58 protein-coding genes (1 of these 58 running past the window's edge) are annotated in these 57,671 nt (G+C 33.2%); 49 read left to right on the top strand and 9 right to left on the bottom strand.

The genetic code is table 11. The annotated features are described in order from the left end of the window. Nucleotides 1-223: 223 nt before the first annotated feature. Both rplM and rpsI read left to right on the top strand, forming a co-directional pair. Nucleotides 224-652 carry a 50S ribosomal protein L13 gene (gene rplM / locus E4100_RS02775; protein WP_135270517.1) on the top strand — a complete coding sequence of 143 codons (429 nt, stop codon included), beginning with the start codon at nucleotides 224-226 and terminating at the stop codon, nucleotides 650-652. Between the two features lie 23 nt (nucleotides 653-675). Then, the gene (gene rpsI / locus E4100_RS02780; protein ID WP_135270518.1) at nucleotides 676-1,068 is read left to right on the top strand and encodes a 30S ribosomal protein S9; all 393 of its coding nucleotides are present in this window, start codon (nucleotides 676-678) and stop codon (nucleotides 1,066-1,068) included. 47 nt (nucleotides 1,069-1,115) lie between these two features. Here the strand turns inward: rpsI and E4100_RS02785 are convergent, their stop codons facing one another. Then, a complete protein-coding gene (locus E4100_RS02785) occupies nucleotides 1,116-2,240 on the bottom strand; it encodes an aldo/keto reductase (protein ID WP_135270519.1) in 1,125 nt (374 codons plus the stop codon). 138 nt (nucleotides 2,241-2,378) lie between these two features. On the opposite strand from E4100_RS02785, the gene gcvT reads away from it, so the two are divergent. Genes gcvT through E4100_RS02815 form a run of 6 tightly spaced genes read left to right on the top strand, consistent with a single transcriptional unit; the run spans nucleotide 2,379 to nucleotide 8,754 of the window. Continuing rightward, on the top strand, nucleotides 2,379-3,479 hold the full coding sequence (gene gcvT / locus E4100_RS02790) for a glycine cleavage system aminomethyltransferase GcvT (RefSeq protein WP_135270520.1): 1,101 nt from the start codon (nucleotides 2,379-2,381) through the stop codon (nucleotides 3,477-3,479). 12 nt (nucleotides 3,480-3,491) lie between these two features. Next, entirely contained in the window at nucleotides 3,492-3,875 is a 384-nt protein-coding gene (gene gcvH / locus E4100_RS02795; RefSeq protein WP_135270521.1) for a glycine cleavage system protein GcvH, read from the top strand. A 1-nt stretch (nucleotide 3,876) separates the two neighbouring features. Then, nucleotides 3,877-5,223 (top strand): aminomethyl-transferring glycine dehydrogenase subunit GcvPA, encoded by a 1,347-nt coding sequence (gene gcvPA / locus E4100_RS02800; protein ID WP_135270522.1) that lies wholly within the window; start codon nucleotides 3,877-3,879, stop codon nucleotides 5,221-5,223. Beyond that, nucleotides 5,220-6,674: an aminomethyl-transferring glycine dehydrogenase subunit GcvPB gene (gene gcvPB / locus E4100_RS02805; RefSeq protein WP_135270523.1), complete on the top strand. Its 1,455-nt coding sequence runs from the start codon at nucleotides 5,220-5,222 to the stop codon at nucleotides 6,672-6,674. Before gcvPA ends, gcvPB begins: the two co-directional genes overlap by 4 nt. A gap of 9 nt (nucleotides 6,675-6,683) precedes the next feature. Beyond that, complete coding sequence (gene lpdA / locus E4100_RS02810) at nucleotides 6,684-8,093, top strand: dihydrolipoyl dehydrogenase (RefSeq protein ID WP_135270524.1); 1,410 nt, start codon at nucleotides 6,684-6,686, stop codon at nucleotides 8,091-8,093. Between the two features lie 46 nt (nucleotides 8,094-8,139). Continuing rightward, a complete protein-coding gene (locus tag E4100_RS02815; RefSeq protein ID WP_135270525.1) occupies nucleotides 8,140-8,754 on the top strand; it encodes a phosphatase PAP2 family protein in 615 nt (204 codons plus the stop codon). On the opposite strand, the gene E4100_RS02820 is transcribed toward E4100_RS02815, so the two are convergent. From E4100_RS02820 to E4100_RS02830, 3 genes are all read right to left on the bottom strand, one after another. Continuing rightward, nucleotides 8,737-10,557, bottom strand: a complete 1,821-nt coding sequence (locus tag E4100_RS02820) for an ABC transporter ATP-binding protein (RefSeq protein WP_135270526.1) — start codon at nucleotides 10,555-10,557, stop codon at nucleotides 8,737-8,739. The genes E4100_RS02815 and E4100_RS02820 overlap by 18 nt on opposite strands. A gap of 1 nt (nucleotide 10,558) precedes the next feature. After that, nucleotides 10,559-12,361 (bottom strand): ABC transporter ATP-binding protein, encoded by a 1,803-nt coding sequence (locus tag E4100_RS02825; protein ID WP_135270527.1) that lies wholly within the window; start codon nucleotides 12,359-12,361, stop codon nucleotides 10,559-10,561. A gap of 258 nt (nucleotides 12,362-12,619) precedes the next feature. Further along, nucleotides 12,620-13,312, bottom strand: coding sequence for a Crp/Fnr family transcriptional regulator (locus tag E4100_RS02830; protein ID WP_167792056.1), 693 nt, complete (start codon nucleotides 13,310-13,312; stop codon nucleotides 12,620-12,622). 151 nt (nucleotides 13,313-13,463) lie between these two features. Between E4100_RS02830 and E4100_RS02835 the strand changes: the two genes are divergently transcribed. From E4100_RS02835 to gltS, 19 genes are all read left to right on the top strand, one after another. Then, nucleotides 13,464-13,949: a ferritin gene (locus E4100_RS02835; RefSeq protein ID WP_135270529.1), complete on the top strand. Its 486-nt coding sequence runs from the start codon at nucleotides 13,464-13,466 to the stop codon at nucleotides 13,947-13,949. Between the two features lie 125 nt (nucleotides 13,950-14,074). Further along, nucleotides 14,075-14,686 (top strand): hypothetical protein, encoded by a 612-nt coding sequence (locus tag E4100_RS02840; protein ID WP_135270530.1) that lies wholly within the window; start codon nucleotides 14,075-14,077, stop codon nucleotides 14,684-14,686. Nucleotide 14,687: 1 nt separating this feature from the next. Next, nucleotides 14,688-16,541: a motility associated factor glycosyltransferase family protein gene (locus E4100_RS02845; RefSeq protein WP_135270531.1), complete on the top strand. Its 1,854-nt coding sequence runs from the start codon at nucleotides 14,688-14,690 to the stop codon at nucleotides 16,539-16,541. A 78-nt stretch (nucleotides 16,542-16,619) separates the two neighbouring features. Next, nucleotides 16,620-16,898, top strand: coding sequence for an ArsR/SmtB family transcription factor (locus tag E4100_RS02850; protein ID WP_135270532.1), 279 nt, complete (start codon nucleotides 16,620-16,622; stop codon nucleotides 16,896-16,898). A gap of 17 nt (nucleotides 16,899-16,915) precedes the next feature. Next, the gene (locus E4100_RS02855; RefSeq protein ID WP_135270533.1) at nucleotides 16,916-19,402 is read left to right on the top strand and encodes a DsrE/DsrF/DrsH-like family protein; all 2,487 of its coding nucleotides are present in this window, start codon (nucleotides 16,916-16,918) and stop codon (nucleotides 19,400-19,402) included. A 133-nt stretch (nucleotides 19,403-19,535) separates the two neighbouring features. Beyond that, nucleotides 19,536-20,081 (top strand): rubrerythrin family protein, encoded by a 546-nt coding sequence (locus tag E4100_RS02860; protein WP_135270534.1) that lies wholly within the window; start codon nucleotides 19,536-19,538, stop codon nucleotides 20,079-20,081. A gap of 44 nt (nucleotides 20,082-20,125) precedes the next feature. Continuing rightward, a complete protein-coding gene (locus E4100_RS02865) occupies nucleotides 20,126-20,689 on the top strand; it encodes a DUF5317 domain-containing protein (RefSeq protein ID WP_167792057.1) in 564 nt (187 codons plus the stop codon). A 49-nt stretch (nucleotides 20,690-20,738) separates the two neighbouring features. Next, nucleotides 20,739-21,941: a CapA family protein gene (locus tag E4100_RS02870; protein WP_135270536.1), complete on the top strand. Its 1,203-nt coding sequence runs from the start codon at nucleotides 20,739-20,741 to the stop codon at nucleotides 21,939-21,941. A 61-nt stretch (nucleotides 21,942-22,002) separates the two neighbouring features. Continuing rightward, entirely contained in the window at nucleotides 22,003-22,830 is an 828-nt protein-coding gene (cdaA, locus tag E4100_RS02875) for a diadenylate cyclase CdaA (protein ID WP_135270537.1), read from the top strand. Further along, nucleotides 22,814-24,034 (top strand): CdaR family protein, encoded by a 1,221-nt coding sequence (locus E4100_RS02880; RefSeq protein ID WP_135270538.1) that lies wholly within the window; start codon nucleotides 22,814-22,816, stop codon nucleotides 24,032-24,034. The genes cdaA and E4100_RS02880 overlap by 17 nt, the downstream gene beginning before the upstream one ends. A gap of 11 nt (nucleotides 24,035-24,045) precedes the next feature. Then, nucleotides 24,046-25,134, top strand: a complete 1,089-nt coding sequence (gene buk, locus E4100_RS02885) for a butyrate kinase (RefSeq protein ID WP_135270539.1) — start codon at nucleotides 24,046-24,048, stop codon at nucleotides 25,132-25,134. Continuing rightward, on the top strand, nucleotides 25,128-26,027 hold the full coding sequence (locus E4100_RS02890; protein ID WP_135270540.1) for a phosphate butyryltransferase: 900 nt from the start codon (nucleotides 25,128-25,130) through the stop codon (nucleotides 26,025-26,027). The genes buk (E4100_RS02885) and E4100_RS02890 overlap by 7 nt, the downstream gene beginning before the upstream one ends. Nucleotides 26,028-26,036: 9 nt before the next feature. Continuing rightward, nucleotides 26,037-27,113: a butyrate kinase gene (buk, locus tag E4100_RS02895; RefSeq protein WP_135270541.1), complete on the top strand. Its 1,077-nt coding sequence runs from the start codon at nucleotides 26,037-26,039 to the stop codon at nucleotides 27,111-27,113. A gap of 8 nt (nucleotides 27,114-27,121) precedes the next feature. Next, nucleotides 27,122-27,796: an ATP-binding protein gene (locus tag E4100_RS02900; RefSeq protein WP_135270542.1), complete on the top strand. Its 675-nt coding sequence runs from the start codon at nucleotides 27,122-27,124 to the stop codon at nucleotides 27,794-27,796. Between the two features lie 17 nt (nucleotides 27,797-27,813). Then, nucleotides 27,814-28,041 carry a 4Fe-4S dicluster domain-containing protein gene (locus E4100_RS02905; protein WP_135270543.1) on the top strand — a complete coding sequence of 76 codons (228 nt, stop codon included), beginning with the start codon at nucleotides 27,814-27,816 and terminating at the stop codon, nucleotides 28,039-28,041. Nucleotides 28,042-28,053: 12 nt separating this feature from the next. After that, nucleotides 28,054-29,115 (top strand): 3-methyl-2-oxobutanoate dehydrogenase subunit VorB, encoded by a 1,062-nt coding sequence (locus E4100_RS02910; protein WP_135270544.1) that lies wholly within the window; start codon nucleotides 28,054-28,056, stop codon nucleotides 29,113-29,115. Further along, nucleotides 29,115-29,861: a thiamine pyrophosphate-dependent enzyme gene (locus E4100_RS02915; protein WP_135270545.1), complete on the top strand. Its 747-nt coding sequence runs from the start codon at nucleotides 29,115-29,117 to the stop codon at nucleotides 29,859-29,861. Before E4100_RS02910 ends, E4100_RS02915 begins: the two co-directional genes overlap by 1 nt. 2 nt (nucleotides 29,862-29,863) lie before the next feature. Beyond that, nucleotides 29,864-30,421 carry a 2-oxoacid:ferredoxin oxidoreductase subunit gamma family protein gene (locus E4100_RS02920; protein WP_135270546.1) on the top strand — a complete coding sequence of 186 codons (558 nt, stop codon included), beginning with the start codon at nucleotides 29,864-29,866 and terminating at the stop codon, nucleotides 30,419-30,421. Between the two features lie 62 nt (nucleotides 30,422-30,483). Continuing rightward, nucleotides 30,484-31,725 carry a sodium/glutamate symporter gene (gene gltS / locus E4100_RS02925; RefSeq protein WP_135270547.1) on the top strand — a complete coding sequence of 414 codons (1,242 nt, stop codon included), beginning with the start codon at nucleotides 30,484-30,486 and terminating at the stop codon, nucleotides 31,723-31,725. 17 nt (nucleotides 31,726-31,742) lie between these two features. Here the strand turns inward: gltS and fabZ are convergent, their stop codons facing one another. Then, nucleotides 31,743-32,174: a 3-hydroxyacyl-ACP dehydratase FabZ gene (fabZ, locus tag E4100_RS02930; RefSeq protein WP_135270548.1), complete on the bottom strand. Its 432-nt coding sequence runs from the start codon at nucleotides 32,172-32,174 to the stop codon at nucleotides 31,743-31,745. 150 nt (nucleotides 32,175-32,324) lie between these two features. Between fabZ and E4100_RS02935 the strand changes: the two genes are divergently transcribed. The 14 genes from E4100_RS02935 (at nucleotide 32,325) to gnd (ending at nucleotide 47,502) form a co-directional block, all read left to right on the top strand. Then, entirely contained in the window at nucleotides 32,325-33,323 is a 999-nt protein-coding gene (locus tag E4100_RS02935) for a beta-ketoacyl-ACP synthase III (protein ID WP_245196347.1), read from the top strand. Between the two features lies 1 nt (nucleotide 33,324). Beyond that, complete coding sequence (gene fabK / locus E4100_RS02940) at nucleotides 33,325-34,275, top strand: enoyl-[acyl-carrier-protein] reductase FabK (protein WP_135270550.1); 951 nt, start codon at nucleotides 33,325-33,327, stop codon at nucleotides 34,273-34,275. 1 nt (nucleotide 34,276) lies between these two features. Then, nucleotides 34,277-35,230: an ACP S-malonyltransferase gene (gene fabD, locus E4100_RS02945; RefSeq protein ID WP_135270551.1), complete on the top strand. Its 954-nt coding sequence runs from the start codon at nucleotides 34,277-34,279 to the stop codon at nucleotides 35,228-35,230. A gap of 3 nt (nucleotides 35,231-35,233) precedes the next feature. After that, nucleotides 35,234-35,971, top strand: coding sequence for a 3-oxoacyl-[acyl-carrier-protein] reductase (fabG, locus tag E4100_RS02950; protein WP_209315238.1), 738 nt, complete (start codon nucleotides 35,234-35,236; stop codon nucleotides 35,969-35,971). A gap of 19 nt (nucleotides 35,972-35,990) precedes the next feature. After that, the gene (gene acpP / locus E4100_RS02955; RefSeq protein ID WP_135270553.1) at nucleotides 35,991-36,221 is read left to right on the top strand and encodes an acyl carrier protein; all 231 of its coding nucleotides are present in this window, start codon (nucleotides 35,991-35,993) and stop codon (nucleotides 36,219-36,221) included. A 1-nt stretch (nucleotide 36,222) separates the two neighbouring features. Continuing rightward, nucleotides 36,223-37,464, top strand: a complete 1,242-nt coding sequence (gene fabF / locus E4100_RS02960; protein WP_135270554.1) for a beta-ketoacyl-ACP synthase II — start codon at nucleotides 36,223-36,225, stop codon at nucleotides 37,462-37,464. A gap of 158 nt (nucleotides 37,465-37,622) precedes the next feature. After that, nucleotides 37,623-38,960 (top strand): short-chain fatty acid transporter, encoded by a 1,338-nt coding sequence (locus E4100_RS02965; RefSeq protein WP_135270555.1) that lies wholly within the window; start codon nucleotides 37,623-37,625, stop codon nucleotides 38,958-38,960. Nucleotides 38,961-39,442: 482 nt separating this feature from the next. Further along, on the top strand, nucleotides 39,443-40,966 hold the full coding sequence (murJ, locus tag E4100_RS02970; protein ID WP_209315239.1) for a murein biosynthesis integral membrane protein MurJ: 1,524 nt from the start codon (nucleotides 39,443-39,445) through the stop codon (nucleotides 40,964-40,966). Between the two features lie 10 nt (nucleotides 40,967-40,976). Continuing rightward, complete coding sequence (gene galE / locus E4100_RS02975; RefSeq protein WP_135270556.1) at nucleotides 40,977-41,993, top strand: UDP-glucose 4-epimerase GalE; 1,017 nt, start codon at nucleotides 40,977-40,979, stop codon at nucleotides 41,991-41,993. 8 nt (nucleotides 41,994-42,001) lie between these two features. Next, nucleotides 42,002-42,643 (top strand): L-fuculose-phosphate aldolase, encoded by a 642-nt coding sequence (locus tag E4100_RS02980; RefSeq protein ID WP_135270557.1) that lies wholly within the window; start codon nucleotides 42,002-42,004, stop codon nucleotides 42,641-42,643. 88 nt (nucleotides 42,644-42,731) lie between these two features. Then, nucleotides 42,732-43,583 (top strand): MurR/RpiR family transcriptional regulator, encoded by an 852-nt coding sequence (locus tag E4100_RS02985; protein ID WP_135270558.1) that lies wholly within the window; start codon nucleotides 42,732-42,734, stop codon nucleotides 43,581-43,583. A gap of 100 nt (nucleotides 43,584-43,683) precedes the next feature. Then, nucleotides 43,684-45,207 (top strand): gluconokinase, encoded by a 1,524-nt coding sequence (locus E4100_RS02990; protein ID WP_135270559.1) that lies wholly within the window; start codon nucleotides 43,684-43,686, stop codon nucleotides 45,205-45,207. An 11-nt stretch (nucleotides 45,208-45,218) separates the two neighbouring features. After that, nucleotides 45,219-46,562: a GntP family permease gene (locus E4100_RS02995; RefSeq protein ID WP_135270560.1), complete on the top strand. Its 1,344-nt coding sequence runs from the start codon at nucleotides 45,219-45,221 to the stop codon at nucleotides 46,560-46,562. Between the two features lie 43 nt (nucleotides 46,563-46,605). Beyond that, the gene (gene gnd / locus E4100_RS03000) at nucleotides 46,606-47,502 is read left to right on the top strand and encodes a phosphogluconate dehydrogenase (NAD(+)-dependent, decarboxylating) (RefSeq protein ID WP_135270561.1); all 897 of its coding nucleotides are present in this window, start codon (nucleotides 46,606-46,608) and stop codon (nucleotides 47,500-47,502) included. A gap of 23 nt (nucleotides 47,503-47,525) precedes the next feature. Here gnd and E4100_RS03005 read toward each other — a convergent pair whose 3' ends face one another. Further along, the gene (locus tag E4100_RS03005; protein WP_167792058.1) at nucleotides 47,526-48,767 is read right to left on the bottom strand and encodes an MFS transporter; all 1,242 of its coding nucleotides are present in this window, start codon (nucleotides 48,765-48,767) and stop codon (nucleotides 47,526-47,528) included. Between the two features lie 151 nt (nucleotides 48,768-48,918). Between E4100_RS03005 and E4100_RS03010 the strand changes: the two genes are divergently transcribed. The 7 genes from E4100_RS03010 to E4100_RS03040 all read left to right on the top strand — a co-directional run bounded on the left by E4100_RS03010 (nucleotide 48,919) and on the right by E4100_RS03040 (nucleotide 53,843). Continuing rightward, entirely contained in the window at nucleotides 48,919-49,782 is an 864-nt protein-coding gene (locus tag E4100_RS03010; protein WP_167792059.1) for a ComEC/Rec2 family competence protein, read from the top strand. A gap of 9 nt (nucleotides 49,783-49,791) precedes the next feature. Beyond that, nucleotides 49,792-50,007 (top strand): DUF3006 domain-containing protein, encoded by a 216-nt coding sequence (locus tag E4100_RS03015; protein WP_135270564.1) that lies wholly within the window; start codon nucleotides 49,792-49,794, stop codon nucleotides 50,005-50,007. Between the two features lie 12 nt (nucleotides 50,008-50,019). Beyond that, on the top strand, nucleotides 50,020-51,006 hold the full coding sequence (locus tag E4100_RS03020) for a D-cysteine desulfhydrase family protein (protein ID WP_135270565.1): 987 nt from the start codon (nucleotides 50,020-50,022) through the stop codon (nucleotides 51,004-51,006). 200 nt (nucleotides 51,007-51,206) lie between these two features. Then, a complete protein-coding gene (locus E4100_RS03025; RefSeq protein WP_135270566.1) occupies nucleotides 51,207-51,692 on the top strand; it encodes a peptidylprolyl isomerase in 486 nt (161 codons plus the stop codon). 16 nt (nucleotides 51,693-51,708) lie between these two features. Next, nucleotides 51,709-52,134, top strand: a complete 426-nt coding sequence (locus E4100_RS03030; RefSeq protein ID WP_135270567.1) for a PPC domain-containing DNA-binding protein — start codon at nucleotides 51,709-51,711, stop codon at nucleotides 52,132-52,134. 10 nt (nucleotides 52,135-52,144) lie between these two features. Then, on the top strand, nucleotides 52,145-53,035 hold the full coding sequence (galU, locus tag E4100_RS03035) for a UTP--glucose-1-phosphate uridylyltransferase GalU (protein ID WP_135270568.1): 891 nt from the start codon (nucleotides 52,145-52,147) through the stop codon (nucleotides 53,033-53,035). Next, a complete protein-coding gene (locus tag E4100_RS03040; RefSeq protein ID WP_135270569.1) occupies nucleotides 53,028-53,843 on the top strand; it encodes a Cof-type HAD-IIB family hydrolase in 816 nt (271 codons plus the stop codon). Before galU ends, E4100_RS03040 begins: the two co-directional genes overlap by 8 nt. A 17-nt stretch (nucleotides 53,844-53,860) precedes the next feature. Here E4100_RS03040 and E4100_RS03045 read toward each other — a convergent pair whose 3' ends face one another. Genes E4100_RS03045 through E4100_RS03055 form a run of 3 tightly spaced genes read right to left on the bottom strand, consistent with a single transcriptional unit; the run spans nucleotide 53,861 to nucleotide 56,187 of the window. Beyond that, nucleotides 53,861-54,664 carry a DUF92 domain-containing protein gene (locus E4100_RS03045; RefSeq protein WP_167792060.1) on the bottom strand — a complete coding sequence of 268 codons (804 nt, stop codon included), beginning with the start codon at nucleotides 54,662-54,664 and terminating at the stop codon, nucleotides 53,861-53,863. Nucleotides 54,665-54,674: 10 nt separating this feature from the next. Next, nucleotides 54,675-55,337 carry a diacylglycerol/polyprenol kinase family protein gene (locus tag E4100_RS03050; protein WP_135270571.1) on the bottom strand — a complete coding sequence of 221 codons (663 nt, stop codon included), beginning with the start codon at nucleotides 55,335-55,337 and terminating at the stop codon, nucleotides 54,675-54,677. A 1-nt stretch (nucleotide 55,338) separates the two neighbouring features. Continuing rightward, nucleotides 55,339-56,187: a phytoene/squalene synthase family protein gene (locus E4100_RS03055; protein WP_135270572.1), complete on the bottom strand. Its 849-nt coding sequence runs from the start codon at nucleotides 56,185-56,187 to the stop codon at nucleotides 55,339-55,341. Between the two features lie 130 nt (nucleotides 56,188-56,317). Between E4100_RS03055 and E4100_RS03060 the strand changes: the two genes are divergently transcribed. Then, nucleotides 56,318-57,671, top strand: the 5' portion of a protein-coding gene (locus tag E4100_RS03060) for a phytoene desaturase family protein (protein WP_135270573.1). Its footprint extends 143 nt past the window's final position; the window shows 1,354 of its 1,497 coding nt (coding positions 1-1,354); the start codon lies at nucleotides 56,318-56,320; its stop codon lies beyond the right edge, outside the window.

Here is a 57,671-nt window from a genome sequence, read left to right on the forward strand (position 1 = left end):
TGATTATGGAGCTATTATTCTAAATATTATTTAGAAAATTATTATTAGTTGTTTTCCAACAATTAATTGACACTATCATTTTTTGTGATTTACTTGACAGGCACATTTACATGTATTAGAATATATAAGAGTGTTTTAAAAGAGCCCGGAACTTTTTAAAAACACAAACAAATTAAATTTGAATATTTGAATAGATGATTAATCGTAGCAGGGAGGGAAATAGATGAAAAGCTATATGGCAAAGCCACAAGAAGTAGAGAGAAAATGGTACGTAATAGACGCTACAGGTAAACCATTAGGAAGATTAGCTTCAGAAGTTGCGGCTATACTAAGAGGAAAGAAAAAACCAACATTTACACCTCATGTTGATACTGGCGACTACGTAATAATAATAAATGCTGAAAAAGTTAAACTTACTGGAAATAAAATAAATCAAATGAGCTACACATATCATACTGGATATCCTGGAGGACTTAAACAAGTTCCATACAACCAATTGATTGAGAAAAATCCTGAAAAAATCATTGAAATAGCAGTGAAAGGGATGCTACCTAAGAACACATTAGGGAGACAAATGTTTAAGAAATTGAAAGTATACAGTGGATCTGAGCATAAACACGAAGCTCAAAAACCAGAACTATACGAATTTTAGTTGATGGAAGGGAGGATAAATAAATGGCAGTAGTGCAATATGCTGGAACTGGAAGAAGAAAAACTTCAGTTGCTAGAGTAAGATTGGTTCCTGGAAACGGAAAAGTTAAAGTCAACGATAGAGATATTGAAGATTACTTTAACTATGAAACATTGAGAACTATCGCAAAAGAACCTTTGATAGTAACTGAAACTTTAGATAAATATGATGTCTTAGTGAATGTACATGGTGGAGGATTTACTGGCCAAGCTGGAGCAATTAGACACGGGATTGCAAGAGCATTGATTGAAGCTGATCCCGAATTAAGACCGTTATTAAAGAAAGCAGGTCACTTAACTAGAGACTCAAGGATGAAAGAAAGAAAGAAATATGGTCTTAAAAAAGCAAGAAAGAGCCCACAATTCTCAAAGAGATAATATTAAAGCTAGATTGTATGAACAATCTAGCTTTTTTTACATTTTCTTTACCTCAATACTTTATCAGCATCTTTTAATGATTCAATAATTGACAAATGCTGAGGGCAAACCGATTCACAGTTTCCGCATTCAACACAGTTTGACGCATCCGAATTATTCTCAATTAATCTTTGATACATCTTTTTGGACTCATCTAATTCATCGAATACATACACATTATTATACAATTCAAAAACTCTTGGAATATTCACTCCAGACGGACAAGGCATGCAGTATTCACAGGCAGTACATCCAACTTTAAAGCCATCCTTATAAATCTTTGTAGCTTGATCAATCAATTTGATTTCTTCAGGAGTTAAATCTTCACTTTCACTTGCTACAGATATATTTTCTTTAACTTGCTCTAAAGTAGTCATTCCACTTAAGACAACTGATACCTCGTTTAAGCTAAATACCCACTTCAAAGCCCATTGCGCAGGAGATCTATTGATAGTGGAACTGTTGAATATATTTTTGATTTTCTCAGGAGCTTTAGCTAGTTTTCCACCTTTCACAGGCTCCATCACAACTACATCTAGTCCCTTTTCTTTAGCGTATTTAAGCCCTTTAAGACCTGCTTGATAATCTCTATCCAAGTAATTCAACTGAATCTGACAAAAATCCCAACTAAAACTATCCACTATTTTTGTAAACACTTCATATTCATCGTGGAAAGAGAACCCAATATATTTGATTTTACCTTCTTCTTTAGCTTTTTTAACAAAGTCAAAAACTTCTAAATTCATTATTTTATCGAATCTTTCTGCATCTAAAGAATGCAACAAATAAAAATCTATATGGTCTGTCTTAAGATTGTCAAGCTGTTCATCAAGGTACTTCATGAAATCATCTTTGGTATTGGCTAGCCAAACAGGATTTTTTGTAGCTAAATACACTTTATCTCTATATCCTTCGCTTAGCACTTTCCCCACAAATTTTTCACTCATACCACCGTGATATGGATAAGCTGTGTCAATGTAGTTTACACCATTTTCAATAGCATAAATTAGCATTTCACGAGCTTTTTCTTCATCGATTGCTTTTTGATCCCCATTTAATATAGGAAACCTCATACATCCAAAACCTAATTGTGAAACCTTTAACTTGTCGTTAGTAAAATAACTATATTGCATTACAATACCCCCTTATGTATAATGTAGCTAACTAATCCCATATTTTAAATATTAACCGCAAAGCATAGTTTAATATCAATTTTCTAAGGGTAAAATAGTTATGTACTAATTATACCATAAAAATTAAGGAGTGATGAAATGAGTGCAAAAAAAACACCTCTTTACGATGAACATGTAAAGCTCAATGGCAAGATAGTTGAATATGCAGGTTGGTTAATGCCAGTCGAATATGAAGGCCTAGTAGCTGAGCATGAAGCAGTTAGAAACGATTGCGGGCTTTTTGATGTATCACATATGGGAGAAATAACCATAAAGGGGAAAGATGCTACTAAATTTGTAGATTACCTAATGACAAACGATATAAGCACAATGACAGATAATCAAGTCATTTATACTCTTATGTGCAATGACAATGGTGGAGTTGTAGATGATTTATTAGTTTATCGCTATGACGAAAATTATCTTTACTTAGTTGTAAATGCTGCAAACACTGACAAAGATTTTGAATGGATATTAAAACACAAAAAAGGCTTTGATGTTTTGGTAGAGAACATCTCTGAAAGTGTAGGGGAGGTAGCACTACAAGGGCCTAAAGCACAAAAAGTGCTTCAAAAATTAACTGATTATGACCTTGACAAAATAAAGTTTTTTCACTTTATTGATGATATAACAGTAGCAGGAGTAAAGGCTATGGTTTCGAGGACAGGCTACACAGGAGAAGATGGATTTGAGATATATACAGATAGCGAAGACATAGCAAAAGTGTGGGGAGAGATATTAAAGAGTGGCGAAGAAGAAAATATAAAACCTGCAGGACTTGGATGTAGAGATACATTGAGATTTGAGGCGTCACTTCCTTTATATGGGCATGAATTTAATGATGAAATAACACCTCTAGAAGCTGGTTTTAAATACTTCGTGAAATTAGACAAACAGTCAGATTTTATAGGGAAAGAGGTTTTGAAAAAACAATTAGAAGAGGGATTAAAAAGAAAGCTTGTAGGATTTGAAATGATTGATAGGGGAATTCCAAGAGAAGGATATGAAGTATATAAAGATGGTGAAAAAATAGGACATGTTACAACCGGATATCACTCACCTACTCTCAAAAAGAACATAGGAAATGCACTCATAAAAGCTGAATACACAGAAATTGGAACACCAATTGATATAATGATTAGAAATAAACCTTGCAAAGCACAAGTTATTAGCAAAAAATTTTTAAATAAGAAAAAATAGGGGGTCATATTGATGAAAGTATTAAAAGGATTATATTACACAGAGGATCATGAGTGGGTAAAAGTTGATGGTAATCTCGCTTATATAGGTATAACAGATCATGCACAACATAATTTAGGCGATATCGTTTATGTAGATTTACCAGAAGTTGATGATGAATTCGAAAAGGGAGATGCATTTGCAGCAGTAGAATCTGTAAAAGCAGCAGCAGATGTTTATATACCAATTAGTGGAAAAGTTGTTGAAGTAAACGAAGAGTTAATAGATGATCCAGCATTATTAAATGCGGATGCTTTTGAAAACTGGATAGCTAAAATCGAGATAAAAGATAAATCAGAATTAGATGAATTGATGTCAAGTGAGGATTATGAAAGCTTTTTAGAAGAGGAGGAGTAAGATGTATCCTTATATACCACATACAGACAAAGATGTGGAAGAGATGCTTAAAAAGCTTGGCTTAAATGACATTGAACAATTGTTTGATGACATTCCAAAAGACGTAAAATTGAATAGAGAATTAAATATTCCTAAAGCAAAGAGCGAATTAGAAGTCAGAAATAGGCTAATCGAGCTTGCAAATAAAAATTGTTCTCTATCCAAAGTGACTTCATTTTTAGGCGCCGGAGCATATGAGCATTATATACCTTCTGTAGTAAATCATATTATTTCAAGAAGTGAATTTTATACTGCATATACACCATATCAACCAGAGATAAGTCAAGGGACTCTTCAATACATCTTTGAATTTCAAACATTAATAAGCGAATTGACGGGCATGGACGTAGCAAATGCATCCCTTTACGATGGGGGGACTGCTGTTGTTGAGGCTGCTTTAATGGCATGTGCTTATTCAAAACGAGAAAACATAATAATTTCTAAAACAGTTAAACCCGATGCTAGAAAAATATTAAAAACCTATGCGCATGCACAAAGCTTAAATGTAATTGAAGTAGGAATAGACGATGGAATAACTGACTTAAATGAACTTTCAAATTTAGTAGATGAAAACACTGCTGCTGTTATAGTTCAAAGTCCAAACTTTTTTGGAATAATTGAGGATTTAGAGAAAGTTTCAGAGATAACACATAAAGTTAAGAAGACTACGGTTGTAGCTTCTGTCGATCCAATATCACTAGGCATACTTAAAAGACCTGGAGATTTAGGAGTAGATGTTGCAGTTGGCGAAGGACAATCCCTTGGGATACCACTTAGCTTTGGTGGACCATATCTAGGCTTTATGGCAGCTAAAAAAGAATATATCAGAAAGATGCCAGGTAGAATAGTAGGGCAAACAGAAGACTTAGATGGTAAAAGATCTTTTGTGTTAACGCTTACAGCTAGAGAGCAACATATAAGAAGAGAAAAAGCAACTTCAAACATATGCTCAAATCAAGGTTTAAATTCTTTAGCAGCAACTGTCTATATCGTAACATTAGGCAAAAAAGGGATTAAAGAAGTTGCACTTAAATCTACTCAAATGGCACATTATGCATTTGATGAGTTAACTAAATCAGGTAAGCTAAAATCACTATTTAACAAGCCTTTCTTTATAGAATTTGCGCTTAAGGCAGATAAAACTACTGAGGAAATCAATCAAAAATTACTTGAAAATGGGATAATCGGTGGTTTCGATTTATCAAAGGAATATCCTCAATACGAAAATAGCTCTTTATATGCAGTTACCGAGGTCAAAAGAAAAGATGATGTAGATAAGTTAAAGAGCGTATTGGAGGGAATACTATGAGAAATTATGATAAATTGATATTCGAAATCTCAAAACCTGGTAGAGTCGCATATAAATTGCCTGAGTTAGATATTGAAGAAAAACAAATTGAGGATATGATACCAAAAGAATTCTTATCTGATAAAGAATTAAATTTACCAGAAGTATCAGAAGTTGATGTTATAAGACATTACACAAATATCTCAAACAAGAACTACGGTGTAGACACTGGTTTTTATCCACTTGGATCTTGTACTATGAAATACAATCCAAAGATCAATGAAGATATGGCAGGATTAGATGGATTTGTAAACCTTCATCCATATCAGCCACAATCTTGTGTTCAAGGATCATTGGAATTAATGTATGAACTTCAAAATTACCTCTGTGAAATATCTGGGATGGATCAAATAACACTACAACCTGCTGCAGGGGCTCATGGTGAGTTGACAGGTGTTATGTTAATTAAAGCTTATCATGAAAGCAGAAACGACAAAAAGAGAAATAAAATAATTGTTCCAGACTCTGCTCATGGTACAAATCCAGCAACAGCGGCTATGGCTGGCTATGACATAATAGAAATAAAATCTACAAAAGAGGGGCTTGTTGACTTAGAACAATTAAGGGAAGCAGTTGGAGAAGACACAGCTGGATTGATGCTAACAAATCCAAATACACTAGGAATTTTTGACCGAGGAATAAAAGAAATCGCTAAAATAGTTCATGATGCTGGAGGATTACTCTACTATGATGGAGCAAATGCAAATGCAATATTAGGATACGCTAGACCTGGAGATATGGGTTTTGATGTAGTTCACTTCAATCTACACAAGACTTTTTCAACACCTCATGGAGGAGGAGGACCAGGCTCAGGGCCAGTTGGAGTAAAAAAAGATTTAGTTCCATTTTTGCCAGTACCAATAGTAAAAAAAGACAATGGACAGTTTTATCTTGACTATGACTATCCTCAATCGATTGGGAAAATGAAAGATTTCTATGGTCACTTTGGCATGTTAGTTAGGGCTTATGCTTATATACTATCAATGGGTAGCGACGGATTAAAGAAAGCATCACAGATGGCAGTTTTAAATTCAAACTATCTCAAAGAACATTTAAAAGAAGATTATTATTTACCAATAGAAACAATTTACAAGCATGAATTTGTTTTGGGAGGGCTTAAAGATCCATTAAGTGATGTCATAACTTTAGATATTGCTAAAAGATTGCTAGATTATGGTTATCATCCACCAACAGTTTATTTCCCACTTATTATCAATGAAGCCCTTATGATAGAGCCAACTGAAACAGAAAGTAAAGAAACATTAGATGAATTTATTGAAGCAATGAAAAAAATAGCGAAAGAAGCTAAAGAAAATCCAGAGCTTCTAAAGACTGCACCTCATAACACAGTAGTAAGAAGACCAAATGAAGTAAAGGCTGCAAGAGACATAATCGTAAAATACGAAGGGTAGGTGTATTATTTGACAAAAAAAATAGCTATAATTGGAGCGGGCCCAGGTGGATATGTCGCAGCTATTCGGGCTGCTCAACTAGGGGCAGATGTAGCGCTTATAGAAAATGTAAGAGTGGGGGGAACATGCTTAAATAGAGGATGTATCCCTACAAAGACTTATTTTACAAATGCAAAGATATTATCTGACATGAGAAGAGCGAGTGAATTTGGCATCGAAGTAGATGGCTTTAGATTGAATGGCAAAGCTTTGCTTAAAAGGAAAGAAGAAGTAGTTGAAAATATCGTAGGAGGAGTTGAGAAACTCATCTCTTCCTACAAAAATATAGAACTTATTGAAGGTAAAGCTAGCTTTGAGAATGCAAACACTTTGAAAGTTTCTCTAAAAAACGGAGAAGAAAAAACAGTTGCAGCTGATTATATTATCATAGCTACTGGTTCATCAGCTCAAATGACCGAGACAAAGGGAGTTGATTTAGAAGGTGTCATAACCTCTGATGAACTCTTAGAACTTGATGAAATACCAGAGACTTTGATTGTGGTTGGGGGCGGAGTTATAGGTCTTGAATTTGCAAGCATTTACAAAGAACTAGGCTCAAATGTCATACTTTTAGCATCTAGAATCTTAAAAGATGGGGATAAAGAAATCGCTAAGAGATTGACACCAACTTTGAAAAAGCAAGGTATAGAAGTCTATGTAGATATAAGAGCAAAAGAAATTATAAAAGAAAATGATAAATTAAAAGTTATCGCTAAATACAAAGAAAAAGACGAAGAGATCACAGTAGAAGGCAATTATGTGCTGATAGCATCAGGAAGAGCACCAAATGTAGAAGGCTTAGGACTCGATAAAGTGGGCATAGAATATTCGCCAAAAGGCATAAAAGTAGATGAAAACTTTGAAACTACAGTTCCTCATGTATTTGCTATAGGCGATGTAAATTCTAGAGGAATTCAACTTGCGCATGTTGCCTCAGCTCAAGGCGAATTTGTAGTTGAACGAATTCTAGGAGAAAACCCAGATATAAACTTAGATGTGTATCCATCATGTGTATTTACTATGACAGAGGTAGCACAAGTTGGATTTACTGAAGAGAAACTAAAAGAAATGGGAAAAGAATACAAAGTAAGTAAATTCATGTTTTCAGCAAATGGCAAAGCTGTTACTTTGGGAGAAGCTGAGGGAATAGTAAAGATCATCGCATCGCCTGATGATACTATACTGGGAGTTCATATACTCGGTCCTCATGCAAATGATTTAATTCATGAAGGAGCTTTAGCCATTGCAAATAAACTAGATGCAAAAGCTATTACAAGAACAATTCATGCACATCCAACATTGTCTGAAGCTTTTTCGGAAGCAACATTAGGATTAGATGAAAAAGCTATTCATATAGTTCCTAAGAGGAAGAAAAAATAAATTAGGCAGCGATATCGCTGCCTAAATTTAAATCAGGGGGAAATTCATGAAAAAAAGTTTATTTAAAACTTCTTACATATATATTGTAGCACTTATTTCGGTACTAATGTTATCATTTAGTGATAATTTCTTTAAGTTTGTGTTAAGATTTGATGAAAGTATACTTATAATTTTAGACAATCATCAAAACCAGGGTTTACTAAATATCATGAAACTCATATCGTTTATTGGGTCTTCTTCTTTTCTAGTTCCAAGTATCTCATTACTTGTCATTTTCTTAATCTATAAAAAGAAATTTAGAGAAATATTTATGATTATATCAGCTTCACTTGGAAGTTTAGCTTTAAACTCTTTTTTAAAAAACATCATAAAGAGAGAAAGACCAGTGGAGTTTTTTAAAGCAGTGGAAACTTCATATAGTTTTCCAAGCGGTCACGCAATGGTTGCTGCAAGCCTTTCATTCACAATTGCCCATATCCTTACTAGAAATAAAAGTATCAAAACGAAAAAAGTAGCTTATGCAATATCATCTTTATATACAGTTTTAATGAGCTTTAGTAGATTATATCTTGGAGTGCACTATCCTACAGATGTCATCTTTGGGATATTCTATGGCATAGTATTGTTTTTATTTATAAAAGATCTATTTCTCAAGTGCTAATACACTTTTTTCTTCAATAAATTGGTTGGTATATAATTTATAATAATACCCCTTGCTTTTTATAAGTTCTCTATGGGTACCATCTTCAATCACTTCTCCATCGTGGATAACAAGTATTCTATCAGCGTTTTTTATCGTTGAAAGTCTATGAGCTATTACAAAACTCGTCCTTCCTGATAAGACTTTGTTTATAGCCTTTTGTATTATCAATTCAGTTTCGGTGTCAATTGACGAAGTGGCTTCATCTAGTACAAACAATCTCGGATTTCTGACAATTGCTCTTGCGAATGATATGAGTTGCTTTTGCCCAGTCGACAATAGTCCTCCGCCTTCACCTACCTCTGTTTCATAACCTTTTTCCATTTGTATAATAAATTTATGAGCATCAACTAATTTGCAAGCTTCAATTATTTCTTCATCTGTTGCATCTAATTTTCCATATCTTACATTTTCTTTTATTGTACCACTAAACAAATGTGGAGCTTGAAGTACGTATCCAAGGTTTTCATGAATCCATTTAATAGGCATATCTTTATAATTTATTCCGTCAATGAATATTTCACCCTCGGTTGGCTCATAAAACCTACAAAATAGATTAACTATAGTACTTTTTCCAGAGCCAGTCTCACCTACTAATGCTATTGTTTGACCTGCATTAACTTTTAAATTGAAGTTTTTTAATACAGGTTCACCCTCTTTATATGAAAAACTGACATTTTTAAACTCAATATCACCTTTTATAGGTGGTAGTAGATCTCTTCTTAAATTAGTTAAATCACCATATTTTTCAATTACTCTAGGAGAGTCTTTAATTGTTGGTTCTTCTTCCAAGAGTTGGAAAACTCTTTCGGCTGAGGCTTGTGCGATTTGCATGTCTGCAAGTATAGCTGCCATCTGCATTACAGGTTCAAAAAATTGACCTGTGTATGTTATAAAAGCAAATAGAGTACCATAAGTAATAGCGCCGGCTAGAAATTCATGACCTCCATTAACAACAGCCAAAGCAGTACCAACACTTGCTATTGTTATTACTATAGGTATATATATAGAAGAAATTACTGTTGCCCTTATTGAGTTTCTTTTATATGAACTAGTAAGCTCTGAAAACTCTTTTAAGTTCAATTCTTCTCTCACCAAGGTCTTAGTTGTTTTAGCTCCTTGGATATCTTCATTATATGATCCTGTTATTTCAGAATTTATTTTTCTAACCCTTCTTTGAGCAGTCAGTATTTTTCTTTGGAAATAGACACTTATAATAGCTAGTGGTGGTACAACCAAAAGAGTTATCAAAGCCAGTTTAGGGCTCAATATGAACATATATACGGTAACACCAATCATTACAGTTATTCCCCATGAAAAATCTACTAAACCCCATGATATAGTCTCACTTAGTCTAGTGACATCTGAAGTCATTCTTGCCATAAGCCAACCTACAGCTTTATTGTCATAGTAAGAAAGTGATAGTTCTTGAAGCTTTAAAAAACCTTTTTTTCTTAAATCATAAGCCATTTGGTTTTCTAATTTGCCAGCATATTTGATGAATAAAAATATAATTAAACTTAAGATAGCAATAGCTAATACATACAGCAATGCAAACAAAGGCAAACCATCAAAATTTTTATTAGCTATAAAATTATCTACGGCATATCTGGTAAACATCGGGAAAGTACTATCAAGAAAACCTAAGCCAACATTCAAAGAAATAAGAAGTATAAATCTTCGTTTATATGGCTTTAAATACTTAAAAAAGTTTTTCCATATTTCGACATTTACCTTTTTAGTAACATCGTCTTTATCTTCCATACTACACCTCCAATTCCAACTCCAAATCATCTTCAATAGATGACTGGATTTCATAAATTCTCTTATAATGACCATCAGTATTTATAAGCTCTTCGTGAGTTCCCTTTTCAACTATCCTTCCATCCTCTAACACTATTATTAAATCAGCTTCTGAAACTGTGGAAATTCTGTGAGATATAATTATTGTAGTTGCTTTATTTTGTCTAGTTTTCAAAGCTCTTCTAATTTGAACATCTGTTTCAGTGTCTACTGCTGAGAGTGAGTCATCAAATATAACAATAGGAGTATTGTTTATGATTGTTCTTGCGATTGCAATTCTTTGTTTTTGACCACCAGAAAGGGAAACCCCTCTTTCACCTATCAAAGTATCGTATTCATCTTCGAACTCTTTAATATCTTTATCAATAGAGGCGATCTTTGCTGCATTGAATACAGAATGATCATCTACAGTTGGATTTGCAAATTTAATATTCTCCTTTATTGTTCTAGCATATAGAAATGGCTCCTGAAGTATCAAACCTACATTTTTTCTAATCCATGTTTTATCGATAGTTTTTAGTTCTCTGCCATCAATCAATATCGAACCTTTATCATAATCGTAAAGTCTAGGCAGTAAATGAACTAAAGAACTTTTACCAGACCCAGTAGAACCAATTATTGCAATAGTCTGGCCTTTTTTAATTTTGAAAGAAATATCTTTTAAAACATCGTTCTTTCCATCATAAGAGAAATACACATTTTTAAATTCTATATTTCCCTCTATAGGAGGTTCTTCTCCATTTTCTCTCAAAACTTCTATTGGCTCATTAAATATTTGGTCTATTCTTTGGATGGAAATACTTGCTTTCCCCATATCTGTGAGCATTCTACCCATTTGCCTAACGGGGTATATTATCATATTTACATAATTGATAAAAGCAAATAATGTGCCAAGAGTGATTTCTCCTCTAATAACAAATACTGTTCCAACAATCAATATGCTTGCAACTTCAAGCATACTTATAAGATCGGATATAGACCAGTAGTAAGCAAGGTTCAATATAAGCTTATCTAGTAATGTCTTATATTTTTGATTCTTTTTATCAAACTTATCGATCTCAAAGTTCTCCATAGAAAACGCTTTTACTACTCTTATGCCTGTTAAATTTTCTTGAATAACTGTACTCATCTCAGCTTCAGCTTCATCAGCTTTTCTGAATTCTTTTTGTATTCTCCCAAAGAAGAAATAGGCAAAGAAAAAAATAAATGGTAAAGCTACTAAAGATATAATTGCCATCTTCGTGTTCATAGTAAACATTATTACAACAATGAGCACTAGCATAAAGACAGACCCAGCCATCTCAACTAATTGAATTGCTAAAAATCTCCTTATTGTATCTACATCTGAAGTGCATCTTTGAATTAAATCACCTGTATCTGCCTTTACATGATAATCATAAGGAAGTTTTTGAATATGGTCATATAAACCATCTCTCATTCTCTTTGTCATTTCTTCTGAAGCATAAGAGGAACAAAGGTTTTTTATTAACATAAATAAACCCCTTGCGAGAGTTATCAATATAATGATGATTCCAATGATCCATAGATGATTAAGTAAATAGACTCTTCCACCAAAGAAGTCTACAATGCTTTCCATTAGCTTTGATTCAATTGGTGAAGTACCAAATATTGAATCCAAGGTGGTTCTGATTACTAATGGTCTTAAGATATTAAATAAAACTGAAATAATAACTGCAATCATTCCAAATAGATAAATAGATTTTAGTCCCTTAGTAAAGGGCATGATTTTTTTAAATTCTTTCATTTATTCACCTCACTAAAAAAATAGCCACAGGTTTAGACCCATGGCTAATGTAAGTATCAAAAAAGCCACAGATATAGACCTATGGCTTAAAAAACATTCATACAAAAAACATAGGCCGCAAAATATTATTTAAAACTAGACAATTCAATCCTAAATTGTTCACTTTCACGACCCCCTTTCTTCTATTCTTATTCATTTTAACTTAACTTCCAGAAAAAAGCAATAGATTATTTAAAAACATTTTAATAATCGAAATATTTATAATAAAGATTCCTCTAGAGCATTTATATCTAAAATAGTAAATTTATTTTTATAATAGTTTATAAGTCCATCGTCTTTCATATTCGTAAGTTCTCTTGATAGTGATGGTCTAGTTACATTTAGAAGTTGAGCCATTTTATCACGGCTATATGGCAATACAATAGTTAAAGAAGCAGTTGTTTTGTACTCCTTAAGCAATAGATTTGCTATCTTTTTTCTAATATTATCGAGTGACAATGTAGTCACTCTATCGCTTAAGAGGTGAATTCTATCTGAGAGAATTCTAGCAAAGTTTTCGAATAACTTTTCATTCATTATCATAAGTTTTAGAAGGCCTGTCTTGGAAATAAAAAGTATTTCACTTTCAGTTATTGAAACAATACTAGATGGATATTCATTTTTCTTTGAAAAAATAATACTTTCTGCGAAACAATCGCCTTCTTTAAAACTTGAAATAGTAAAAAATTTACCCGATGGGAGTTCTCGTTGAACCTCGATTTCACCGTGAAGTATTATTCCTAAATTTTCACAGGTATAACCTTCTATCGCAATATAATCATCGGCGAAAAATTTTTTAGTATAGTATGTTCCGCTATAATTTTCATCTAGGTATTTAAAAGCATTCTTTACTTCATCATAACTCATATCTGTAAATAGTGATGAATTTAAAAGGACATCTATCATTTTCATATCATCTCCTCTGTAGTACATTATTATACCCTAAAATTAATTATAGATATATCAAGATTTTTGTAATAATTACAAAAATATTTCTGTACATGATTATGTCCGTATAAATTGGGTAAAATTAATTTAGTAAGAATATTAGGAGGAGATATATATGTCAGATAAAGTATTAAAAGCACTAAACGATCAGTTTAATTTTGAAATGCAATCAGGTTATCTATATTTAGGTATGGCTGGATATTGTGCGGCAGAAAATATGAACGGTATGGCACATTTCTTTACAAAACAAGCATATGAAGAATTTGGACATGCGATGAAATTCTTTGGCTATATAAATGACATTGATGGAAGGGTAACTACTCAAGCAATGCCAGAACCAAGAAATGAGTTTAATTCATTTTTAGAGTGCTTTAGTGCAGCTTTAGAACACGAAAAGAAAGTAACAGGTAGGATTTATTCAATTCTTGAATTAGCAAAAGAAGAAAAACACTATCCAACAGCTGAATTTTTACAATGGTTTGTAAAAGAACAAGTTGAAGAAGAAGCAAACTTTAGAGATATTGTTGCTAAACTAGAAAAGGTTAATGAAAACTTCCAAGGCTTGATGCTATTAGATAAAGAATTAGGGATGAGAGAATAAAAATAAGCGGCCAAAAGGCCGCTTATTTTAGTATAACTACAACTATGATATAATAATTTAAATCCATTAAATTTTGTCTTTACTTGCCGATAGTATAGTTAGTACAAATCAAGGAGGTAGTTAAATTGAAGTTCATTGTTGATGGGAATATTTATTTTTTAGAAAAAGATGAAGAAATAATCGAAAAAATTGCAGATATATTAACTGATGAGATGGAAAAAACAAACAAAGTTATAAAATCTTTAGAAATAGATGGATTGGAATTATATCAGGATTATTTTGAATACATATTGGACAATATAAATTATATAGAAAGCATAAATGCAAAACTAATTACTTACAAGGAGCTTGTTGGAGAAACTTTAGTTGGTACAATAGATTACTTACAAGGTGCAGCTGAAGAGATTGTTCCACTTAGTGAAGCCTTTTATGCAGAACCTACTAAAGAATCTTGGGATGACTTTTCAGATTTATTGGAAGGCATAAACTGGATAATTAGTGTTTTTAACTTGATTGACAATGATAAAACTCTAATTGAGACACTACCTAGTTATGAAATATGGAACCTTTATGCAAAAGATATATTGACATTAAACGAACTGATACCTCAGATGAACGATGCTTTAAATTCAAAAGACAACACTTTATTAGCAGACTTGATGATGTATGAGATACTTCCGCTATATGAAGATATGAGGGAGCAATTATTAAGTCTTTACAACTCAAAGGAGAATTGATATGCAGGGATTAAGCAATATAAATTACTTAAAAACTAATTTTCCTGATGTATGGGATAATATAAAAGATTTAGATGAAAATAGTATTGAAAGTATTTTTATTGAAGAATCAAAGAGTGGATTAAAGACTGCAAAAATAAAAGAAAATGACACGTATAAATATGTTCATAGTAAATATGATCCTAAAAAAGAAGCTGAAAGTTTAATTAAAAAATACGAAGGTGAGTTAGAAAAAAGTGGGACCGTCATATTTTTTGGCACGGGATTAGGATATCATATTGAACTTATTTTAAGATCATTTCCTGATATTAAGGCATATATTTATGAACCGAACAAAGAATTGTTATATTTTTTCTTAAAAGAACGGTCTTTTTCTGAAACTCAGCTAAAAAGATTTAAAAATATTTCTGCTACCAGAGAATCTTTTTTAAATGACATAAGAGAAATGTTAACTCTAAATAGAGAAGGACTAGTTATAGTTGATCTTCCGGTATATAAGAGCATTTATCCTGACGAATACGAATTCTTCATTCAGACAATAAAAACGAAGGTAAAGGAAAGAAGAAGCAGTATCTTAACAGAATACTCATTTCAAAAACGCTGGATAATTAACTCGATGAAAAATTTCAAATATGTATTAAAAACACCAAATGTAATAGTAGAAAACAAAGGAAAATTTAAAGATATTCCGGCGATTTTAGTTGCAGCTGGACCGTCATTAAATGAAGAAATTGAAAATATTAGAAAAATAAAAGATGAAGGATTAGCTTACATATTTAGTGTAGGATCTGCGATAAACACATTGATTAAAAATGACATTCATCCACATGTAGCAACAACTTATGACCCAACTGAGAATAATCAGAAAGTTTTTCTGAAAGTAAAAGAGCAGGGAATCAAAGACATCCCTTTGATTTTTGGTTCATCAGTTGGGTATGAAACCATAGAAAATTATCCTGGGAAGTTATATCACATGATAACCTCACAAGATAAAATTTCGAACTATTATCTTGACAATGAAAGTACTGAACCAATAGATATAGTGCTTGATGCTCCAACTATTGCAGTAGTGACACTTCAATTGTTATATTATCTAGGATTTAATCCGATAATATTGGCAGGGCAAAATTTAGCTTATGTGGGCACAAAACAGCACTCAGAAGGAGTGTTTTACAGCAGCGACTTATCAGATAAAGAGTTAGAAAGTGCAATTGATGTAAAAGATGTATATGGGAATACTATAAAAACAAACAATGGATACAATTCCATGAGACAACAAATGGAAAGCTATATAAATCAGCTTAAAGATTTGAAAGTAATTAACACTACAAAAGGAGGGGCAGCCATAGAAGGGGCTCCTTTCATAGAACTAGAAAAAGTGATGAAAGAATATCTAAATAAGAAAGTGGTAAAAGAAGATTTTCTTGATAGTTGGAACAAACACTATGATAAAAAGAGACTAAAAGAAAAAACCGATGAAATGAGTGTTTACAAAGAAGAAGCTCTGGTATTGATAAGAGAATACTACAATTTATTAGATAAAATGGAGAATTTATTAAAAAATAACAACTTAAAAGAATTACAGAATATGTACAATTTGTTAAACTCAACAATAGATAAAATTGAGGAAAACCCATTTTTTAATACTTTTATTCTTCAAATGAATAGGCTTTATCATCAGCTACTATCTGAAGAAATAAAGATACTAAGTGAAGAGAAAAATGTAAGAAAGAAAAATGATAAATTGATAAAAGAGTATAGGATATTCATGGACAGATGTAAGAATGACATTGAATTATTCAATGAAATATTTGATGAATTAACAGAAAGCATATTGGATTACATTAAAAATTAAGTGGCGAAAGCCACTTTTTACTTGACATAAATATTTATATATTCTAATATTAGAATATATAAATAGAGGAGGCATTTAATGGAGATTGATAGAAAATTATTTAACGAGAAAGCAGATTTGCTTAAATTAATAGCTCATCCCATCAGGCTTTGTATACTAAAAGGCCTGATTGAAAATGGTGAAAACAATGTTACTTTCATGCAAAACTGTCTAGATGTTCCTCAGTCAACAGTGTCACAACATCTATCCAAACTAAGAACTGCTGGGATAATAGAGGACAATAGAAAAGGTAATGAAGTTTATTACAAGATAAAGAATGATGAAGTAATAAACATAATAAAGTTGTTATTTAATTAAATATAGGAGGCTGAAAAATGGGTAAAAAAGTATTAATTGTTGGAGGAGTAGCAGGTGGAGCAACAGCTCTAGCAAGACTCAGAAGGTTAGACGAAAGTGCAGATATCATTCTTTTTGAAAGAGGAGAATACGTATCGTTTGCTAACTGTGGACTACCATATTATATTGGAGGAGAAATAGAAGAAAGAGATCAACTTTTAGTCAGCACACCAGAAAGTCTAAAAGCTAAATTTAATGCTGACATAAGAACATCGAATGAAGTTTTAAAAATCAATAAAGAAGAAAAAATAGTGGAAGTAAAAAACCATAAAACTGGGGAAATATATAAAGAAAGTTATGACTACTTAATATTGTCTACTGGTTCTAGTCCATTAAAACCACCAATTCCAGGCATAGATTCACCAAACATTTTTAGCCTTTGGACTATTCCAGACACAGATAAGATAAAAGGATATATAGATTCTAACAAACCAAAAACGGCAATTGTAGTTGGTGGAGGATTTATTGGGCTTGAAATGGCTGAAAATTTACACAGGCAAGGCCTTGAAGTATCAATTGTAGAAATGCTCGATCAAGTTATGGCACCGATAGACTTTGAAATGGCTCAAATTGTCCATGAACATTTGAAATCTAAAGGGGTAAAACTTCACCTTAAAGATGGCGTTTCATCTTTCTCTTATGATAACGGAAAGACTACTGTCACACTTCAATCTGGAGAAAAAGTAGTTGGAGATATGGTAATACTTTCAATAGGTGTTAGACCAAATGGTGAATTAGCTAAAGAAGCCGGACTTGAGATCAATCAAAGAGGTGGGGTTGTAGTAGATGAATTTTTAAGGACATCAGACGAATTTATATATGCTATTGGAGATGTAATTGAAGTAATAGATTATATAACTAAAAATAAAACTATGGTTCCACTTGCAGGGCCAGCCAACAAACAAGGTAGAATTGCTGCAAACAACATATTAGCTGACTATGATGAAACCTACCGAGGAACACAAGGCACTAGTATAGCAAAAGTATTTGACTTAACTGTTGCTAATACAGGGATAAATGAGAAGAATTTAAATAAACTAGGGAAAGAATACAAAAAAGATTACCAAATAGCACTTATTCATGTAAACTCACATGCAGGCTATTATCCAGGAGGATTGCCAATAACATTAAAGCTCATATTTGATAACGAAGGGAAAGTTTTAGGTTCACAAATAGTAGGTTATGATGGAGTAGATAAAAGAATTGATGTAATAGCAACCGCAATAAGGTTTAATGCAACTGTAAAAGATTTAATGGAACTAGAGCTTGCTTATGCCCCACCATATTCTTCTGCTAAAGACCCAGTGAACATGATTGGATTTACCGCAGATAATCTTTTAAGAGGCTTGACAGAACAAGTACTTTGGAGAGAACTAGAAACATTAGACAAAACTACTCATGTACTATTAGATATAAGAGAAGACGTTGAAAGAGAACTTGGATTTATTGAAGGCTCTATTCACATACCATTAAATCAACTTAGGAATAGATTGAATGAATTAGATAAATCTAAAACTTATATAACCTATTGTGCAGTTGGATTAAGAGGATACATTGCCGATAGAATTTTAAAAGATAATGGTTTTAAATCAATGAACTTAGCAGGTGGATTTAACACTTATAAGACCATGTATATAGAAGATAAACAAGATTATAAACCTACAGCTTTCTCAGATTCAGGTGTAATTGAAACCCCAAAAAAAGAAGAATACATCGGAGAAACAGTTAAACTAAATGCTTGTGGATTATCCTGTCCTGGACCAATCATTCAAGTAGCTGAAAAGATGAAGACATTAAAAGACGGAGACATCTTAGAAGTACAAGCAACTGATCCGGGCTTTATCAATGATATAAGAGCATGGTGTCAAAACACTAAAAACACATTCATCTCTGAAGAAAAACTGAAGGACAGATGGGTAGTTCAGATCAAGAAAGGATTAGCACTATCAGATATAGTTAAAGACGAAAAAGGTTTCATGGAAGTAAGTTCAGGGAAAAAATCAAAGACATTGATAGTTTTCAGCGGTGATCTAGACAAAACTATAGCCTCTTTCATCATAGCAAATGGAGCAAGAGCAATGGGAAATGAAGTAACCATGTTCTTCACATTCTGGGGACTAAATATACTTAGAAAACCAGAAAAAGTTGAAGTTAAGAAAAATTTTATAGAAAAAATGTTTGGAGTCATGATGCCAAGGGGTACAAAAGAATTAGGATTATCTCGAATGAACATGGCTGGCATGGGTGCAAAAATGATTAGAAAAGTCATGAAAGATAAAAATATTCAATCTGTCGAAGAACTCATGGAATTAGCTATAGATTCTGGAATTAGAATAATTGCTTGTCAAATGAGCATGGATGTAATGGGTATAAAGAAAGAAGAACTCTTTGATGGGGTTGAAATAGGTGGGGTTGCAACATATTTAAATGCTGCAGATGAATCCAATGTAAATTTGTTTGTATAGGAAATAAATTTTTACCCTAGACTTAAAATAAATTTTAGTATATACTATAAATGTAAATCAAAATTGTAATAATTACAATTTTGATTTACATTATAAATAAAATATAAACAAAAATACAAGGGGGTAATATTTTATGAACGCAATGACACAAGACAATTTAAGATCAGCATTTGCAGGAGAAAGCCAAGCACATATGAGATATAGAATTTGGGCAGATAAGGCTGACAAAGATGGCTTTCCAACAGTAGCAAGACTTTTTAGAGCAACATCAGATGCAGAGCAAATCCACGCTACATTCCATTTCAACGCTTTAAGAGACATAGTAGGATCATTTTTAGTAGCATCAGGTGGAGGATTTGGATTAGGATCAACTTCACAAAATCTTCAAGGTGCAATAGATGGAGAAATGCACGAAGTAACTCAAATGTACCCTGCTTACATAGCAGTAGCACAATTGCAGGGAGAAAAAGAAGCTGAAAATGCCATGAAATATGCAGTAGCAGCTGAGAAAGTACATGCTGAATTGTACACAAAAGCAAAAGAATATGTAGATCAAGGAAAAGACTTGGATGCAAAAGTAGTAAAACTTTGTCCAGTATGTGGATATATAACAATCACTGGAGAAGAAGACAAATGTCCACTTTGCGGTGCATCAATTGACAAATTCATAGAGTATTAATAATGAGCGCTTTTAAAGCGCTCATTTCTGTAAGGAGAGATATGATGTTTATAGAGATAGTAATAATATCGATATTCATAGCCTTTTTAAGAGGAGGCAAACTTAATAATCTTACATATGTTCGTATAAAAGGAATAGGGTTTATGATATTCGGACAAATGATTTACTCTATCTCGATAAGATATATTGCAAATACAAATAATGAAATCTCAAAATTTCTCTTTTCTAATTTTACAATTATAATTATAATTTCCTTCGGGTTAATTTTATGTGGCTTATACAAAAATAAAAACATATCAGGGATAAAAATATCTATGATAGGGATAACCCTAAATTTAATTCCAACCATTACAAATGGCGGACGAATGCCGGTATCAAAAAATGCACTATTAAAATTAAACATGATCGATCAACTTAAAATTCTGCAAGAGGACATTGTAATCACTCATACTCTCATAACAAATTCAACTAAATTTAAATTCCTTTCAGATATAATCCCAGTTAAATATTTTCTCCCTAAAGTAATTAGCATAGGAGACATAGTGTTATCTATAGGTATATTTCTAATGATTCAGAAATTTATGACTTCTAAAGATGTGTTGCAGTAAATTTTCATAAGATGTACAATTAAACTATAGCCGATAGGGAGTTGATTAGATGAGAAAAGGTATGAGGTATATAATTGTAGTCTTGATGCTATCGATATTATCTGGATGTAATAACGTATATACTCAGCCTGAAGTGATGGGAACCGATATTAGTGAAAACGTTACCAAAGAAGACTTAACTCTAACATCAGAAAAACCAATTAAAACGGTTGAACAATATAAAGAAATAGATCTTCTTTTTGCAGGAGATATTATGTTACATATGCCACAGATAAACAGTGCAAAGTCTTTTTTAGGATATGATTTTACACCGACATTTCAGTATGTAAAGCCGTATATAGAAAAAGCAGATTTTGCGATTGCAAATATAGAAACATCCTTTTCAAATAAGGACAAACCCTTTAGTGGATTTCCTCTATTCAATTCACCTGTAGAAATTTTAGATGCATTAAAGCACACTGGTTTTGATTTACTCTCAACAGCTAATAATCATGTGCTTGACCAAGGCAAAGATGGAATAATTAAGATGATTGATGAAATAGAAAAAAGAGAATTACTTTATGTAGGAACCAGTAAAGACATCTATACACCATATAAGATAGTAGATGTAGATGGCATTAAGATTGGAATTATGACGTATGCATTTTATTTAAATGGTTTAAATAGCAGATTGACTGACGATGAAAGGGATAGGATGATAAATGTATTTGATGAAAAAAGAGCTATCAAAGATATTCAAGAAGCAAAAGAGGACGGCGCAGAATTTATAATTCTATTTCTACATTGGGGAAACGAATATCAAACTATTGCAAGCGATTATCAAAGGCAAACTGCAAGAGTCCTTGCAGAAAATGGAGCGGATATAATCATTGGCTCTCATCCTCATGTAATACAAGACAGTGAAACCCTAGACTTAGGTGATAGGAAAGTAAATGTATTCTATTCACTTGGCAATTTTTATTCAAATCAAAGAAAAGAAACTATGGGTAACTCATTAACAGAAGATGGCGCTATGTTAGATTTACATATAGTTAAAGATAATTTATCAAATGTAGTAAAGTTAGACAGTATTACTTCAATACCTACATGGGGTTACAAGAGAAAAACAAATGGCAAATATGAATATTTTATTTTACCTGTTAAAGATGCCATTGATGGAAATCTCGACATAGACTTATCTGAGGATGTTTTAAAGAGACTAAAAAAAAGCTATGAAGACACCTCTACAAAGCTCAATTTATATATAAATTGACACAAATAGCTCTCATTAATGTATAATATAAGAATAGACCAATGCAAAGGATGGGTAGCTCATGCAAAGTATAATAAATTCTTTCATAAATATAAGAATAAGAGATATCATAGATATACTCATAGTCGCTTTTGTACTTTATAGAATACTGTTATTAATAAAAGAAACTCGCGCTGAGCAATTGATGAAGGGGATAGGAATATTATTAGTGCTCACAAAATTGAGTGAATGGGCAGAGTTATACACTATTAACTGGATATTAAGCAACGCTATGACAGTAGGTACGTTGGCAATCTTAATAGTATTTCAGCCAGAGCTCAGAAGAGGCCTTGAATCCCTTGGAAGGAGTAGATTTTTCACAAAATCATTTGTTGACATCAGGACAGAGAACATGGCAAATGTAGTAGATGAGATAGTTGAGGCTTGTGCATCCTTGTCAAGACAAAAGATTGGAGCTCTCATGGTATTTGAAAGGCAGACCGGTCTAAACGAAATAGTAGAGACAGGTACTAAGATAAATGGAAATGTAAGTGCTGATTTGTTGATAAATATCTTCATACCAAATACACCGCTCCACGATGGTGCAGTTATCATAAAGGACAATATAATTAAAGCAGCAGCTTGTTTTTTGCCTCTTTCTGAGAGTAGTGCAATATCTAGAGAATTAGGGACAAGGCATAGAGCAGCAATCGGCATAACTGAAAGGTCTGATAGCCTAGCAGTGATTGTTTCTGAAGAAACCGGAGCTATATCAGTTGCTGAAAATGGGAACATTTCAAGATATATTGATCCAGAAACTTTAAAAGAAATCTTACTCAACATGTACAAACCCAAGAATGGAAAGGATTCATTCTTGAAATGGAGGTCCAAATATGGAAAAGAAGAATAAAAATTTGTCTTTAAAATTAGCTACCATTGTCGTAGCCGTTCTTCTATGGAGTTATGTTATGAGTGAGGTTAATCCTATTATAAGCAAAGAATTTAAAAATATAACCGTTAATTACTTAAATGTTCAATCTTTAGAAAGGCAGGGCCTTGTAATAATGAGTCCTGAAAGTGCTAAAGTAAATGTTGTGATTACTGGGAAGAAAAAAGAAGTAGATAATGTATTAGCTTCAAATATATATGCAGAGGTTGATTTAGCAGGTTATGGAGAGGGACAAGTGAGAGCTCCTATTTCAGTTAAAATATTAAATAGCACTGCAGATGTATCAATTACTAAAATTTCACCACAAGAAGTCTTATTTACCCTAGAAAAAACTATAACCAAGGAAATAACGATAACACCTGAGACGATCGGAGAAATGGCTGAGAAATACGTTGTGGGGGATATTGTATCTGAACCGGAGACAATAATTATAAGGGGACCAAGAAGTTGGGTAAATGAAGTCGACAAAGCTGTTGCTACTGTAGATGTGACAAACAAGACAAAAGATTTCACAGACACAGTTCCAATAAAACTATTAAATATTGAAGGTGAAGAAGTGGTTGGAGTTGAAAAAGAACCAAGCTTTGCAAAGCTCACTGTGCCAATACTTCAAATTAAAGAATTACCAATAGAATTAATTATAGAAGGAGATGCTCCTGAAAACACTTCAATCACTAATATTTTGCTAAATCCAAGTACGGTCCAAGTAAAAGGATATGAACAAGATTTGAATTCATTAGAAAATATCAAAACAAAACCTGTAGACATAAATCAGTTGTTAGAAGCAAACGAGATAGAAGTAGAATTAGATTTACCTGAAGGAATAGAATTAGTTGATCCTACTACAAAAGTATCTATGTCATATACATTCGAAGAGATAACTGAAAAAATAATTGAAATAAAAGTAAGCGAAATGGAAATATTAAATTTATCTGAAAATTTAAAGCTTGATGATGAAAGCCTAGAAAAAAGCGTTAAAGTAACAGTAAGAGGATTAAAAAACATCCTAGATGAAATAAACAAAGATGATTTGATACCAACTATAGATATTAATAATTTGGATGAAGGCACACATGAAGTAATCCCAGCTTGGCCAACTGTGGATAATGTTGTTATTTCAAAAGTAGACCCTGAAACAATATTTATAAATTTAATCACAAATTAAGGGGGAAATTTATGGAAAAAAAATATGTACTCGCTATCAATCCAGGTTCAACATCTACTAAAGTCTCTTTATTTGAAGGTGAAAAAGAAGTTAAATCTAAAAAACTCGAGCATGACAAAAATGACTTGGGAAAATTTGATCGAATAATTGACCAATTTTCGTACAGATTAGAGGCTGTCGAAGACTGGCTCAATGAAGAAGACATAAACCTTGAATCTTTAAGAGCAGTTGTTGGGAGAGGTGGACTCCTTAGGCCAATGCCTAGTGGAACTTACCTTGTGACAGATGCGATGATACTTGATCTTCAAATTGGCATACAAGGTGAACATGCATCAAATCTAGGAGGAATTCTCGCAAAGCATTTGGCAGATAAAGTTAATATCAATGCATATATTGTAGATCCTGTAGCAGTAGACGAGTTTGAAGATGTAGCACGTATTTCAGGTCTTAAAGAGATACCTAGAAGATCACTTGTGCATGCTTTAAATATCAAAGCAGTTTGCCACAGATATGCAGAAGAACATGGAAAGAAAATAGAAGAACTAAATTTAGTCATAGCTCATTTAGGTGGTGGAATTTCAATTTCTCCTATTAAAAACGGAAGGATAGTTGATGCTAATAATGCAAATCAAATGGGACCATTTTCACCTGAGAGATCAGGTACACTCCCAGTTGGAGATTTAGTAGAACTGTGCTTTTCTGGCAAATATCAAGAAAAAGAATTGAAGAAAATGACTCATGGAAAAGGCGGGCTGGTATCCTATTTAGGTACTTTTGATGGTAGAGAAGTTTTGAAGAGAATAGAAGAAGGTGAAAGTTACGCTAAATTAATTTATGATGCAATGTGCTATCAAATAGGAAAAGAAATAGCTTCCATGGCAACGGTGTTAAAGGGAAATGTTGAAGCAATCTTAATAACTGGAGGATTAGCTTACTCCGACTATTTAGTTGAAAAAGTTAAAGAAATGGTAGGTTTTATATCACCCATTTATGTTTACCCTGGAGAAGATGAAATGAAAGCATTAAATGAAGGTGTGTTGAGAGTATTAAACGATCAAGAGAAAGTTAAAATCTATGAAGAAGAGGTGGAAAAATGGTAGAAACATTTGAGAGCTTATTTGAAAAAACTAAAAAAAGCGGTCCAAAAAAAATAGCAGTAGCAGTTGCACAAGACGAAGATGTATTGGGAGCTGTGAAATTAGCTTATGAAAATAAGATAGTAGACCCTATTTTAGTCGGCGATGAAGAAAAAATCAGAGAAATAGCAAAAGAGCTTAATTTTGATTTATCAAATATCGAGGTAATCGATGAAAAAGACGGTTCACTTGCAGCAAGAAAAGCTACTGAATTAGTAAGCTCTGGCAAGGCATGTGTTCTTATGAAAGGTCTTATAGACACATCTATCATCATGAAACAAGTCCTAGACCATGAAATAGGACTAAGGACAGGAAATGTCATAAGCCACGTAGCACTATTTGAAGTGCCCACATATCATAAAATGTTTATTGTTACGGATGCAGCAATGCTAATAGCACCTGATTTAAATCAAAAAAAGGGAATTATTGAAAACGCTGTCAGCATATCACACAAACTAGGAGTAGATATACCAAAAGTAGCAGTACTAGCAGCAAAAGAGAAAGTATCCGAAAAAATGGAAGCAACTGTACATGCAAAACTACTAAAAGAGATGAATGAAAGAGGAGAAATAAAGGGATGTATAGTAGATGGGCCATTTGCTTTAGACAATGCTGTAAGTAAAGAATCAGCTCGTATCAAGGGCATAAAAAGTGAAGTTGCAGGAGATGCTGATATTTTATTGGTTCCGGATATCGAAGCGGGAAATGTATTATACAAAGCACTAACTTTTTTAGCAAACGCAAAATCAGCCGGTTTAATAGTAGGTGCAAGAAATCCAATAGTTCTTACATCTAGAGCAGATAGCGAAGAAGCAAAACTAAATTCCATAGTATTAGCTACATTTTTGACAAATTAGGAGGATGAAATGACAAGCTACAAGATATTAACTATAAACCCAGGTTCAACATCAACTAAAATTGCAGTATTTGAAGATGAAAATCAAATATTTGAAGAAACTTTAAGACACGATGTAGATGTAATTAGTAAATACAATTTTATCGTTGATCAATACGGATTTAGAAAAGAGATCATACTAAGTGCTCTAGAAAAAAACAACATCAAATTAGAAGATCTAGATGCAGTAGTAGGAAGGGGTGGCTTATTAAAGCCAATTGAAAGCGGTACTTATGAAGTAAATGAAACTATGTTAAATGATTTAAAACAAGCTAAATATGGAGAACATGCATCAAACCTAGGAGCTCTTTTAGCATATGAAATAGCAAAATCCATTGGGAAAAAAGCATATATAGTTGACCCGGTTGTCGTCGATGAATTAGATGATGTAGCACGTATCTCAGGCTTGAACTTAATAGAAAGGCGAAGTGTACTACATGCACTAAACCAAAAAGCTGTAGCAAGAAGGTTTGCAAAAGAAATAAATAAAAAATATGATAATCTAAATTTGATAGTTACGCACTTAGGTGGGGGAGTATCTGTAGGGGCTCATAAAAAAGGAAGAGTTGTAGAAGTAGCAAATGCTCTAGACGGAGATGGACCTTTTTCGCCCGAAAGGACAGGAGGGTTGCCTGTCGGGGATTTGATAACTCTTTGTTTTTCAGGTAAGTATACAAAAGAAGAAATAAAGAAAATGCTGGTAGGCAAAGGTGGATTAGTTTCATATTTAGGAACTAACGATGCTAGAGAAGTAGTAAAGAAGATAGAGAGTGGAGATAAATACTCAGAATTAGTGTTCTATGCTATGGCATATCAAATCAGCAAAGAAATTGGGGCATGTGCTGCTGTATTAAAAGGTGAAGTCGATCAAATAATACTCACAGGAGGCATAGCGTACAATGAAACATTTACAACATGGGTAAAAGAGATGGTTGGGTTCATTGCTCCAATCACAATTTATCCAGGAGAAGATGAATTGAAAGCATTGGCGTTAGGTGGGCTTAGAGTGTTAAAAGATGAAGAAAAATCAAAGGAATACATTGGCTAGGTGAATAAATGTTAAACGATAAAAGGATTAGAATCATAACAGGCCACTATGGAAGTGGAAAAACTGAATTTAGTTTAAATTATGCTATAAAATTAAGCGAATTAAATAAAAAAGTAGCACTTTGTGATTTAGATGTAGTAAATCTCTATTTTAGAAGCAGAGAAAAGGAAGATTTATTAAAAGAAAAAGGCATACGGGTAATAGCTAGTTCCATGCGAGGCAACGCAGTTGACATACCTGCAATATCAAGTGAAGTATTAGCGCCGATTGAAGATAAATCATATGATGCGGTGTTTGATGTAGGCGGAGATCCAGCAGGAGCTAGGACACTGGGTAGATACAATCCCTATTTAAAAGAAGACGACTATGATATGCTCATCGTAGTAAATGCAAACAGACCTGAGACTATGACAAAGGACAAAGTGATAGAATATATTGTAAGGATTGAAGATACATCTAGACTTAAAGTAACAGGACTAATAAACAACACTCACATGCTAAAACAAACTCAAGTAAATGATGTATTAAAAGGCTATGAATTAGTAAATGAGGTATCTTTGGCTACAGGCCTTGATATAAAATATAATGTATGCTTGGAAGCACTTAAAACAAAATTACCAACAAATTTAAAAGGAGAAATTTTTCCCATAAAGCTATATATGCGGGAAGAATGGATGATTTAAAAGGGGGATTCTAGAAAATGGCGAAAGCAAGTGGCAGAGTCACATTTGATGAAGACATGTGCAAAGGCTGTGGACTTTGCGTAACAGTTTGTCCAGTAGACATCATACAACTTGACACTGGGAAACTAAACAAAAAAGGATATTATCCAGCAAGCGTCAAAGAAGAAGACATGGGAAAATGTATTTCTTGTGTAAACTGCGCAATGATATGCCCAGATGTCGTTATCACAGTAGAAAGATTATAAGGAGGGTCACATATGTCAAAAGTTCTCATGAAAGGGAATGAAGCTGTTGGAGCGGCTGCAATTGCCGCAGGGTGTAGATATTTCTTTGGCTACCCAATAACACCACAAAGTGAAGTTCCTGAGTACTTATCCAGAGAATTACCAAAAGTTGGAGGAGTATTTGTTCAAGCTGAATCAGAAGTTGCAGCTATAAATATGGTTTATGGTGCTGCAGGAGCAGGAGGAAGAGTTTTAACATCATCATCAAGTCCAGGAATTGCATTGAAACAAGAAGGAATATCATATCTTGCAGGTGCTGAATTACCATGTGTCATCGTTGATATGATGAGAGGTGGACCAGGGCTTGGAAGCATTCAACCATCACAAACAGATTACTTTTTAGCAACAAGAGGAGGCGGAAATGGAGACTATAGACTTCTTGTACTTGCTCCTTCAGATGTACAAGAACTAGTTGATCTTATAATGCTTGGATTTGACCTTGCTGATGAATATAGAAATCCCGTCATGATATTAGGCGATGGCATGATAGGCCAGATGATGGAACCAGTTGAGTTTAAAGAAGATTTAAAAAGAGAAATTCCTGAAAAGCCTTGGGCTACTACAGGTACAAAAGGTCAAAGAAAACCTAATATTATAAATTCTCTTTACCTTGAAGCAGAATTACTTGAAGAACATAACCATCATCTTCAAGCAAAATATGAGAAGATGAAACAAAATGAAGTAAGAGTAGAAACTTACAACATAGAAGATGCTGACTTGGTCTTTGCTGCATATGGGACAACCGCACGTATAGTAAAGACTGCGATTGCAAAATTAGAGGAAGAAGGGTATAAAGTAGGGCTTATCAGACCAATCTCACTTTTCCCCTATCCATATGACTCATTTAAAAACATCAATCCCAACTGCAAAGGTATACTAACGGTTGAAATGAATGCAGGACAAATGTTAGACGATGTAAAGATAGCAGTAGAAGGCAAGATTCCAACACACTTCTATGGAAGAACAGGTGGAATGGTACCAGGACCTGCTGAAATTGCTGATAAAGCAAGGGAAATTTTAGGAGGTGACAGATAATGGCGGTTATATTTCAAAAAACCAGAGGCTTAACTGATGTTCCAACTCACTACTGCCCAGGCTGTACACATGGAATTATTCACAGACTCGTAGCAGAAAGTCTAGAGGAACTAGGAGTTTTAGACGATGCAATTGGAGTAGCACCAGTAGGTTGCTCTGTAATGGCATATAAATACTTTAACTGTGATATGCATGAAGCAGCTCATGGAAGAGCACCAGCTGTTGCAACAGGGATAAAAAGAGTAAGACCAGATAATTTCGTATTCACATATCAAGGAGATGGAGACTTAGCTTCCATTGGGACCGCAGAAATTGTACATGCTGCACACAGAGGAGAAAAGATATCAACAATATTTGTTAACAATGCAATATATGGTATGACTGGTGGACAAATGGCACCTACAACTCTTGTAGGCCAAAAAACAACAACCTCTCCATATGGTAGAGATAAAGCAACCCAAGGCAGCCCAATTAGAATGTCAGAATTACTTGCAACCATAGAAGGAGCAGTATTTGTTGAAAGAGTAGCAGTAGACACACCAGCAAATATAAGAAAAGCAAAAAAAGCAATTAAAGAATGCTTTCAAGTACAAATAGATAAAAAAGGTTTTGGCATAGTAGAAGTACTTTCAACTTGTCCTACAAACTGGGGACTAACACCACCAGAAGCACTAAAATGGCTTGAGAAAAATATGATACCATATTATCCTTTAGGGAATTTTAGAAGACCAGAGGAGGTAAAATAGTTATGGAAGAGAGAATAATAATCGCTGGCTTTGGTGGGCAAGGAGTAATGGCAATAGGTCAAATGCTAACTTATGCGGGAATGATTGAAGGGAGAAAAGTATCTTGGCTTCCATCATATGGACCTGAGATGAGAGGAGGCACTGCAAATTGCAATGTCATAATCTCAGACAAACCAGTTGGTTCACCATTAGTTGAAGAAGCAAATTCAGTAATCATACTAAATAAACCGTCATTAGATAAATTTGAAGGTAATGTGATAAAAGGAGGAAACCTCTTTATAAATACCTCTCTAATTGATAGAAAATCAACAAGAGATGATATAAATGTATATTACATTCCTGCAAATGATATTGCAACAGAATTAGAAAATCCCAAAGTAACAAATATGGTCATGCTAGGGGCATATTTGGAAGTGACAAAAGCTGTTTCTTTAGAATCTATATATGAAGCATACGGCAAAGTCTTTGGAGAGAGTAAACTCAACCTTCTTCCAATAAATAAAGAAGCAATGGAAAGAGGAGCAAAACTCATCAGAGAACAAATAAAAGTAGAAGCTTAAATTAAGCGTAGGGGACGGATTATATCCTCTACGCTTCTTTAAATAATGATAGGAGGCTTTTTATGCAATTTGATATTATAGAAGGAATTAACACATTATCATTAGACTTAATAGCTACGTTAGCACTTTCAGTGCTACTGCTTATGCTTGGATACGCAATAAGAGGAAGAATTAAATTTTTACAAAAATTTTGCATACCCGCACCAGTTATTGGCGGATTATTGTTTTCTATAATTGTATTTATACTTAGACAAAATAAAGTGGCTTATATTCAAATGGACACTGTGCTTCAGACACCACTTATGATTATGTTTTTTACAACAGTAGGAATCACAGGGAGTTTTAAGGTGATAAAAAAAGGTGGTAAAATATTAATCATCTACTGGGCTTTGACATCACTACTTGCCGTTATCCAAAATTTCATAGGCATAAGCATTGCAAAGTTAACAGATATAAATCCTATGTTTGGCATTATGGCAGGGTCTGTTTCTATGATAGGAGGGCATGGTGGAGCAGCAGCATTTGGTGAGACCGCAGAGAAAGTGATGGGAGTCTCAGGCTCGACAGCAGTAGCCATGGCAGCAGCAACATTCGGGCTAATATCTGGAAGCCTAATAGGTGGACCAATTGCTAGATTTTTAATAGAAAAACATAAACTAAAAGCAAGGGACTCTGAAATAGTACTTGAAGAAACCACAAAAGAAGAAAGCAAGTACCCAATGGATTATACTGGAATTATGTTTAACTTGACAATAATTGTCACAATAATGGTGATTGGCTCGATAATAAGCAATGCATTCACCTCATTTATAAAAAGTATTGGGCTAGGAGAAATTGTTCTTCCGGCATATGTGGGAGCTATGTTTGTAGCTATCATATTTAGAAACATAAACGATAAATTTCATTGGTTCGATCTTGACTATAATATAATTGACATAATGGGAGATGTGTCTCTCGGAATTTTTCTATCGATGGCACTAATGACATTGAAATTGTGGGAACTTATAGGAGTAGCAGGACCAATGTTTATCATTTTGTTTGCCCAAGTTTTATTCATCAGTTTCTATACAATATTTATTGTATTTAGACTTTGTGGCAAAGACTATGACGCTGCAGTTATGGTTTCTGGCATGTGTGGGCACGGTCTCGGAGCAACACCAAACGCTATGGCAAATATGAACTCTGTAACAAGTAACTATGGTTATTCTGCAAAAGCATTTTTGATAGTGCCATTAGTAGGTTCATTCCTTGTAGACATGGTTAACATACCGAACGTGTTGACCTTTATGAACTTAATTATGTAAAAAGAGTAGGGATATCCCTACTCTCCTATTGCAAACATAAACTCACCACTTGCAGCTTTTTTATCTCTCACATAAGCTACACCTTCACCAATACCAATACTACCTCTCACTCTTGTTATGCTCACTTCAATCTCTAAAATATCTCCAGGTAAAACTTTTTCTTTAAACCTAAAATTATTCACACCTGCAAAATAAGCAGTCTTTCCACGGTACTCCTCTTTAGAAAGGATTATCACAGCTCCTACTTGAGCCATAGTTTCAATTAAAATAACCCCAGGCATGACTGGATTATTTGGAAAGTGACCTTCAAAGTATGGTTCATTGATAGTCACGTTTTTAAACCCCTTTCCACTCAAACCTTCATCATCTACATCAACCCGGTCTACAAATAAAAAAGGAAACCTATGAGGTAAGATGCTCATTATTTCCTTTATACCAAAGCTAGTCATATACTCACTCCTTCAAAAAAATAAATTATTGATTAATAAAAAAAATTGTAGTATACTTAACCTAAAATTTGCCTTTAAACTAATATTATGATAATATATATTAGGTTAAAATGCAAATTAATTACAATGATAGTAATAGGAGGTGGGCATTTGCAAAATAGAAATGTAGGCATATCAGGGATAGGAAGTTTTATACCTGAGAAAGTATTGACAAATAATGACCTGTCAAAGATAGTAGACACAAGCAATGAATGGATAGTTTCAAGAACAGGCATAGAAGAAAGGCATATAGCAGATGAGTTTACTGCAACATCTGACTTAGCTACAAAAGCAGCACAAAATGCAATAAAAGATGCTAATATAGACCCAAAAGAAATTGATTTAATAATCGTAGCAACAGCAACACCAGATCATTTCTTCCCTGCTACAGCAGCGATAGTTCAAAAAAACATAGGGGCAGTAAATGCAGCAGCATTTGACATGAGTGTAGGTTGTTCAGGCTTTGTATATGCAATGGTCACAGGTGCAAACTTTATAGCAACAGGTATTTACAATAAAGTACTAGTTATAGGAGCAGAAACACTAAGTAAAATTACAAACTGGAATGACAGAAATACTTGCGTATTGTTTGGAGATGGTGCAGGAGCATGTATATTGGAACCATGTGACGAAAGTTTTGGAATATTAGCTTCAGAGCTTGGGTCAGATGGTGCCAATGGCGAGTGCTTGATTATGCCAGCTGGAGGATCCAGAATGCCAGCAACAGCTAAAACAGTAGAAGAAAATCTTCACACTATAAAAATGGATGGAAAAGAAGTATTTAAATTTGCTGTAAGAGTTATGGACAAATCAACCGTAAGGGTGTTAGAAAAAGCAGGTCTTAAAAAAGAAGATATAGACTATTTTATTCCTCATCAAGCAAATATAAGGATAATTGATGCAGGACTAAAAAAACTTGAATTAAGCAAAGACAAGACTATATTAAACATAAATAAGTATGGGAACATTTCATCAGCATCTATACCAGTAGCCTTGGATGAGCTTTCTAAATCTAAGAAACTAAAAAAGGGAGACAACTTACTCTTGGTAGCTTTTGGAGCAGGATTAAGCTGGGCTTCTGTTGTTATGCGTTGGGCAAAGGAGGATTAACATGATAAAGACTAGAGTGACAGAGCTACTAGGCATTGAATACCCCATCATTCAAGGGGGCATGGCATGGGTAGCAACACACGAGTTAGCAGCAGCAGTCTCACAAGCTGGAGGATTGGGTATAATAGCAGCAGGGAATGCACCAAAAGAAGTGATAAGAGATGAGATAAGAAAGGTAAAAAAACTTACAAATAAGCCATTCGGCGTAAATATAATGTTACTTTCACCTTTTGTAGATGAAGTAGTAGACACAGTGCTTGAAGAAGGAGTGCCTGTAGTAACTACAGGTGCAGGGAACCCTGGAAAATACCTTGAAAGATTTAAAGAAAAAAACATAAAAGTAATTCCAGTAGTGCCAAGCGTTGCATTAGCTAAGAGAATGGAAAAAGAAGGAGTAGATGCAGTCATAGTGGAGGGGACTGAAGCAGGCGGGCACATAGGAGAATTGACTACTTTTGCATTGGTACCTCAAGTAGTAGACGCTGTGAGGATTCCAGTAATAGCAGCAGGTGGGATTGCTGATGCAAGAGGATTTGTAGCAGCATTTGCATTGGGAGCTGAAGGAGTGCAAATGGGAACTAGATTTGTACTTTCCACTGAAGCTAAAGTACACGAAAACTATAAAAACTTACTTTTAAAAGCAAAAGATAGAGATGCTATAGTTACAGGAAGAACTACAGGGCATCCAGTAAGAGTAATAAAAAATAAATTCACAAGGGAATTTTTAGAGTTAGAAAAACAAAATGCACCACTTGAAGAATTAGATAAATTTGGAGCAGGTAAATTAAGACTCGCGGTCGTAGAAGGCGATGTAGAACAAGGATCTGTCATGAGTGGGCAAATCGCTGGACTGATAAATGATATTAAACCATGTAAAGAAATAATAGAAGGTATATGTAGTGAAGCTGAAACAGTTATAAAAAACCTTTCTAAAATGGTAGGAGGGATATAATATGGGAAAGATTGCATTTATATTCCCTGGGCAGGGATCACAATATGTCGGCATGGCAAAAGACTTCTATGATGAAATAAAAGAATCAAGATTAGTCTTTGAAGAAGCTGACGATGCATTGAACATGAAATTAAGCTCACTTGTATTTGAAGGAACAGAAGAAGACTTGATGAAAACAGAAATCACTCAACCAGCAGTTCTAACAGCGAGCATAGCTATGCTAAAAGCTTTAGAAAAAGAAGGAATTGACTGTGATTACACGGCAGGTTTAAGCCTTGGAGAATATAGTTCACTTGTAAAGAGCAAGGCAATGAGCTTTTCAGATACTTTAAGAATAGTAAGAGAAAGAGGAAAGTTCATGCAAGAAGCTGTACCACAAGGAGTAGGTGGAATGGCTGCGCTCTTAGGATTAGATAGAATTTATTTGCCTGATGTATTAGAAGCAGGTAAAGACTACGGAATAGTTGAAGTTGCAAACTACAACTCTCCTGAACAAATAGTAATATCAGGGGAATTAAAAGGCATAAAGATTTCTTGTAAAAAAGCAATTGAACTTGGAGCAAAAAAAGCAGTAGAGTTGCCAGTAAGCGCACCATTTCACACTTCACTTTTGACACCGGCAGGTGAAAAATTAAGAAGAGAACTTGAAAAAATAACTATAAATGATTTACAAAAGACTGTCATATCGAACGTAGATGGGAAACCTGTCGAAACAAAAGAGGAGATAGTTCAAAAGCTCGTTGATCAAGTATCACATTCGGTATTATGGCAGCAATCAATTGAAAAAATGATAAATGACGGAGTAGATACTTTCGTAGAAATAGGACCTGGGAAGTCGCTATCAGGATTTGTTAAAAGGATTGGCAAAAGCATGAACAAAGAAGTAACAACTTTAAATATAAACAACGTAGATACCTTTAGACAAGCAGTAGAGAAACTTACAAAGGGGGCATAGATTTTGAATAAAAAAATTGCCCTAGTAACAGGAGGAAGCAAGGGGATAGGAAAAAGCATAGCAATAAAATTAGCCGAAGATGGATATGACATTGCCTTTACCTATTCATCAGATGAAAATGCAGCAAATGACACTTTAGAGGAATTAAATAAACTTGGCTCAAATTCATTAAGTATAAAAAAGGACATGAGCATAGAAGAAGATGTGAAAGAAGCTATCAAAGAAATCGAGGAAAAACTTGGTACAGTAGATGTATTAGTAAACAACGCAGGAATCACAAGAGATGGACTTTTAATGAAGATGAAAGCTGAAGACTTTGATAGAGTCATAGAAGTAAATTTAAGGAGTGTATTTTTGACAACCAGAGAGATCATAAGACCTATGATTAAAAAGAAATATGGTAAAATAATCAACATTTCCTCAGTAGTAGGTATCATGGGGAATGCAGGTCAAGCAAATTATGCAGCTTCAAAAGCGGGAGTAATAGGATTTACGAAATCAATTGCTAAAGAATTTGCCTCAAGAGGTGTTAGAGCAAATGCAATAGCACCTGGATTTGTAGAAACTGACATGACTAAAGTACTAAAAGAAGATGTAAAAGAAGAAATGCTTAAAAACATACCATTAGGCTACTTTGCAAAACCTGAAGATGTAGCTAATCTTGTGAGCTTTTTAGCAAGTGAAAAATCAGACTATATAACAGGTCAAGTAATACAAATAGATGGTGGAATGAATATATAATATTTAGGAGGAATGTAAAATGGTATTTGAAAAAGTAAAACATATTATAGCAGAACAATTAGGAGTAGAAGAAGACGAAATAACCATGCAAACATCTATGATGGGTGATTTAGAAGCTGACTCACTAGATGCAGTAGAAATAATGATGGCACTAGAAGATGAATTTGAAATCGAAATCCCCGATGAAGATGCTGAAAACTTTAAAAACATTGGCGACATAGCAAAATATATCGAAGGAAAAATTGCATAATATGTCAGATAGAAGGGTAGTCATCACAGGACTAGGAGCTGTAAGCCCTGTGGGGATTGGCAAAGACAGTTTCTGGGATTCTTTGACAAATGGGAAGTCGGGGATAGACTATATAACCAAATTTGACACTAAAGATTTTGATGTAAAGATAGGGGCAGAAGTAAAAGATTTCGATCCTACTCTTTACATGGACAAAAAAGAATCAAAGAGGATGGATCTTTTCACTCAATATGCAGTAGCTGGGACTCACTTAGCTTTTAAAGATGCAAAACTCTCCTCAGATGATCTTGACTCAAATAGAACAGGTATAATCATAGGGTCAGGCATAGGCGGGATATCAACTTTTGAAACTGAAAAAGAAAAACTCATGACAAAAGGACCAAATAGAGTAAGTCCATTTTTCATACCAATGATGATATCAAATATGGCAGCAGGGCAGGTAGCAATTAGTTTTAATATAAAAGGCCCCTCAATGACCATAACAACAGCATGTGCATCTGGGACTCATGCAATAGGAGAAGCTTTTAGGATGATAAAACTAGGAGTTATAGACGCTGCAGTTACAGGTGGAACAGAAGCTGCCATCTCGCCCATGGCTGTGGCAGGATTTACTTCTATGAAAGCACTATCAACTAGAAATGATGAACCTAGAAAAGCAAGCAGACCTTTTGACAAAGACAGAGATGGATTTGTCATAGGAGAAGGAGCAGGCATATTGATCATAGAAGAACTAGAACATGCACTAAAGAGAAATGCTACTATATATGCTGAAATAGTTGGATATGGAGCAACGACAGATGCATTTCATATAACCCAACCGGATCCAAATGCAGACGGAGCAAGGGTAGCAATGCAGCTAGCACTATTAGAAGCTAATGTACCACTTGATGAGGTTGATTATATAAATGCACACGGAACAAGCACATATTACAATGACAAACTTGAAACATTAGCAATAAAAGATTTATTTAAAGAGCATGCAAAAGACATAAACATAAGCTCAACTAAATCTATGACAGGACATCTCTTAGGTGCAGCAGGTGGGATAGAAGCTATAGCAACAGCTTTAGCTATAAAAGAAAGTACAATTCCCCCTACTATAAACTATGAAGTGAAAGATGAAGAATGTGACTTAAACTATACACCAAATGTAAAAGTTAATAGAGAAATAAGGTATGCACTCTCAAACTCTTTAGGCTTTGGGGGACATAACGCAAGTATACTTTTAAAATCATATAAATAATCCTGGAAATTTCCAGGATTATTTAATTTTTTGTATTGTAAGGTAATCTTTTAAAAGGTATACTAAAACTAAGAAGTTACTAACGTTATTGAGTAATATTGCCAATGATTGACTATAAATTAACAATTTATAGATAATATATTAAAGGGGGATTAGATATGTTTAAAAAATTTACAAATGGCTGTGTTGCATTAGTGAATAAGTACTTACCTGACCCATTTTTATTTGCAATCATACTTAACGCAATAGTTTTTATCGCTGGAATTATATTTACTGGACAAGGCCCACTAACCATGATAAAACATTGGGGAAATGGGTTTTGGAGTTTGCTATTATTTTCAATGCAAATGGTTTTAGTATTAGTGCTTGGAAGTGCAATGGCTCAAGCACCACTTTTCAAAAATCTATTAAAAAAGATAGCTTCATTAGCAAAGACACCTGGGTCAGCAATATTGATCACTACATTTATAGCAACACTTGCTTGTTGGATTAATTGGGGATTTGGATTGATCATTGGAGCTTTATTGGCAAGAGAAATGGCAAAGCAAGTAAAAGGCGTAGACTATAGACTGTTAATAGCTTCAGCCTATTCAGGATTTTTAGTTTGGCATGGAGGATTGTCTGGCTCTATACCACTAACTATAGCAAGTGAAACAGGACTTGTAGCAACTGGAGGAGCATTAACAACCCCCATACCAACCAGTGAAACAATTTTTTCACCTCTAAATTTGGCAATAGTAATTTCTATACTCTTACTTATGCCAATAGTAACAAGAGCAATGCATCCTACTCCTGATAAGACTATTACAATAGATCCAAGTCTGTTACATGATGAACCCCTAAAAGAATATGAAATAAAGACACCTGCTGATAAATTGGAACATAGTAAAATTTTGTGGCTGATATTATTAGCATTTGGATTTATATATATAGTTTATTATTTTTCAGAGAATGGTTTTAACTTAAGCTTAGATATAGTCAATATGATATTTTTATTTGTAGGAATACTACTTCATGGTGATTTAAGAAGATATATAGACGCAATATCTGAGGCAACAGCTGGAGCATCTGGAATAATACTTCAATTTCCATTTTACGCTGGTATTATGGGTATGATGACAGGCGCAGCTGAAGGAGCAACTTCACTAGCAGGGGTGATTTCAACAGCTTTTGTAAATATGTCCAATGATAATACTTTTCCACTATTTACGTTTTTAAGTGCAGGAATAGTTAATATATTTGTTCCTTCAGGAGGCGGGCAATGGGCAGTACAAGGCCCAATTATGATGCCAGCAGGTTCTGAACTCGGAGTACCAGCAGCAAAAACAGCATTGGCAATCGCATGGGGAGATGCTTGGACAAATATGATACAACCTTTCTGGGCATTGCCAGCACTTGGTATAGCTGGACTTGGAGCTAGGGACATAATGGGATATTGCATTATAACTTTGTTACTGAGTGGAGCAATAGCAAGTGTAGCATTTTTATTATTATAATAAAATAATAAATTAAATAATCCTGGAAAATTCCAGGATTATTTAATTTCTAAGTATTCTATGGGACTAAATTCAATGTTATAATTTAATCATTCGATGAACGAATGGAGAAATGGTGAAATCTGTGGAAATAAAAAAATTTATTTTTTACTCCAAAACTTAAACTCAAAAAGATGATGCTAGTTGACACATAGAATAAACACTAGATACACAAATAAATTAGGTAATGTTACTGTGATTTAAACATCTATAATAAATATCTATATTGACGAAGTAAAAAAATCCAACTCAAACGTGGGAAACGCACAAAACACAGTATGATAAAAAGAAAAGTCAATTAAATGTATGTTTGGATTAGAAATGGGCTTGTTAACTACTTTTAGAAATATCTGTACCTGTTAAAAATCCTTCTCCTCAATTATCCATCCTTATGATATAATCTACTAAGTAACTTAGTAGATTATTTTAGATTGGAGCAGATTATGAAAAAAACAGCAATAATCATCATGATTATAACAGTGATTTCGAAAGTATTTGGGTTTTTTAGAGAATTGGTTTTGTCGTACTTTTATGGTGCTTCAGCTATATCTGATGCTTACCTCATATCACTTACGATACCTGCGGTGATATTTTCTTTTGTTGGTACAGGGCTTTCCACTGGGTTTATTCCAATGTTTAGCCAAATAAGAGAAAAACATGGAGATAGTGAAGCAAACAAATTCACAAGTAATATTGTAAACATCTTATTATTGATTTCTACTGTATTGGTAGTGGTAGGGCTTATTTTTACTGAACCTATTGTAAAACTTTTTGCATCAGGTTTTAAAGGACAAACCCTTGCCATGGCGATAAGATTTACTAAATTGAGTTTAGTAGGTATATATTTTACAGGTACTACATATATTTATAGTGCATATTTACAGCTTAACAATAGATTTTTAACACCTGCTTTGATTGGTGTGCCATATAATATAATTATCATCATAGCAATAGCTATCAGTGCTAATCAAGATCCATTATTTTTGATATTGGGAAGTGTATTGGCAACAGCATCACAGCTATTTATTTTAATCCCTTCTATCAAGCGGTCTGGATATAGGCATAAATTCAGTATAAATTTTAGAGACGAACATCTAAAAAATTTAATGTTTATAGCTTTACCAGTAATTGTTGGAGTATCTGTAAACCAGATAAACACATTAGTAGATAGGACCATAGCTTCGGGGCTAGTAGTTGGAGGAATATCTGCATTAAATTATGCAAATAGGTTAAACGGCTTTGTTCAAGGACTTATAGTTACACCCGTTGCTACGGTGCTTTATCCAAGCATTTCTAAGATGGCTGCAAATGATAATATAAAGGGACTAAAGGCAGCTATAAACGAAGCAATAAATTCAATTAGCATATTGATTATGCCTATTACAGTTGGAGCAATGTTATTTGCAGAGCCTATAGTTAAGCTACTTTTTGGCAGAGGAGCATTTGATGCAAATGCAATTTCATTGACCACAAGTGCTTTAGTGTTTTATTCAATCGGCATGATTGGATTTGGACTTAGAGATATCCTATCTAGAGCCTTTTATTCACAGCAAGATACTAAAACTCCAATGATTAATGGTTCAATTGCTGTAATAATGAATATAGTGCTAAACATTATTTTGTCAAGGTATATGGGCATAGGTGGTCTAGCTTTGGCTACGAGTATTTCAGCTATATTTTCAACGGGTTTGTTGTTTGTTAACTTAAGAAAGAAAATAGGAGCTCTTGGGCTGAAGAAAACTGCGATAACTCTTGCAAAGCTAACTTTTGCATCAATCGCTATGGGTGTCATTGCGTGGTTTATCTATAGAATACTACTGATAAAAACAATAGAAGAGATTGCACTCATAGTAGCTATTATCATAGGAGCTTTAGCATATTTTGGGATTATTTTAACATTAAAGATTGATGAAGTAGATAATATGATTAAATTAATCAAGACAAGGCTAAAAAGGATGATGAAGTAGGAGGGATAAAATGGCACTTCTTGTTACAGGTGGCTTAGGTTATATTGGCAGTCATACTTGTGTAGAACTCTTAAATGCAGGGTATGAGGTTGTTATTTTAGACAATTTAAAAAATAGTAAAATGGAAGTCTTGAAAAGAATCGAAGAACTAACATGGAAGAAGCCCAAGTTTTATAGGGAAGATTTGCTCTATAAAGATGGGTTAGATAGAGTCTTTAGTGAAAATAAGATTGACGCTGTGATACATTTTGCAGGGCTTAAGGCAGTTGGAGAATCAGTTGAAAAGCCTCTTATGTACTATCAAAACAATGTAATAGGAACTATAAACTTACTACAAGTAATGAAGGGACACAATGTAAAGAAAATCGTGTTTAGTTCTTCTGCAACTGTATATGGGGATGAAAACAAAGCTCCATTTACAGAAGACATGAAACTCAAGGCTACAAATCCCTATGGCTGGAGTAAGTTTATGATTGAGCAAATCTTAAAAGATATATATGCAGCAGATAACTCATATAGTATATCAATTTTAAGGTATTTTAATCCAATTGGGGCACATAAAAGTGGAAGAATTGGTGAGGATCCAAATGGAATACCAAATAATCTCATGCCTTACATAACTCAAGTAGCTTTAGGGAGAAGAGAGAAGCTTTATATATTTGGGAATGATTACAATACTCATGACGGAACTGGAGTAAGGGATTATATTCATGTAGTAGATTTAGCTATAGGTCATTTAAAAGCATTGGAAAAGATAAATAAAGGTTCAGGGTTATTTATTTACAATCTAGGTACAGGAATAGGCTATAGTGTGTTAGATGTAGTCAAAGCATTTGAGAAAGCGAATGGAGTAAAAATCCCATATGAAATAGTGGATAGAAGACCTGGAGATATCGACGTATGCTACGCAGACCCTACTAAAGCAAAATTAGAGCTTGGATTTGAAACTCAGTTTTCTTTAGAAACTATGTGCAGAGATTCATATAACTGGCAGCTAAATAATCCAAATGGTTATGAAAGTTTGTAGGTGATAAAATGCTTTTATTGAATGAAAGAGAGTTTCTAGTTGAATACGGCAAGAAGCTTATCGATAAGAACCTAACGAAGGGCACAAGTGGAAATCTCTCAATTTTTAATAGAGAGAAGGAATTATTTGCTATAACCCCAAGTGGGATTGACTACTATGAAACTAGGATAGAAGATATAGTAATAATGAATTTAAACGGAAATGTAGTAGAGGGAAATAAAAAGCCATCAAGTGATTACAACTTACATAGGATATTTTATGTAAATAGAGATGACATAAATGCCATAGTTCATGCACATACTGTTTATTCAACAGTACTATCTTGCTTGAAGATGAGTTTACCAGCAGTACATTATATGATAGCATCAGCGGGGAAAGATGTTAGATGTGCTGAATACGCGACTTTTGGCACTGAAGAACTAGCAAAAAATGCTTATGATGCGATGAGAGATAGGAAAGCAGTTTTATTAGCAAACCATGGTGTACTAACAGCTGGTAAAGATATCTTTGAAGCATTTAGTATATTAGAAGATGTGGAGTATGTGTCTGAATTGTATATAAAAGCTAAAAATTTGGGAGAGCCTGTAATAATTGACGATAAAGAGATGGGAAAAATCATAGAAAAATTCAAAAGCTATGGTCAAAAATAAGGAGATGAAATTATTTCGTCTCTTTTATTTTACCTACACTTTAGTTTTGTGGTAAAATGAAGAAAATATTTTTTATTGAGGTGCAAAAATGGCAAATGAAAAAGGTAGTTTAGAAAAAATAGTTCAGATATACAATGATTTAAACAAAGCTGAAAAGAAAGTTGCAAAGTATATTTTAGAAAACCCAAGAGATATAATTCATTTTTCAATCACAGAACTAGCTGAGTCAAGTGGTGTTAGTGAGACAACAGTATTTAGAGTGTGCAATAAACTTGGATATAAAGGCTATCAAGATTTAAAGATAAATTTAGCTGGAGAGATCATAAAGCCGATAGAAAACATACATGAAGAAGTTAAAGAGGGTGATGATACATATTTAATAATGCAAAAAATATTAAAATCTAATATTAATAGCTTAGATAACACATTGAGATTAAATGATCCAGAGAAAATAATAAATGCAACGCAAATCACATTAAAGGCTAAACAACTTATGTTTTTCGGTATGGGAGGGTCCTTCTCGATCGCAGAGGATGCTCATCATAAGTTTATTAGATTAGGTAAAACTTGCAATGCCGCTTCTGATTCGCACTGGCAAGCTATGTTAATTTCTTTAGCTTCGGAAAATGATGTAGTATTTGCTTTTTCAAATTCTGGAAGCAATAAAGAGCTCCTTGACAATATAAGATTAGCAAAAGAAAACAATCTGAAAATTATTTCCATCACAGCAAATCCAAAATCACCAATTGCAATGGAATCGGATATTTCTTTAATTGCATATGGGAAAGAGTCGTTATTTAGATCAGAAGCGATGGAGTCTAGGGTGTCAGCTTTGATGATAATAGATTGGATATACGTGAATAGTGCGATGATTAGTAAAGATGAAGCATTGGAAAATTTAGAAAAGATTAGAAAAGGAATTGCCTCAAAACGATTATAAAAATAATTTTTATTTTACTTGATTAAATATTATATTATGCTATAATAAAGAAAATATCTTTTATAGCGTAATATAATATTTTTTTATTGGAGTGAGGAAAATGTTTTACATAGGAATTGATATTGGCACTACGAGTACGAAAGCAATTTTGTATGATGAAAATGGGAAAATTAAATCGAAATCATCTGTACTTTATCCCATTTATTCTCCAAGGGCGAATGTAAGGGAGCAAGATCCTGAAGAAATTTTTAATGCTGTTTTGAGTACTTTAAAAGAAGTAAATTCAGTGGCAAAAAATTCGGGAGAGAAGGTTGAGTTTATCTCATTTTCATCAATGATGCACAGTTTGATATGTGTTGACAAAGATGCTAATCCTTTGACTAATTGTATCATATGGGCTGATAGCAGAAGTAGTGAATATGCAGAACAATTTAAGGGAAATGGCATCGGAATAGAAATATATAAACGAACAGGAACACCTTGTCATTCAATGTCACCTTTATATAAAATCATGTGGCTAAGAGATAATGAGAGTGAGATATTTAAGAATACTTTTAAGTTCATATCTATAAAAGAATATGTTATATATAAATTATTTGGAGAGTATTTAGTTGATTATTCAATAGCTAGTGCTACTGGATTGTTTAACATTTACGATTTGAAATGGGACGATGAAGCGTTGAATTTATGTGGTATAGAGGAAAGCAAATTATCTATACCTTATCCTACAACTTACATCATAGAAGGAATGTTAGATAAATACCGCGAAGTTTTAAAGTTTGATGAAGATATAAAAGTTGTGTTGGGTGCCAGTGATGGATGCCTTGCAAATCTTGGTTCAAATGGAATAGATTTTGGGACTGCAGTTGTTTCGATTGGGACCAGTGGTGCAGTAAGGACAGTATCAAATAGACCTATTATCGATGATAAAGGGAGGACGTTTTCATATATATTAACTGACAATATGTATGTATCAGGTGGTGCAATTAACAATGGTGGAATAACATATAGATGGTTTAGAGATACATTTTGTAGTGAAGAGGTTGAAATTGCTTCAAAAATGAACATCGAAGCATACGATTTAATAAATAAAATGGTTGAAAACGTTAAACCTGGCAGTGAAGGACTCATATTTTTACCTTTTCTTACTGGAGAAAGAGCACCTTACTGGAATTCAAACTTAAGAGGTTCTTACATAGGTATTTCTGATATGCACAAAAGAGAGCATTTTGCTAGATCAACTATTGAAGGTATATGTTTTGCAATCAATGACGTTTTTAGAGTTCTAAAAGAAACAAATGAGGACATAAAATGTGTGTATGTAAATGGTGGATTTACAAAATCAAAGTGTTGGGTACAAACATTAACCGATTGTATGGATACAAAAATTATCATATCAGATAATTATGAGAGCCCAACACTAGGAGCTCTAATGTTAGGGCTATTAGCAATAGGAAGAGTAAAAACTTTAAAGGAACTTGATTTTATGTTGGAAGATGGAGAAGTGTTTTTTCCAACTCAAAATAAAGAGAAGTACAAGGAACTATTTCAAATATACCAGAACGCTGTAAGTAGTATGACAAATGTGCTAAGTGACTTAGCTCATTTTCAAAATAAATTATAGGGGGTATAAAAATGGATGGACAATTTTATTATGTAGCTGTACTGTTAATTTCTATTGCATTGCTATTATTTTTAATTATGAAGCTTAAACTCCATGCTTTTGTAGCACTTCTCATTGTGAGCATGGGAACTGCAGTTGCCGCTGGCATGCCAATTGAAAAAATAATGGGCACTATACAAAACGGCATGGGAGGGACATTAGGTTTTATAAGTGTGGTAGTTGGGTTAGGAGCTATGTTTGGTAAAATGCTTGAAGTTTCTGGTGGAGCAGAAAGACTAGCCCGTACATTGATAGGAAAATTTGGCAAAGATAGAGCTTCGTGGGCTCTGGGTTTAGCAGGCTTTATCATATCAATCCCTGTATTTTTCGATGTAGGATTTATAATACTTGTTCCTTTAGTTTATTCTTTGGCAAGAGAAACTAAAAAGTCATTATTGCACTATGGAATACCACTATTAGCTGGACTTGCAGTAACTCATGCATTTGTTCCCCCAACTCCTGGACCAGTTGCTGTAGCACAATTAGTGGGAGCTGATTTAGGAAAAGTTATATTATTTGGTATAATTATTGGATTACCTTCTATGATTGTTGCAGGACCAATTTTTGGGAAGTACATCGGGAACAAAATATATGCAGAAGTTCCCGATTATATGGAGCTTGACGAAAATGTAATTAAAGCAGAAGAAAAGGATTTGCCTAGTTTTAAACTGATAATTAGTTTAATATTAATTCCAATTGTTCTCATACTTTTAAACACAACAGCAGGTGTATTTTTAGAAGAAGGAAGTTCAATGAGAAATATATTAACATTTATAGGGCATCCATTTTCGGCTTTGAGTATTTCTACTATTTTAGCTTTTATAACATTAGGAAAACACAAAGGTTTGAGTAGAGATGAAGTAAATAAGGTTGCAACTGCTGCATTAGCACCTACAGGTCTTATACTATTAGTTACAGGAGCTGGAGGGATATTTAAACAAGTTCTAATAGATAGCAATATAGGTACTGTTTTAGCTGAGGGTTTAGCTGATTCTAGTATGAATCCGATAATTTTAGCATTTTTAATTGCAACAGTTGTTAGAGTATCAGTAGGCTCTGCAACAGTAGCAATGATGACTGCAGGAGGGATAATGGCACCACTTTTGCCAGCATTTAATGTTGAGCCTGCTTTGATAGTTTTAGCAATTGCATCTGGATCTACTGTGCTATCTCATGTCAATGATAGTGGATTTTGGTTAGTTAATAGATATTTTGGTATATCTGAAAAGGATACATTAAGATCATGGACTGTAATGGAAACAATAATTGGAGTTGTTGGGTTAATCTGTACACTAATTATAAGTATTTTTGTATAATATATAATAGATTAATAGATATTTAACAAAAGGGTGGTGACATATGAATATTGCATTGATAGGTCTTGGGAAAATGGGATATAATCTTGCATTAAACATGCTTAATAAAGGATATAAAATAAATGCGTTTGATTTATCTCATGAAAATGTTAAAAAAGCAAAAATTGCAGGGGCAAACGGGGTAAAATCTATTAAAGAATTAATTGATATGACTCCAAAAAAAAGGATAGTATTTCTATTGTTACCAGCTGGAAAAGCTGTAGATGATACTATTGAAGAATTACTAAAATATCTTGAAAAAGGAGATATAATCATAGATTCAGGTAATTCACATTATAAAGATTCTATTAGGAGATATGAGTATCTAAAACAAAAAGGCATTAGTTTTCTAGATTGTGGGATCAGCGGCGGACCTGAAGGAGCTTTAAAAGGAGCTTGTTTAATGGTTGGTGGAGAAGAAGAAGTGTTTAAAGATTGCGAGAAAATTTTTAGAGATATATCAGTAGAAGAAGGGGTTCTTTACACGGGGAAATCCGGCAGTGGTCATTTTGTTAAGATGGTACACAATGGAATAGAATATGGAATGATGCAATCTATAGCTGAAGGGTTTGAAGTAATGTATAAATCAGACTTTGACATTGACTATGAAAAAGTTGCACATGTGTTTAATCACGGGTCTGTTGTTAGGTCTTGGCTTATGGAATTAGTAGAGTCGGCTTTTAGCAAAGATAAAGAATTGGACTCTATAAAAGGGGTGATGCATTCCTCAGGAGAAGGAAAGTGGACTGTAGAAACTGCTCTAGATTTAGGAGTTCCAGCTCCAGTTATAGCTTTATCAGTATTTATGAGATATAGATCACTGGAAGATGATACATTTTCAGGCAAAATTGTTGCAGCTTTGAGAAATGAATTTGGAGGTCATGATGTAGAATTAAAATAATGGAGAGAAAACTCTCCATTATTTTAATTATTTTCTCTAACCAATCCTCTTGCAATAAACATAAAGCTTGCGATAAATCTAAATATAGCTATTATAATAAGTGCTATTGCTATGCTTGTCATATCTTTTATAGCTACTCCCATTATTGGAGCTATGGCTGATACTATGGCTGTCAATGTGTTATATATAGCTATATATATTGTTCTATTTATCGAAGGTGTTACTTCTAAGAGCATATTAAACAATATTAAATTTGTTCCAGCAACAGCTATCCCAATTATTATGTTAAATAGAACTAACATAAAAATATTTTTTGATAGCACATAAAAAATAGGTGTTATAGCCATTCCCATAAGTGCTATTCCAAGGGCAAAATTATTCCCCTTTTTATCTGCAAACTTTGCCCATTTTGTAAAGGAAAGTATAGAAGATAGACTACTTGATATTGTTATAGCACTTAACCAAAATTCATTAGCACCTAACACTTTTATGGTATATATATTGAATAGGGGTTGAGCTCCCATCCACCCTATATAGAAAAATGCGGATATCAGTGTGAATATGAGATAATTCTTCTCTTTTGGCAAATTTTTAAAAGTTGCTTTTAATGAATCTATGTATCTTGTAGATTTCTTTTTTCTTTTCATACCTCTAAATTTAAAAAAACTTATCACTTCTGCAAGAGAAAAAATAAACGCGAAAAAGAAAAATATTTGATATAGCCTTATTGAACCTTCATTTGTTTTAGGGATATATGTAAGTAATTGTCCTGAGATGAAAGTAATAGCCAATGCAAAGATAGTTGAGTACTTATTTCTAAGTCCCATAGCATTTCCTCTATCTTCTATGGAGAATACATCGCCTATGCTTGATTGGTATCCCATAGTTGCCATAGCGCCAGGTAAGTTCATCAAGCCTATAATGGTTATAAATAGACTTGCTTGGTTAACTCCCTTTAAAAAAGGTAAAATAGCTAGCAAAAGATAAAATAGTTTATGTATAAACATGATAGTTCCGGTGGTTTTCTTTTTATTGCTTAAACTTTCTATTAGTATTGCTCCTGGAATATATGCGAATATGCTCACAAAATATGGAAAGCTAGTGAGATAAGCTATTTGATAGTCCGTAGCTCCTAATCTTTCAGCAAATTTTGCTAAATAGGGGTTAACTAGATTGAATGCAATTGCCGCAAATACTCCATTTATTATATTAACTTTTATGTTGTACGATACCAATTTTTCTTTAAGCGATACTCTGTCGCTCATCATATATCCTCCGAAATATAAAATTTAGAGACACAAATTATTATACATTAGATTTATCTTTTTTACTATATATTATTAAAATTAATTCTAATTATTAAAAATGTGTAAATTGTGATAGAATTAATATAAATATAGACATTTGAGGTGGATTGTGAAAAAATTTCTTTCTTATATTATTGTACTATTTGTAGTAATCGTAGCATTATTGACTTTGCAGTCAGAGGATGGCAATTTCTCATTTGATTCTTTAATAGGTTCAGATGAATTTGAAATTCATTTTATTGATGTAGGGCAGGGAGATAGTACTTTAGTGATCACTCCAGATAAAAAAACAATGTTAATAGATTCAGGGACAAAAGATAGTTCAAAAGTATTGATTGACTATTTAAAAAATATTGGGATAGATACTATTGACGTATTTGTTTTGACTCATCCTCATTCTGATCATATTGGAGGGGCTGTTGATGTGATAGAAAACTTTGAAGTAAAACAAATTTTAGACAGTGGGTTTGTACACACTAGTCTAACTTATGAAAAATACCTAGATAAAATCGATGAAAAAAACATTCCATTTACAGTTGTGAAATCTGGTGATGAGTTTAGCTTAGGAGATGCTTTAGTTTTGATATTAAGTCCTGATAAACCAATGGAAGATGCAAATAACAGCTCGATTGTGATGAGGGTTGAGTTCCAAGATTTCTCATGTGTTTTTACTGGAGATGTCGAAGCACAGGTTGAAGAGGAAATCATCAAGAGTTATCCAAACATCCAATCAGTTTGCTTAAAAGTTGCCCATCATGGGAGTGATACTTCTAGTAGCAAAGCATTTTTAGAAGCAGTAACACCAGAAATTTCAGTAATACATGTTGGTAAGGATAATCCTTATGGACACCCAAACAAGGATATTTTAAAGAGATTGACAAATATTAACACAAAAGTGTATAGAACTGATCTTGATGGTACAGTAATTATCAAGTCAGATGGTAGTGATTATTCAGTAGAAACTACAAAGTAGGTGGATTATATGAAAACAATTGGAATTGTCGATAGATTTGAGGAAAATCTCGTAATAGTAGAGTTATTTGATGACTTTTATTTATTTCCGAGGGGATTGTTCCCTGAAGATATTTCCGAGGGAGATGTTGTATCGATTGACATAGAAATTGATAAGGAATCAACATCTGATAGAAAAAAGAAAATGGAAGAGAAACTAAAGAAATTAATCGAAAAAAATGAATAATGGGGGGTTTTTATGCTTTATGGTATTGAAAAATTAAACTTAGCAAATTTACCTACACCAATTGAGAAATTAACAAAAATATCAGAGCTTTTAGACAAAAATATGTACATAAAAAGAGATGACTACACAGGTCTTGAGTTCTCGGGAAACAAGATCAGAAAGCTTGAATTTAGCGTAAAAGATGCAATTAATAAGGGAGCAAACCATCTAATTACTTGTGGAGCTATTCAATCTAATCACGCAAGAGCTACAGCAGTTGTTGCTGCAAAGTTTGGACTTGGATGTACACTTGTTTTAAAGGGTAATGAGACAGATGATTTAGACGGGAATTATTTTTTAGATAAATTATTTGGCGCAGAGATTACTTTTGTGTCAGCAGATGATTATGCATTTAGGCGAAACGAGATAATGGAAAATACTAAAGAACAATTAAAAAAACTTGGAATGAAACCATACATAATACCTGAAGGAGCATCAAATGGGATTGGCTCATTAGGTTATTTAAATTGTTATGAAGAAATTTTAATTCAAGAAAAGTCTCTTGGCATAGAGTTTGATGCAATTGTAGTTGCAGTTGGCTCTGGGGGGACATATGCGGGCTTATACTTAGGCAATCAATTGCATAAATCAAATAAAAAAATAATTGGATTTAATGTCTCAAGCACTGCTGAGCATTTTATTGGTAGAATATGCGAACTAGTAGACGAAACATTACCATTATTGGATGGAAATTATGATGTAAATAAAGAGGACATAAAGATAATTGATGGATATGTAGGCAGAGGATATGCTATAAATAGAGTAGAAGAATTAGAATTTATTGAAAGAATAGCTCAAAATGAAGGGATTCTTTTAGATCCGGTTTATTCTGGAAAAGCTTTTTATGGCTTAATTAATGAAATCCAAAATGGCAAATTTAACGATTTAAAAAATATCTTATTTATTCATACTGGTGGGCAGTTTGGGATATTTCCTAAGAAAAATTCATTTGAGCTTTAGTTATTTCATGCTAAAGCTCATTTGATTTATCTTGTAAATAGTTTATCTACATTTTTTAACTTTTCTTTTTTGTAAACATATAATTTAATATCTCAAATTTTTCATTGTCACATCTATGAACTCTTAAATGCAATAGTTTATAATTTATGATTAATATGTTACAATTTAATATATATATATTTTCGAAAGGATGTGCATTTATGGTAAACCCAATAGTGACAATAGAAATGGAAAATGGTAATAAAATTAAGTTAGAACTTTATCCAGATATTGCTCCTATAACAGTTGAAAACTTCATAAGTTTGATAAAGAAAAATTTTTATGATGGGACAATTTTTCATAGAGTAATAAAAGACTTTATGATACAAGGAGGAGACCCCGAAGGTACTGGAATGGGTGGCCCTGGGTATAGTATTAAAGGTGAATTTAAAGAAAATGGGTTTGAGAATAACTTAAAGCATGAAAGAGGAGTTATCTCAATGGCAAGGGCAAGTGATCCTAACTCGGCAGGCTCTCAGTTTTTTATCATGCATAAAGATGCTCCTCACTTAGATGGTGGATATGCTGCTTTTGGTAGAGTCATTGAAGGCATTGAAGTTGTAGATGAGATTGCAAATGTTAAAACTGATTTTAGAGATAGGCCAATTGAAAAGCAAGTTATAAAAACTATAACAATTGAAGAATAAAACTAGGAGGCTAAAAATGGAATATAGAGTTTTTGGGAATAAATATATAGCAAGGATAAATAAGGGAGAAGAGATCGTAGAAAAAATCAAAGAACTTGTGGAAAAAGAAAACATCAAACTAGGCACAATCACAGGCATAGGCGCAGTAGGCACTGCTACTATAGGGCTATTTGATACAAACACTAAAGTGTATCATTCAACTAGTCTTGAGGGTGATTTTGAAATAACAAGTTTAATAGGGAATATTTCCACTAAAAATGGAGAAACTTACCTTCATATGCATATAGCATTGGGAGATGAACAATACCATGTTTATGGTGGACATTTAAATGAGGCTGTTGTTAGTGCAACTTGTGAATTGGTGATAGAAAAAATAGATGGTGTTGTGGAAAGAGAGTTTGATGATAATTCAGGTTTAAACTTGTATAAATTTGTAGATTAGGAGGGGTCAAATGAAAGTCAAGAAGGCTGTTATACCTGCCGCAGGACTAGGCACGAGATTTTTACCAGCTACAAAAGCTCAACCTAAAGAGATGCTTCCCATAGTTGACAAACCAACACTTCAATATATTATAGAAGAAGCTGTGGAGTCTGGGATTGAAGAAATACTAATAATTACAGGTAGAAACAAAAAAAGCATTGAAGACCATTTTGACAAATCAATTGAACTTGAACTCGAACTTGAAAGAGCAGGAAAGTTAGAGCTTTTAGAAGAGGTGAGGAGGACTTCTGATTTAGCAGATATATACTATATAAGGCAAAAACAACCTTTGGGGTTAGGACACGCTATATACTGTGCTAAGACATTTATTGATAATGAGCCTTTTGCAGTGCTATTAGGAGATGACGTAGTATATAATCCTGAGAAACCTTGCTTAAAGCAGATGATAGACATTTATGATGAGTACAAGACTACTATACTTGGGGTTCAACCTGTAGACAATGACGAAGTAAATAAATATGGGATAGTAGATGGTAAGTATATAGAAGACAGAGTCTATAAAGTTAAAGACTTAGTTGAGAAACCTCCTAAAGAATCCGCTCCGTCAAATATAGCTATATTGGGCAGGTATATAATTAGTCCTTCAATATTTGAAGTATTAGAACACACTAAGCCAGGGAAAAATGGTGAAATACAACTTACAGATGCATTGAAGGAACTTGCAAAGAGAGAGGCAATGTATGCTTATGATTTTGTAGGTAAAAGATATGATGTAGGAGATAAATTAGGGTTTTTAGAGGCAACTGTAGAGTTTGCACTTAGAAGAGATGATTTAAAACTAGATTTTTTAAAGTATTTAATAGAATTAGTAGAAAGTGAGAGAGAGGGACTTAATGATTAAGCTTGTAGGTTTAGATTTAGATGGGACATTACTAAATGAAAATCATGAGATTTCAAATGAAAACAAAGAGATAATCGATAATTTAAAAGAACTTGGGATAAAAGTAGTGCTCGCTTCTGGCAGGGAAATAGAGTCTATGATTTGGGCTAGCAATGAATTAAGGCTTGATACACCTCTTATAGCATTAAATGGTGCAATCGTGACAGATAATACAGGAGAAAAAATATTATTTGATAAATCATTGAATTTAAATAAAATTAAGGATCTGTTCATTGACTTATACAATGATGGTAGATTTATGCTTATATTTTTTAAGGACGAGGTAATTGCTACGGACAACAATGACGATTATTATAACTTGTTTATAAAGTACAGCAACGTAATACCAAGAAGGGTAAACGACGTGGTAAAATATTTAGAAGATAACAACTTATGGAATTTGGTATATAAGATAATATTTTCTGACGAGGAAGAAGCGCTTATCAGTTTAAGAGACAATATTAAAGACAAATTAGATGAAGACTATACTTTAACTTTTTCAATGCCTTTTTATTTAGAACTTTATGATTCACATGTATCTAAAGGCAATGCTTTAGAGTTTGTTGCGAAGATGTATGGAATAAATAGTGACGAAATAATGGCTATAGGAGATGGAGAGAATGATCTTTCGATGATAGAATTAGCAGAAGTTGGAATAGCCATGGAAAACGCACCAGAATATATAAAAGAAAGAGCAAATTATGTCACTAGTTCAAATATAGACAATGGAGTATTTCATGCAATAAAAAAATTTATATATAATGAATAGCCCGAGTAATCGGGCTATTATAATACAATAAAGACCAAGATCGAAGTGATTAAATTGCTTAAGAAGTTAACCATATTGTTGTCTACTATTCTAATTCCTCTAACAAGTTGAGCATTTCCATTTTGTGTTATTTTCTTTTCTGTTAAATTGTTAGTTTGATTATCTAGATATTGTGCTTGCACAGTAGCTCCCAGCACACTATCTATTATAGAACCTAAGAACCCTAAAATCATACATATTAACATAAAATACATGCTCATTACTAAATCTTTATATATTATGAAACTAAACCCAAATGTTAGAACAGATATGAAAGCAGCGCCTAAAAAAGAAGCAAATAAACCTAAAGACGAAATCCCGCCAGATATACCTTTTGGCACAGGTTTAAATGTTATTATTCTAACAGGATTTTTTTTGCTCAAAACACCTATTTCAGATGCCCATGTATCTGCAGTAGAGACAGCAAATGAAACACTAAATGCCAAGAAAAACTCAGGAGATTTATTTACATACTCCAACAATACAAATATTGCCCCTATAACACCATTTGCCAATACTTGAGTATAATCTCTTTTTCCGGTCTTGTCATTCACTTTCTCAAATGCCTCTTTAGATTTCTCTTTAAATTTAGTTAAAACACTTGAGGATATAAAAAAACTGACCAGTATAATAAAATGGTAAATGCTCCCAAAAGAGTAAATAATACTACCTAGTATTACAGCTGTGACAGCACCACTTATTGTAAGAGAATCTTTTTTATATGCTGGATATACGATAACTAGCGAGAGAATTATCCCAATAACTATATTTATTATTATCAATCTATCACCTCTATAAATAAGCTAAGACATAGTATATCATGCTTGTACCAAGTGGCACTGATAAATTGTCAAATCCCTTTGGAGTGAATAACTCTAATAATGTTGCCGAAAAAGCAAGAATGAAAGAATAAAACAAGTTACTTGTTGGGTTAAAAATGCTTAGAATTATATAGGAGACTATAAAAGTTGCAATAAACATAGTTATACTTCCTATTAAGCTTTTTTTACTTCCAAAGACTTCGAATTTTTTTCTTCCATATTTTTTCCCTATGACCGCGGCGAAACCATCTCCATATCCCATAGTTAGTATACCTAAAGCGCCAATATATGAGTAATTAGTGTTTTTAAAGGTTATAAGAGATAAAATAAATAGTGAAATAGCATAGTAAACAGTTCCTAAATCTTCTTTACCGCCACCTCTTTCCATAGCTGTGAACAAATTTTTCTTATAAGAAACATAATTTAAAACTACAAATAAAGCAGGTACTATGCTTGCGTAAATATAATTATCAAAGAATATCATTGCTATAATCCACCAATTAGATACACCTATATGGATAAATTTTCTACTCCCTTCATCTTTTAAGATATTTTTCTTTGTCAGCAGTGTCGAAATACCAATAACTACAAATACAAATATAATAGAAATTATTATACCAATTAAATTATTCATTTTATATCACCATTTTCAATTGTTTTTTCACTTCTAGAGCAATTTGAGTTTTTCTCAAACTTGATACCACATTTCTTTTATTAAGGCAATCATAAGAATTTTTTCTTACTTCATTTAATATTTCTTTATAAATATATGCGGCTGTTAGTACAGGGTACTTGCTGTCATCATCAAATTCAGAAATTAAATCTAAGGAATCGTTGTAAAGTTTTTCTGCTAGTTTTGCTTCATACTCCCATAGATTTACAAAGTTTTCGTTTATGATTTTTTTAGAAAGATCATCATAACTATAGTTGTATTTATCCATTAACTCTGTTGGCAGATACACTCTGCCATTATCATAATCTTGGCCAATATCTCTTAAAATATTTGTTAATTGCATAGCCTTTCCTAAATTTATAGCAGTTTCTCTTAAAAAACTATGATTTTTTGTCGCCAAAATTGGGAGAATCATTAGACCGACCGTTCCAGCAACATAATAACAATATTCCATCAGATCTTCTTGCGTTAAAAAGTGTTTAAAATTATAATCCATTTTTTGGCCTTTTATCAAATCAAAAAAAGGTTCTTTTTTTATTTTGTATTTTTTTGTGACATCATTTAAAGCTATCCATATTGGCTTATCTGGAGTAATGCCGCTAAAAAACAACTCCAGCTCTGACTCCAAATTCAAAAGCATGTTTAAATCGTTATATTCATCGATGCTGTCATCACACAATCGACAAAAACCATAAACTGCGTATATAGCATTTGCTTTTTCTTCTGGTAATAGGCTAAAAGCTTTATAAAAGCTTTTAGAATGCTCTTTAATAATGTCTTCGCAATATTCATAGCTATTTTTAACTTCCATATAATTATCATGCCTCCCTCTTTGAAAATAAATATACCCAGGATTAAGGACCATAAAGCAAACCGTTGTTAAAATTACAATTTTATGTTAAAATCTTAAAAAGATTTAGAATAATATAACGAGGTGAATTATGAAAAAGAAAGTAATAATCATAGGAGCTGGTGTTGGAGGGTTAGCTACTGCTGTTAGATTACAGTCTAAAGGTTATGATGTTACAATATATGAAAAAATGGATAGAGTTGGAGGAAAAATGAATTTGATTACAGGGAATGGTTTTAAGTTCGATTTAGGACCGACCATAGTCATGATGCCTCATATCTATGAAGATGTATTTGTGGCTGCAGGAGTAAGTCCTAAGGATTACATTCCTATGGAGAAAATAGAGCCAATGTATTCACTTTATTATGATGATGGTGAAAAACTTAGTGTAAGCACTGATTATGTTGAAATGAATAAATTGTTAGAAAATATAAGCTATAAAGATACTCAGGGATTTTATGAATATATAGCTGAAATCTACAAAAGATATCTAGTTGCAAAAAATGATTTTATTGAAAGATCATTCAGAGGACCAAAAGATTTTTATAACCCATATACTTTGAAACAAGCATTGAAGTTAAAAACTTTCGACAGCGCATATCATACAATTTCAAAATACATTGAAAATGACAAACTAAGAAAATTATTGAGTTTCCAAACATTATATATCGGAGTTTCTCCATACAATGGACCTTCAATATATACTATTATACCTATGATAGAAATGGTTTATGGAGTATGGTTCATTAAGGGCGGTATGTATACTATGGCAAATTCGATGGAGAGACTGTTTAAAGAAATGGGTGGGGAAGTTAAACTAAATGCTGAAGTTGATGAAATTCTTTTTAAAGATAAAAAAGCTATTGGAATTCGAGTGAATGGAGAAGAAATTTTCTCGGATTATTTAGTTTGCAATGCTGATTTTCCTTATGCTATGAAAAAATTAGTAAAAAATGATGAAATTAAAGGGAAATACACAGATGAAAAAATAGATAACATGAAATACTCTTGTTCGTGCTTTCTAATGTATCTTGGCATAGATAAAAAAATAGATCAATTGGATTGCCATAATGTGTTCTTCGCCAAAGATTTTGATAAAAACATAGAAGAAATATTTAGCGGCATTGTACCAGAAGATCCATCCTTTTATGCTTATGTACCTACAAAACTCGATGAAAGCCTAGCTCCAGAAGGTAAAGAATGCCTTTATGTATTAGTTCCAGTTCCCGAGTTATCAAAAAGTAAAGCCAACTGGGATGAAGATTTTATAACACAATATAAAGAGAAGATATTAAATATAATATCTGAAAAAATTGGAGATAAAAATTTAAATTCACACATAGAATTTGAGAAAATATTTACCCCTAAGAATTTTGAAATAGAGTTAAATGCATATAATGGGGCAACATTTGGATTAGCTCCGACATTATTCCAAAGCAATTATT

Origin of the sequence: Soehngenia longivitae (assembly GCF_004684055.1) — a bacterium.
Lineage (GTDB): Bacteria > Bacillota > Clostridia > Tissierellales > Tissierellaceae > Soehngenia > Soehngenia longivitae.

Excerpts from the sequence above, each read along its gene's own strand:
- rplM (WP_135270517.1), top strand. The coding sequence starts at position 224 with ATGAAAAGCTATATGGCAAAGCCACAAGAAGTAGAGAGAAAATGGTAC.
- rpsI (WP_135270518.1), top strand. The coding sequence starts at position 676 with ATGGCAGTAGTGCAATATGCTGGAACTGGAAGAAGAAAAACTTCAGTT.
- E4100_RS02785 (WP_135270519.1), bottom strand. The coding sequence starts at position 2,240 with ATGCAATATAGTTATTTTACTAACGACAAGTTAAAGGTTTCACAATTA.
- gcvT (WP_135270520.1), top strand. The coding sequence starts at position 2,379 with ATGAGTGCAAAAAAAACACCTCTTTACGATGAACATGTAAAGCTCAAT.
- gcvH (WP_135270521.1), top strand. The coding sequence starts at position 3,492 with ATGAAAGTATTAAAAGGATTATATTACACAGAGGATCATGAGTGGGTA.
- gcvPA (WP_135270522.1), top strand. The coding sequence starts at position 3,877 with ATGTATCCTTATATACCACATACAGACAAAGATGTGGAAGAGATGCTT.
- gcvPB (WP_135270523.1), top strand. The coding sequence starts at position 5,220 with ATGAGAAATTATGATAAATTGATATTCGAAATCTCAAAACCTGGTAGA.
- E4100_RS02815 (WP_135270525.1), top strand. The coding sequence starts at position 8,140 with ATGAAAAAAAGTTTATTTAAAACTTCTTACATATATATTGTAGCACTT.
- E4100_RS02820 (WP_135270526.1), bottom strand. The coding sequence starts at position 10,557 with ATGGAAGATAAAGACGATGTTACTAAAAAGGTAAATGTCGAAATATGG.
- E4100_RS02825 (WP_135270527.1), bottom strand. The coding sequence starts at position 12,361 with ATGAAAGAATTTAAAAAAATCATGCCCTTTACTAAGGGACTAAAATCT.
- E4100_RS02830 (WP_167792056.1), bottom strand. The coding sequence starts at position 13,312 with ATGAAAATGATAGATGTCCTTTTAAATTCATCACTATTTACAGATATG.
- E4100_RS02835 (WP_135270529.1), top strand. The coding sequence starts at position 13,464 with ATGTCAGATAAAGTATTAAAAGCACTAAACGATCAGTTTAATTTTGAA.
- E4100_RS02845 (WP_135270531.1), top strand. The coding sequence starts at position 14,688 with ATGCAGGGATTAAGCAATATAAATTACTTAAAAACTAATTTTCCTGAT.
- E4100_RS02850 (WP_135270532.1), top strand. The coding sequence starts at position 16,620 with ATGGAGATTGATAGAAAATTATTTAACGAGAAAGCAGATTTGCTTAAA.
- E4100_RS02855 (WP_135270533.1), top strand. The coding sequence starts at position 16,916 with ATGGGTAAAAAAGTATTAATTGTTGGAGGAGTAGCAGGTGGAGCAACA.
- E4100_RS02860 (WP_135270534.1), top strand. The coding sequence starts at position 19,536 with ATGAACGCAATGACACAAGACAATTTAAGATCAGCATTTGCAGGAGAA.
- E4100_RS02865 (WP_167792057.1), top strand. The coding sequence starts at position 20,126 with ATGTTTATAGAGATAGTAATAATATCGATATTCATAGCCTTTTTAAGA.
- E4100_RS02870 (WP_135270536.1), top strand. The coding sequence starts at position 20,739 with ATGAGAAAAGGTATGAGGTATATAATTGTAGTCTTGATGCTATCGATA.
- cdaA (WP_135270537.1), top strand. The coding sequence starts at position 22,003 with ATGCAAAGTATAATAAATTCTTTCATAAATATAAGAATAAGAGATATC.
- E4100_RS02880 (WP_135270538.1), top strand. The coding sequence starts at position 22,814 with ATGGAAAAGAAGAATAAAAATTTGTCTTTAAAATTAGCTACCATTGTC.
- buk (WP_135270539.1), top strand. The coding sequence starts at position 24,046 with ATGGAAAAAAAATATGTACTCGCTATCAATCCAGGTTCAACATCTACT.
- E4100_RS02890 (WP_135270540.1), top strand. The coding sequence starts at position 25,128 with ATGGTAGAAACATTTGAGAGCTTATTTGAAAAAACTAAAAAAAGCGGT.
- buk (WP_135270541.1), top strand. The coding sequence starts at position 26,037 with ATGACAAGCTACAAGATATTAACTATAAACCCAGGTTCAACATCAACT.
- E4100_RS02900 (WP_135270542.1), top strand. The coding sequence starts at position 27,122 with ATGTTAAACGATAAAAGGATTAGAATCATAACAGGCCACTATGGAAGT.
- E4100_RS02905 (WP_135270543.1), top strand. The coding sequence starts at position 27,814 with ATGGCGAAAGCAAGTGGCAGAGTCACATTTGATGAAGACATGTGCAAA.
- E4100_RS02910 (WP_135270544.1), top strand. The coding sequence starts at position 28,054 with ATGTCAAAAGTTCTCATGAAAGGGAATGAAGCTGTTGGAGCGGCTGCA.
- E4100_RS02915 (WP_135270545.1), top strand. The coding sequence starts at position 29,115 with ATGGCGGTTATATTTCAAAAAACCAGAGGCTTAACTGATGTTCCAACT.
- E4100_RS02920 (WP_135270546.1), top strand. The coding sequence starts at position 29,864 with ATGGAAGAGAGAATAATAATCGCTGGCTTTGGTGGGCAAGGAGTAATG.
- gltS (WP_135270547.1), top strand. The coding sequence starts at position 30,484 with ATGCAATTTGATATTATAGAAGGAATTAACACATTATCATTAGACTTA.
- fabZ (WP_135270548.1), bottom strand. The coding sequence starts at position 32,174 with ATGACTAGCTTTGGTATAAAGGAAATAATGAGCATCTTACCTCATAGG.
- fabK (WP_135270550.1), top strand. The coding sequence starts at position 33,325 with ATGATAAAGACTAGAGTGACAGAGCTACTAGGCATTGAATACCCCATC.
- fabD (WP_135270551.1), top strand. The coding sequence starts at position 34,277 with ATGGGAAAGATTGCATTTATATTCCCTGGGCAGGGATCACAATATGTC.
- acpP (WP_135270553.1), top strand. The coding sequence starts at position 35,991 with ATGGTATTTGAAAAAGTAAAACATATTATAGCAGAACAATTAGGAGTA.
- fabF (WP_135270554.1), top strand. The coding sequence starts at position 36,223 with ATGTCAGATAGAAGGGTAGTCATCACAGGACTAGGAGCTGTAAGCCCT.
- E4100_RS02965 (WP_135270555.1), top strand. The coding sequence starts at position 37,623 with ATGTTTAAAAAATTTACAAATGGCTGTGTTGCATTAGTGAATAAGTAC.
- murJ (WP_209315239.1), top strand. The coding sequence starts at position 39,443 with ATGAAAAAAACAGCAATAATCATCATGATTATAACAGTGATTTCGAAA.
- galE (WP_135270556.1), top strand. The coding sequence starts at position 40,977 with ATGGCACTTCTTGTTACAGGTGGCTTAGGTTATATTGGCAGTCATACT.
- E4100_RS02980 (WP_135270557.1), top strand. The coding sequence starts at position 42,002 with ATGCTTTTATTGAATGAAAGAGAGTTTCTAGTTGAATACGGCAAGAAG.
- E4100_RS02985 (WP_135270558.1), top strand. The coding sequence starts at position 42,732 with ATGGCAAATGAAAAAGGTAGTTTAGAAAAAATAGTTCAGATATACAAT.
- E4100_RS02990 (WP_135270559.1), top strand. The coding sequence starts at position 43,684 with ATGTTTTACATAGGAATTGATATTGGCACTACGAGTACGAAAGCAATT.
- E4100_RS02995 (WP_135270560.1), top strand. The coding sequence starts at position 45,219 with ATGGATGGACAATTTTATTATGTAGCTGTACTGTTAATTTCTATTGCA.
- gnd (WP_135270561.1), top strand. The coding sequence starts at position 46,606 with ATGAATATTGCATTGATAGGTCTTGGGAAAATGGGATATAATCTTGCA.
- E4100_RS03005 (WP_167792058.1), bottom strand. The coding sequence starts at position 48,767 with ATGAGCGACAGAGTATCGCTTAAAGAAAAATTGGTATCGTACAACATA.
- E4100_RS03015 (WP_135270564.1), top strand. The coding sequence starts at position 49,792 with ATGAAAACAATTGGAATTGTCGATAGATTTGAGGAAAATCTCGTAATA.
- E4100_RS03020 (WP_135270565.1), top strand. The coding sequence starts at position 50,020 with ATGCTTTATGGTATTGAAAAATTAAACTTAGCAAATTTACCTACACCA.
- E4100_RS03025 (WP_135270566.1), top strand. The coding sequence starts at position 51,207 with ATGGTAAACCCAATAGTGACAATAGAAATGGAAAATGGTAATAAAATT.
- E4100_RS03030 (WP_135270567.1), top strand. The coding sequence starts at position 51,709 with ATGGAATATAGAGTTTTTGGGAATAAATATATAGCAAGGATAAATAAG.
- galU (WP_135270568.1), top strand. The coding sequence starts at position 52,145 with ATGAAAGTCAAGAAGGCTGTTATACCTGCCGCAGGACTAGGCACGAGA.
- E4100_RS03040 (WP_135270569.1), top strand. The coding sequence starts at position 53,028 with ATGATTAAGCTTGTAGGTTTAGATTTAGATGGGACATTACTAAATGAA.
- E4100_RS03050 (WP_135270571.1), bottom strand. The coding sequence starts at position 55,337 with ATGAATAATTTAATTGGTATAATAATTTCTATTATATTTGTATTTGTA.
- E4100_RS03055 (WP_135270572.1), bottom strand. The coding sequence starts at position 56,187 with ATGGAAGTTAAAAATAGCTATGAATATTGCGAAGACATTATTAAAGAG.